We start from the raw sequence: 46,400 nt of genomic DNA on the forward strand, positions 1-46,400 counted from the left end.
TCTCGCCAGCTGAACAAACATTCAGGTTTAACTGGGCCGCAATTGATGGTGATGCAAAAAATCGCCCAATTGGATGCGCCATTGGCGAAAACTGTGGCGGAAGAGATCACGCTGAGCCCTGCGACTGTGACGACCATTATCGATCGACTCGAGGGCCGTGGTTTAGTGATCCGTTTGCGCAGTGAGACTGACAAACGTAAGGTGCATTTATACCTTAGCGATGCGGGACGAGCGCTGTTACAGGACTCACCTAAACCGTTACAGGATCATTTTATTAAGCGTTATCAGAATCTTGAAGAATGGGAGCAGAGTCAATTGCTCTCTGCCGTTGAGCGTATCGCGACTATGATGGACGCCGATAAAATTGATGCGGCGCCTATGCTCTTGGTCGGAAAGATCCAAGGCGATGAGTAATCGTTTAGCTCATGGTTTAAATGAATTAGACGCTAAAATCGATTCGTTTTTAAAATGAAAAAGCACTGAAGATTCAGTGCTTTTTTGCTTTTAACTCTATATCGTTTAGCTGTGCATCTTTTACATACTTAAGCAGCAGGACAGCTTGTTGTAGCCACAGAGTTAATCAGAATTTCTTGTACTGGCGTGTTGGCAAAACCACCGCTACTTTTTGTTGGAACTATGCTTATCTGATCCGCCACATCCATGCCGTCAACCACTTTGCCAAACACGGCATAACCAAATTCGCTAGCGGACGCATCCAGATCGGGATTATCTAGCACATTGATAAAGAACTGTGATGTTGCAGAATCTGGCACTGTGGTTCTAGCCATCGCGATAGTGCCACGTTTGTTGCTAATACCGACAGCGGCTTCATTCTTGATGGGCGCATCGCCTGGTTTGCTTTTGAGCCCTGTGGTAAAACCGCCGCCTTGGATCATAAAGTTATTAACGGTTCTATGGAATAAGGTGCCGTTATAGAAAGACTTATCAACATACTGCTTAAAGTTTTTACCTGTGATGGGCATGTTCGTTAAGTCAATAGCGAGTGTGATATCGCCTTTTGTGGTTTTCATTAAATAACACACATCCGCAGATAAGGCTGGCGGAGTGGGATCGGGCGTCGGTGGCGTCGGCGTTAGATCACCATCTGTACTTCCTTCACAACCGGTTAAGGCTATGCAGCCGACAAACAGTAATCCTGATAACTTCTTCATTTCATATCCTTATTCTCAATCATCATTGGGGAGTTTCTGCTTTAGCGTTCCATCGAGCGAGCCTCTGGCGGATAAGCGAGGGCATATCAGGCTCCATGAATGTAATGTTGTTATTATGTTTCTACGCTGTAGCGAGATGAGATGTTGACAGAGGAGAGATAGGCTGTTCAAGTTATAAAGTGCAATTGATACAAAGTGTTGCACTGAACTCACTAGTCGATATGTTTTGGGTCTTATTCATTGGGTTTTAGTTCGAATGCTATGACATATAAATGTCTTACGCCTGTCATGTTATTTCTATGCCTTTCCTGACAGCCTTTCGACAAGACATTGGGAAGCATGTTTGCCCTCTTGCTGAACGTGCGCCCCAATTTAGTGCATTCCACTCTTTATATCCTGATAGCTACTGAGCGCCAACTTAACTGAGTGCTTCTAGTAAGTTACTGATTTTTTGAAAATGTTTTTTGTTATTTCTCTGAAATATTTATGTCATCTTCTTGTTACTTTTCGTTGGCATGGTTACTGTATATCTAAAGCTATGGATGAGCGGTCGCGGGGGCGACAAAATATGGGGCTGGAAAAGTTGCTGTATTTGCGGGGAGTTGGAGCAGAATTTACTGATTGTTTTGGCCAAAATATCCATATTTCCGAGGTAGACAGGCAAGGTATCTTGACCTGTATGTTACAGGAAAAAAACAGCGTGGCAGGGACTGCCATTGATGCTCCTGCTACAGAGGCGTTATCGAGTGATGCTGGGCTGACCTGTGTCGATGCGGTATTGACCGAATCACTGATCGCGTCGCAAATTGATTTACTGGATGCCCGTCCTTGGACTCAGGTTCTACCTGAATTCCATTGGTGTTTTGTGGATGAACCTTGGATAAGCCTTTGTTTACCTGAAAGCTATACTTCAGATCTGAGTGTGGCGATTGAATGCGAACAGGGTGAGTCTATCGTATTTGATGTGCCGTTCTCGGCGCTTAAGTCGATTGGCGATTACCGCATTGAACAAACGCTTTATCTCCACTATCGCCTTGATCTTACGCAACTGGGATTAGCACGCCTCGATTTAGCTGAGGCCAAGACCCAAGCTTCCCCTGAACACTCAATGACCGCCGAGACTGAGGCGGTGAATTTAGCGTCTTATTTCCTGAGCAGCCAAGAGTTCACTAACAACCCAGCTTTAATCAAAAACCAAGACTCATTTGCGCATGCAGCTGACAAAAATGCGAGTGATTTCTCTGTGTTAGGTTTGGGCTTTCATCGCATAGCTTTAAGCTTAAAACATGCCCTAGAGACAAGTGCACAAGCGCCAAGCTCGGCGCTAGTGAGCAGTGTGACGGCTGAGGCTGATACCAGCACTTTGTTTTCTGGCACTTTAATGGTGGCACCGCGGGCCGCTTATCAAGGCGTACTGACTGCTGTCGCCCAAGGTAAGCGCCATAAACCTTGGGGGATCAGCGTTCAACTCTACAGTTTACGCAGCGAGAGCCAGTGGGGCATAGGTGACTTTGGCGATTTAGAACAACTGATCGCGCTGGTGGCGGCGCAGGGCGCGGATTTCATTCAACTCAACCCCTTGCATGCCCTCGACATTGCGGCGCCAGAGCATCCGAGTCCCTATAGTCCGTGCGATCGCCGCAGACTCAATCCTCTTTATATTCAATTACAAAGCGTTCCTGAATACCAAGCACTTACCACTGAATTTTCAAGCGCTACTTGGATAGAGGCCATCGCCTTACTGAATCGTGACAATTGGCTCGATTATCCTAAGGTGAGTGAGCTTAAATACCGAGCCTTTGAGCAGTTATATCGCGTTTTTTGTGAAACCCATTTAGCAAACGACACGCCCAGAGCGCAAAGATTCCATGAGTTTGTGCGTGAGCAGGGCACTGCGCTGCAAGAGTTTGCTCAAGCGGAATACTTACGTAGCCCAAAAGCGTTTGTACAAGAGGAAGGTTTCTATCTTTACCTGCAATTTGTGGCCGAAAACCAGTTACACCTTTGCCAGCTAAAAGCGAAAGAAGTGGGCATGGGGTTGGGATTAATCCGTGATTTGGCCGTTGGCGCAGCGCTGCAGGGCAGTGAAGTACAGGCCAATGCCGAGCAGTTTTGTTTGCATGCCAGTATCGGCGCACCGCCCGATCCCTTTGCGCCCCAAGGGCAAAATTGGGGCTTAACGCCCCTCGATCCGGTGAAGTTAAAACAACATAATTTCAGTCATTTTATCGCCTTGATCCGCGCCAATATGGAAAGCTGTGGCGCCTTGCGTATCGATCACGTGATGGGCTTACTGCGCCTCTGGTGGTGGCCGCTGGATAAACAACTCGGCCAAGGTGCCTATGTGTATTATCCCGTCGAAACCTTGCTCGCCATCGTTTGCCTTGAGAGCCAACGTGCCCGCTGTGTGGTGATTGGTGAAGACTTAGGACTCGTGCCACCGGACATTATTCATCGTCTCTACACTTCTGGCATTTACTCCAACGAATTGTTCTATTTCTGCAAAGACCATCAAGGCTTTAAATCACCGGATCAATACAAGTCCCAGAGCCTGATGATGCTGGCGAACCACGATGTACCGACTTTAGTAGCTTGGTGGTGTGGCAGCGATTTGCACCTGCGTCGACAGTTATCCCTATTTGATTCTGACGAACAATTGGGCGATGCGCTGGCTGGGCGGGAGCATGAAAAGCAGCAGCTTATTTCACTGTTAGTCGCTCAAGGTCTGTTAGCCGAGGTGACGATAGCCGAACTCGATATTCAAACCTTGCTCACGGCTTGGATGACCCTAGGGGCTCGCGGAAATAGTGCGCTGTACAGCGTGCAACTGTGTGATTTATTGGCCGATCGCCATGCGGTGAACATTCCCGGCACTTGGCTCGAATATCCTAACTGGCAGCGGCGCTTACCTTTGAGTTTAACGCAAGTGTCGGTTTCGCCAGAGATATTGCAGCGATTACAAAATATCGCTGCGGCGAGACAGCTACCGAGTTAATGCTGCTGATCCAGTGCCACATTATGCCATCCCTAAAGGTTCGATAATTAGGGGGTGTTATGCGGATAAAGAGTGCCAATTTGCAAGTTTAATTGACTGATAAACGGAAGAAAAATGATGACTCAAGCCAATGCCTATTTCTACGATGGCGCCGACGTCGCCCTACTTAATGGTCAATACACTGATGTTTTTTCGCTCTTGGGTATGCACAGTGCCAACGAGGGTAAGGCATTAATTGTTCGTTGTTTTTTACGCAATGCCCTCAGTGTGGATGTGATCAGCATTAAAGATGGCCGCAAAGTAGCGAGTCTGGACAAAGTTAACGAGCAGGGATTGTTCGCCGGTACGCTGGGGCGACGCGTCAAACCGTTTCTCTATTTGCTGCGGGTAGAATACCCCCTGTGTCAGCTAGATATAGTCGACCCTTATCAGTTTGATTCACTGCTCAATAGTGACGATATTTACCTGTTTGGTGAAGGCAGCGCCGAGCGCGCCTATGAGTTTTTAGGCGCCAACTGGCGTCAGACCCAAGGCGTTGAAGGTGTGCATTTTTGTGTGTGGGCACCCAATGCCAAACGGGTTTCTGTGGTGGGGGATTTCAACCATTGGGACGATACTCGCCATGTAATGCGCCAACATCTTGCCAATGGTTTGTGGGAGCTATTTCTGCCCAATGTGGTTGAAGGCGCCCACTATAAGTTTGATTTGGTTTACCAAAATGGTGAGCGTCATACCAAGTCCGACCCCATGGCGACTCAAATGGAATGCGCGCCCCATAATGCTTCTATCGTGCCCCCAAAAGCCCATCACAGTTGGAATGATACCACTTGGATGAGTAAGCGAGCGGCGACAGCTTGGCATAAAGCGCCCATGTCGGCCTACGAAGTGCACTTAGGTTCGTGGCGTCGTAAGGGAGAGCAAGGCGAGCAATATCTTGATTATCAAGACTTGATTGAACAGCTTATTCCCTATGTGAAGGAGCAAGGTTTTACCCACATTGAACTGATGCCGATCAGCGAGTTTCCCTTCGATGGTTCGTGGGGATATCAGCCCGTGGGTCTCTATGCACCGACCCACAGATTTGGCGATGCCAATGGGTTAAAAGCCTTTGTGGATGCCTGCCATCAGGCGGGAATTGGAATCATCCTCGATTGGGTGTCGGCGCATTTTCCTAAGGATCCCCACGGCTTAGTGCGTTTCGATGGCACTTGTTTGTATGAGCATGAAGATCCTCGCAAGGGCACACATCCCGATTGGGATACCTTAATTTATAACTATGATCGCGGTGAAGTGCGCAGTTTCTTGTTGAGTAATGCCTGTTACTGGCTGCGGGAGTTTCATTTCGATGGCCTGCGTCTCGATGCCGTGTCTTCTATGTTGTACCTCGATTACAGCCGCGAGCCGGGCCAATGGCTGCCCAATGCCTATGGTGGACGGGAGAATCTCGAAGCCATTAGTTTCTTACAAATTTTGAATCAACGCCTGTACCAAGCTTTCCCCGGCATTTGCATGATCGCCGAAGAGTCCACCGCTTTTGCGGGGGTGACTAAGCCGACGGATCAACAAGGTCTCGGCTTTGGCTTTAAATGGAACATGGGCTGGATGAATGACAGCTTAAGCTACTTAGGCCGAGATCCGCTTTACCGCCAATTCCACCATCATCAATTGACCTTCAGTTTGATGTACGCCTATACCGAGCAATTTATGTTGTCCGTGAGTCACGATGAAGTGGTCCACGGCAAGGGCTCGTTGCTACATAAAATTCCCGGTGACGATTGGCAGAAATTTGCGACCCTGCGTGCTTATTACGGTTTTATGTGGGGGCATCCCGGTAAGAAATTACTCTTTATGGGCTGCGAGTTTGGTCAGCGAAATGAGTGGAACCATAACCAGAGTTTAGATTGGCACTTATTGGCCTATGAACCGCACCAAGGTGTGCAACGTTGGCTTAAAGATCTCAATCACTTATATCAAGCTATGCCTGCTTTATCAGTTCAGGATTACGAGGGGGTAGGATTCAGTTGGCTAGATTGTGAAAATAGCCGCGATAGCATCTTTACCTTTGTGCGTTACGGGTTAGCGGGTGATGCGCCGTTAGTGTTTGTCATCAACATGACGCCCCAATTGCACACTGGGTTCCGTATTGGTTTGCCCTTGGCGGGGGATTACCGCGAATACCTGAATAGCGATAGCCAGATTTATGGTGGCAGTAACCAAGGTAATGCGGGCACTGTCGTTGCTGAGTCGCTGTCGTGGCAGGGCATGGCGCAGAGCGCGCTGATCACAGTGCCGCCCTTGGGTTGCCTAGTGATAGGGCCTGCAACTGGATTGGCTGAGGCGAACTAGTATGCAAAAGCCCACGGCTGATGATATCAAGCTCAACCCTGACGCTAAACATAACCCTTCTCAAAATGAGAAATGGGCCTTGGGCGCAGGTGAGCCTTTTCCGCTCGGTGCGAGTGTCGAGGGCGATGGCGTCAACTTTGCGTTATTTTCAGCTAACGCGACAGCGGTCGAGTTATGCCTATTTGACGACAATGGCGAGCAAGAAATCGCGCGGATTGCGTTAACTGAGCAAACCCAGCAAATCTGGCATGTGTTTGTGCAGGGGCTTAAGGCGGGGCAACTCTACGGCTATCGCGTTTATGGCTCCTATGAGCCTCTGCTTGGCCACAGATTTAACCCCAATAAGTTATTGCTCGACCCCTATGCGCGCCAGCTGGTCGGTGAATATAGCGACCATGAGTCTAACTATGGTTACGAGCTGAATCACAAGGATGAAGACTTATCTTTCAGTAAGTTAGATAACGCTGCCTATGTGCCAAAATGTAAGGTTGTGGACATTCGTCCATTAATCGATATCGCCGCTAAGCAGTCGATTCAGCCTGTTGCGACGAGGTTTCAGCCCAAACCCCTAGAGCGCAGCATTATTTATGAGATGCACGTTAAAGGCTTTACGGCGGCGCATCCTGAGATTGAACCTAATAAACGCGCCACCTTTGCGGGCTTAGCGACTCAGCCTGCTATCGATTATTTGGCTGAACTTGGGGTGACGTGCGTCGAGTTACTCCCTGTACAGGCCTTTTTCACTGAACCATTTTTGCTCGAGAAAAAGCTTACCAATTATTGGGGCTATAACAGCATTGGCTTTTTTGCCCCCGAGCCGAGTTATCTGTCATCCGACGATATTGGTGAGTTTCGCGCTATGGTGGATGCACTTCACGGTGCGGGTATCGAAGTGATCCTCGATGTGGTCTATAACCACAGTGCCGAGGGCAGTCGACTTGGGCCGACCTTTAGTTTTCGTGGCATAGATAATCTCAGTTATTACCGCCTGCATCCGAACGATAAGCGTTTTTACATTAACGATACGGGTTGCGGAAACACTTTAAATATCAACCATCCACGCATGTTGCAGCTCGTGCTTGATTCGCTGCGTTACTGGGTAGAAATCATGGGCGTCGATGGATTTCGCTTCGACTTAGCGGCCTGCCTAGGTCGCGAGGCCTATGGTTTTGATCCCGGCTCAGGTTTCTTCGATGCATTGTTGCAAGACCCTGTGTTGTGCCGAGTGAAATTGATTGCTGAGCCTTGGGATATCGGCCCTGGCGGTTATCAATTAGGTAATTTCCCCGTGGCCTTTAGCGAGTGGAATGACAGATATAGAGACACTATGCGCCGCTTCTGGCGCGGCGATCACAGCATGTTGCCCGAATTTGCCCGGCGGTTTCACGGCTCGGGGGATTTCTTCGAGCATGGCGGCCGTCCACCTGCGACCAGTCTTAATTTTTTAACCAGTCACGACGGTTTTACCCTCAAAGATTTAGTGAGTTATACCCAGCGCCACAATTTGGCGAATGGGGAAGATAATCGCGACGGTCACCAAGAGAACTTCAGCCATCATTATGGGATTGAAGGGGAAACCGAAGATAGCGCAATTCTGGCACTTCGTGGTCGTCAACAGCGTAACTTATTGACGACACTATTTTTATCCCAAGGTGTGCCTATGTTGTTGAGTGGCGATGAAACGGGCCGCACCCAGCAAGGTAACAATAATGCTTATTGCCAAGACAATGAACTGAACTGGTTTGATTGGTCGGAAAAGGGCATGGACACTGAGCTGTTAGCCTTTACTCAGCAGCTTATCGCCCTGCGGAAACGTTTCCCGTTGTTATGCGCTAAACGCTTCATTCATGAACAGTTATTGGCCGAGTCTTTAGCCGATACCGGTGCTCGCTTAGATTGGTTTAGTCGTCAAGGTGAGCAAATGACCAAGAGCCTGTGGACTGAATCTATGTGTCGCAGTTTATCTGTGGTGCTTTCTGGTGACTTAGAAGGCCAAGGTAAGCAGCAAGCTCTACTGTTGATGGTCAATGCCGACGACAACCCTTTGGCATTTACGCCGCCGACCTTTGAACACTTGAGTCCGTGGCAATGCCTGATCCATACCCAAACTGAGCCGCTGGATGCTCAGATCTCTACGACGCGATACTTGCTGCAAGATCGCAGTCTCATGCTTTTTCATGCTGATTTGATTTTCAAGAAATGAAGGAATTAACTATGACTGACGAAAGCGAACTGAGCCAAAATACCAGCGAAAAACCCTTATCATCCGCGCCAAAAGCGGCGAGTAAGAAGGCGCCAGCTAAGCGTCAGGCCAAGCCTAAAGCCGTAGAACCCTGTGAGCCCTGCGATGCCTTGCCCGCTTCCTTTGAGCGCCATTTACGTTATGGACTCAGCCGTGGCGAAGGTGTGAGCTGCGAATTATTTCAAGCGTTGGCCTATAGCGTCAAAGAACAGATGCTAGACAATTGGCGTCAGACCCGTGTGGATGACAGCCATTTTCAGCGCAAGCAAGTGGCGTATTTATCCCTCGAATTTTTGATGGGCCGGGCGCTAGGTAATGCACTGCTGAGTCTAGATTTACAGCAAGATAGCCGTGATGCCTTGAGTAACTATGCAGTATCGCTGGAAGAGTTAGAAGAAGCCGAACATGATGCCGGTTTAGGTAACGGCGGTTTAGGTCGATTGGCGGCGTGTTTCCTCGATAGCTGCGCCAGCATGGACTTATCCGTGACGGGTTATGGCATACGTTACGAATATGGCATGTTCGCCCAGAAGATAGTCGACGGTTATCAGGTTGAGCGTCCCGACCGTTGGCTGCGCGAAGGCAATCCGTGGGAAGTGCGCGTGCCGACCCACAACGTGACAGTGCCATTTTTTGGCCACACTGAATCCTATGTCGATAAACAGGGTCGCAGGCACATTATTTGGGTTGAAACCCAAGATGTGCTCGCCGTCGCCTATGACATGCCAGTCCCTGGTTATCGCAATGGACGGGTGAATACCCTGAGATTGTGGAAGGCCGAAGCGACCGATGATTTTGATTTAGCTGAGTTTAACCAAGGCGACTACACAGAAGCCGTGGCCCGTAAAAACTTGGCCGAGCAGATCACTATGGTGCTCTATCCCAATGATGCGAGCGAGAACGGCAAAGAGCTGCGATTACGTCAGCAATACTTTTTATCCTCCGCCAGTTTGCAGGATTTACTCAAACGTTGGGTGAGTCGCCATGGCCATGATTTCACCCAGTTTGCCGCTAAAAATGTGATGCAGCTGAACGACACTCACCCCAGCATTGCCGTGCCTGAGTTGATGCGGTTATTGATCGACGAATACGGTTTGGAATGGGACAGTGCGTGGGCGATTACCAGCCAAACCATGGCGTACACTAACCATACCCTATTGCCAGAAGCACTAGAGCGTTGGCCCGTGCGCATGATGGCGCAGATGCTGCCACGCATTTTAGAAATCATTTATGAAATCAACGCCCGCTACTTAGATTTAGTCGCCCACCATTGGCCGGGGGACGCTAGCAAACTGGCGAGTATGTCGATTATTCAAGATGGCCCCCATCCCCATGTGCGCATGGCGTATCTGGCGATTGTGGCGAGTTTTTCGGTCAACGGCGTCGCGGGTTTACACACGCAACTACTTAAATCAGGGTTGTTTAAGGATTTCTATGAGTTGTGGCCGCGCAAGTTTAATAATCGCACCAATGGCGTGACGCCAAGGCGTTGGCTTGCCCATTGTAACCCTGCTTTAGCTAAGTTATTGACCGCCCATTTAGGTAAAGAGTGGGTGACAGATTTAAGCCAGTTAACGGCGCTTAATGCCCTCACACAAGACACGGCATTTATCCAAAAATGGCGTGATGTGAAGCAAGCCAACAAGGCTTTGCTGGCGAAGATGATTGCTAAAGAATGTGGTGTCGAGTTCGATCCATCTATGCTGTTTGATGTGCAAGTGAAGCGTATTCACGAATATAAACGTCAGCTACTCAATATCTTACATGTGGTTCATCTCTATCATCAGATCCAACAAGGCCACACCGAAAACATGGTGCCACGTTGCGTGTTGATCGGCGGTAAAGCGGCGCCCGGTTACTTTATGGCTAAGTTGATCATCAAGCTCGCCAGCAATGTCGCCCACATGGTCAATTCCGATCCTTTAGTCACGCCTTACCTACGTTTTGCTTTCTTACCCAATTACAACGTCAGCGCCATGGAAAAAATCTGCCCGGGAACGGATTTATCCGAGCAAATTTCGACCGCGGGTAAAGAAGCATCGGGCACGGGCAATATGAAGTTCATGATGAACGGCGCACTGACGATTGGCACTATGGATGGCGCCAATATCGAGATGCTAGAGGAAGTAGGCTCAGAGAACTTCTTCCTGTTCGGACTCAATGCAGAGCAGGTCTCTGAGGTACGTAACCACTATCATCCACGCAGCATTATTGACGATTCACCGGCGTTATCTGAGGTGATGAAGTTACTCAAAAGTGGCCATTTCAATCTGCTGGAGCCAGGGATCTTCGATCCTATTATTGCCGCCATCGAAAGTAGCGACGATCAATGGATGACGGCCGCCGACTTTGACAGTTATCGAGTCGTGCAAGAAGCCGTGGCACGGGCCTATAAAGATCCGCAGGTTTGGACGCAAATGAGTATTCGCAATACCGCCGCCAGTGGACGTTTTTCGAGTGATGTGACGATCGCGGGTTATCGCGATGAAATTTGGAAACTGTAAGGGCTGGGCTCTGGGTTATAAGTCTTGTTATAGCGGATGAGTATAAGCGTTAAGTGTTTGAAAGGAATGCAGCAATCAATGGAAGGAATGGGGAATGCAAGTGAGAAATACTCAGGGGAATACGGCAGAACCTGCCGTATCGAGAAGCCATTTATGGGCAATCAGTTTGCCGATTTCGGAGTAAGAGCCTATGTCTAATGTTCGTTATATCAGTAATTTAACTCGTGAGACCTATGCGTTGATTTTAGCTGGTGGGCGCGGGTCTCGCTTGCATGAACTCACGGATTGGCGTGCTAAACCGGCGCTGTATTTCGGTGGTAAGTTTCGTATTATCGATTTTCCGCTGTCTAACTGCATCAACTCAGGTATTCGCCGCGTAGGTGTGGTCACTCAGTACAAGTCGCATTCCTTGATCCGCCATGTAATGCGCGGTTGGGGCCATTTTAAGAAAGAGTTAGGCGAGTCGGTGGAGATTTTACCCGCCTCACAACGCTATTCGGAAAACTGGTATCAAGGCACCGCCGATGCGGTATTCCAAAACATCGACATCATTCGCCATGAGTTGCCTAAGTATGTAATGGTGCTGTCGGGCGATCATGTGTATCGCATGGATTATGCGGGGTTATTAGCCGCCCATGCCGAGTCGGGTGCAGACATGACAGTCTCATGCCTTGAAGTGCCGATTGCCGAAGCGGCGGGTTCGTTTGGGGTGATGGAAGTCGACGAAGAGATGCGCATTTTAGGCTTTGAAGAAAAGCCGCTGCAGCCTAAGCATTCTCCGGGTAATCCAGAAATGTGTTTAGCATCTATGGGCAACTATGTGTTTAACACAGAGTTTTTGTTTGACCAGCTCAAGAAAGATGCCCTAAATGAAAGCTCAGATCGGGATTTTGGTAAGGATATTATTCCTGCGATCATCGAAAAACATAATGTGTTCGCCTATCCCTTTAAGAGCGCTTTCCCGAACGAGCAAGCCTATTGGCGCGATGTGGGGACGTTAGATTCTTTCTGGCAAGCGAATATGGAGCTGTTATCGCCCACGCCAGCACTGAATTTGTACGATGCCAAGTGGCCAATTTGGACCTTCCAAGAACAATTGCCACCGGCTAAATTTGTGTTTGATGACGATGACAGACGCGGTATGGCGCTGGACTCGATTGTTTCGGGCGGTTGTATTATTTCGGGTGCAACCGTGCGCCGTAGCGTATTGTTTAACGAAGTGCGCGTCTGTTCTTATTCGTTGGTTGAAGATTCTGTGGTGCTACCCGATGTGGTCGTGCTGCGTCATTGCAAAATCAAGAATGCGATACTCGACCGTGGCTGCATTATTCCCGAAGGCATGGTGATAGGTTATAACCATGATCACGACCGAGCCAAAGGCTTTAGGGTGTCCGAAAAAGGCGTCACTTTAGTGACCCGTGACATGCTAGGTTTACCCGTGGGTTATGAATAGCATTGCAATTCATTCTTTGAGTCGAGAAGCATAACTAGCACAAATGGCTTAGAAACGGGCTTAAGCACAAGCTTTAAGTACGGGCATTAAGTTAAGTGTTTAGATTAAGCCCTTAGATTTAGCGCTTAGGTACAGTTAGCTTATTAATAAGCCGCTGAAATGAAGTAGCGGGAGTATCCAATTAATTGAAACAACGCATTTTAATGGTCGCGGCTGAAAACGGTGCCCTTGCGGGCGCCAAGGTTGGCGGTATGGCGGATGTGATCCGTGACTTGCCCGACGCTTTGGCGGGTGTTGATTTGTGCGCCGATGTGATCATGCCAAGCTATGGCTTTTTGACTGCGGTCGCGAATCAACCCCAAGATTTGGGTGAGTTAACTGTGGCCTTTGGCGGCCGATTGGAGCGGGTGCATGTGTTTGCCATGCCCCATCCTCAAGTGCCTGAGGCGATGATTTATCTGCTCGAACATGCATTATGGCAATCCGTACCTGGGCAAATTTATAGCCAAGGCAGCGCCGAGCGTCCTTTTGCCGACGATGCAACTAAGTTTGCTTTCCTTTGCGCGAGTGTCGCCACGGCATTAGCTACGGGCCGAGTGCCAATGCCAGCTGTGCTGCATTTACATGATTGGCATGCGGGTTGCTTAGCCATGCTTAGGGCGTTTGTGCCTGAGTTCAGCGCTCTCAAAGAAATTGAGTGTGTGTTCTCCATCCACAATTTGGCGCTGCAGGGGATACGCCCCTTAAGCCAGGACTCGTCATCGTTTGCGGCATGGTTTCCCGAGCTATTTGCGTCTTTAACGCAGGGGCAAAAACAGCTGATCACCGATCCCCGTTATCCCCACTGCGTTAACCCAATGCGCATGGGCATAGTGCTGAGCGATAAAGTGCATTTAGTCTCAAGCAGTTACGCCAAAGAAGTGTTACAGCCCTCCAAACCAGAGGCGGGATTCTTTGGTGGCGAAGGGCTAGAACATGACTTACAAGTCAAGGCTAATGACGGCAAAGTGGTGGGGATTTTAAATGGCTGTGTATATTCATCGGCAGCCGATGTAAACCCTAAGCCAAAGGCGCGCATTCAAGTACCCGAGTTCAAGAAACTGCTCAGTGCGATTGAGACTGCGTTAGTGCAATGGCAGGGACATCAAACCCAAGTGAGCGGCGTAGATATGATTGCCTTTGCGCGCACGCAAGCCCATTGGCGCCAAGCGATGGCGGAGCAAGTACCGAGCCTGTTACTCACTTCGGTAGGCCGTTTGACCGATCAAAAAGTATTGCTGCTGCGCCATCAATTACCCTCGGGCTTATCTGTGCTTGAGACCTTGCTTAACGCGTTGAAGCTAACAAAACCGACGGCGCTGCTGATTTTACTCGGCAGCGGCGATGCATCGATTGCTAAGTCTTTCCAAGCGTTAGGGGCTAAATACGATAACCTATTATTTTTGCAGGGATATAACGAGGCGTTATCCGAAGCGCTGTATCAGCATGGCGATCTCTTCTTGATGCCAAGCTCCTTTGAGCCCTGTGGTATCAGTCAAATGCTCGCGATGCGCGCCGGACAGCCTTGCTTAGTGCATGCTGTGGGCGGATTGAAGGATACCGTTGAGGATGGCGTGACTGGCTTTGCTTTTAACGGCAATAGCTTAGACGAGCAAGCCGAAGCGTTTTTGCAAAGGTTGATGCAAGCCATTGCTTGTTTCGAGGGGAAAACATGGCCAAAGGTACGTGCAGCAGCCATGGCACAGCGTTTTGACTGGCATTCCATTGCTGAACAATATCGTCAACAACTCTATTGCAAAGTGTGATGCAGCATATACAAAGTGTGATGTGGTAAAAGGAATTAGCGCATGATTTCTAAGTGATTCTGCTACACTAGTGAGGGGAATGTTAAAATTGTATCAAGCCCCCTCATTTATTGGAGTCGCTCTCTGAGTCATGGATAAAGGTATTCTCTTTCCGTTAGTGCAAAATGCGGCTTTGCTGCTGGCGTTGGTATTTTTGTACGACGTGATCCCTAAAAAGCATCAGCGGCAGTATTTCTTACTGTGGCGTATCATTATTGGGATGCTCATCGGTGGTATTGGTATCACCATCATGAGCACGCCTTGGATATATCAACCGGGCGTTTTTTTCGATACTCGCTCGGTTATCCTCTGTATTTCAGGCCTCTTTTTCGGTGGTTTGCCGACCTTTATTGCTGTGGTGATGACGGCGCTATATCGCATCAGTATTGGTGGCGCGGGGATGTGGATTGGCGTCGGCGTGATAGTGTCATCCGGGTTAATTGGGGTGATCTGGCGTCAATATCGTAAATCCTATTTAGCGAACATTTCAGGTAGAGAAATCTTTCTCTTTGCCTATGCAGTCCATATCGTTATGTTGTTGTGGTTCGTATTTTTACCCAATGGCATCGGAATGCCCTTGCTCGAACAAGTCACCCTACCTGTGCTCACCATTTTCCCCATTGCGACTTGGCTACTGAGCCGCCTGCTGTCACGGCGTTTTGAGTTAGAACGTGATGAACAAATTCGCTTGCAGGATGATTTCCTATTTCGTAGCCAATTTAACGTCGGCAACATTGGTATTGCGATAACGGGGATTGACCAAAAGTGGATAAAGGTGAATCCACGTTTATGCCAAATGCTCAAATATTCAGAGGCTGAATTGCTGCGGATGACGTGGGCGCAAATTACCCATCCCGATGATTTAGAAAGCGATGCGCTGCAATTTGAGCTCATGCTGCGCGGAGAAATCGATAATTACGAGATGGATAAACGTTTTATCGTTAAAGACGGCAGTGTGGTTTATACCCATATGACAGTGGCCTGCAAGCGCGGTGGCAGTAATACTGCGTTGCTCGTCATTGCTGGATATCTGGATATCACCTCACAGGCCTTAGCCGACCAAGAGGTGCTTGCTAGTCGTGAACAACTCGAACTGGTGTTGAGCAGTAGCGATCTTGGAGTATGGGATTGGGATATTCGCCATGATCGTATCGAACGTAACGCTCGCAGCGCCGATATTCTCGGCTGCGATGTGGATATGCTCAATGCCAACAGTCGCCAATGGATGGACGCAATTGTCGCCGAAGACAGACCTAAAGTGCTGCATTCGATTGAGGCCCATATTCGCGGCGAAACGGCGCAACATAAGATGGAATATCGTCTAAATACACTCAATCGCAAAGTGCGCTGGATATTAGATACGGGCAAAGTGGTGAGCCGTGACGCCCATGATAATGCTCTGCGGATGTGCGGAACCTATACCGATATTACCGACGCAAAACTTATCGAAGAGTCGTTGAAATTGTCGGCGCTGGTATACGACAACAGCTCAGAAGCCATGAGTGTGCTCGATGAAAAAGGCGTGATCATTACTGTCAACGCCGCCTTTAGTGTGATGACTGGCTATCGCGCATTTGAAGTGCGAGATCAACATATTCGACTGCTTTATTGTGACCTCAATGGCCGCGATTTTTACACTCAAATGAACAATGAGATCCGTGAAAAGGGCCAATGGCAAGGCGAAATGTGGCAGCGGCGTAAAAACAGCGAGGAATATGTCATCTGGTTAACCATCAATGACAAAGAAGGCCATCCCTATCGACGTGTGGCGCTGTTTTCTGACATTACCGACAAAAAGCAAAATGAGCATCTGATCTGGAAGCAAGCCAACTACGATACGCTGACGGGCTTGCCCAATCGGCGCATGTTGTTGGAATATTTAAGCAGCGAAGTGAAAAACGCTGACCGCAATCGCAACCACTTTGCCTTATTGTTCTTGGACTTAGATTTCTTTAAAGAAGTGAATGACACCTTAGGCCATGCCATGGGCGATTTACTGCTGATAGAAACTGCAAGCCGCTTAAAATCCTGCGTGCGTGATGCCGACGTTGTGGCGCGTCTTGGCGGCGATGAATTTACTGTAGTGTTAAGTTCGATGGAAGATCATAAGGGCATTGAGCGTGTTGCCGAGAATATTCTGCGGCGAATTGCCGAGCCTTATGTGCTGGGTGAGGAAACGGCTTACATCAGCGCCAGTATTGGGATCACTTTGTATCCCGATGATTCGACTAGTATTGAAGGACTGCTTAAGCATGCGGATCAGGCGATGTATGCGGCGAAAGATCAAGGGCGCAATCGTTTCAACTATTTCACCCCATCGATGCAGGAATACGCCAAATACCGTATGCGCTTGATCCAAGATTTGCGTCAAGCGGTCGCCAATAAAGAATTTGAACTGCATTATCAGCCGATTGTTGCTTTAGCGACGGGTGAAGTGACTAAGGCCGAAGCCTTGATCCGCTGGCACCATGCCGAGCGTGGCGCTGTGTCACCCGCCGAGTTTATTCCGGTGGCGGAAGACACTGGGCTGATAGTTGAAATCGGTAATTGGGTGTTTGAGCAAGCCGCGCGTCAAAGTGCGGCGTGGCGCCACGAGTTAGGGGTTGAAATCCAAATCAGCGTCAACAAATCCCCAATCCAATTTCGCGATGAAGGCACACTGCTCAATGATTGGTTGAAGTTATTGCAAGATCTCAATATCACGGGCGCGGGCGTGTGCGTTGAAATTACCGAAGGCTTGCTATTGGACGCCAGTATGGGCGTGACCGAAAAACTACTGGCCTACCGTGATGCGGGCGTGCAAGTGTCGCTGGACGATTTTGGTACGGGCTACTCGTCACTCGCCTATCTTAAAAAGTTTGATATCGATTATCTTAAAATTGATCAATCTTTTACCCGCCATATTGATACCGATTCAAACGATCAAATTCTCTGTGAGGCGATAATCGTGATGGCCCACAAGTTGGGGATGAAGGTGATTGCCGAAGGTGTCGAAACCGAGGCGCAGCGACAAGTGTTGTTGGCGGCAGGTTGTGACTACGGCCAAGGTTACTTATTCTCAAGACCTGTGCCTGCCGCTGAATTTACCCAAAAATACCTGCAGGATCCGCCGTTAGTCTCCCGTGTCTGAGGGGATATTAACTGAGACATGATAATTGCCTATAAAAACGCCGCGGATTTTGCTAGACTCCGCGGCCCCGCGTTGGGGCATTGAGTATCACCTCGCATCAAAGTTTTACTACTTAGCTAAAGAGTCCCTATGAAATTTGAAACACTCGGTTTATCTTCTCCTATTTTGAATGCGATAACTGAGTGTGGCTATCAGCAACTCACTCAAGTGCAAGAGAAAGTGATCCCGCTTGCCTTTGAAGGCAAAGACATTATGGCCTGCGCCCAAACGGGTACAGGTAAGACGGCTTCCTTTGCTCTGCCTGTTCTTGAAAAGCTGGCGGCTGAGTCTTTAACAAGCGACAGCAATGATAAACCGATTTTACGTGCGTTGGTGATGACTCCTACCCGCGAACTCGCGATCCAAGTCTGCGAAAATATCCAGAAATACAGCCAGTTCCTGCCATTGAAAACCTTAGCGGTTTACGGCGGCGCCAATATGAATCCCCAGCGTAAAGGGGTAGAGCAGGGTGTTGATATTTTGGTGGCAACTCCAGGTCGTTTATTCGATATTATCGGCCAATTCCAGTTAGATTTATCGAGCGTCACGACCTTAGTGATCGACGAAGCCGACCGCATGTTAGACATGGGCTTTGTGCGCGACATTGAAAAAGTGAAACGCTTAATTGCGCCGCAGCATCAAACCATGTTGTTCTCTGCCACGTATAGCGATGCGGTGAAACAACTTGCCGAGAAAATGCTGAATGAACCTCAGTGGGTGAATGTTGCTGATACGACAACGGCATCCACAGTAGTGCAGGAAGTGTATCGCGTTGATAAACGTCGCAAAGCCGAGCTGTTGTCAGAACTCGTTGGCCGCAACAATTGGCGCCAAGTACTGGTTTTTGCCAGCACGAAAGAAAGTGCCGAGCATTTATTGCAAGAATTAAAGCTTGATGGCATAGCCGCAGGCGTGTTCCATGGTGATAAAACTCAAGGCGCCCGTAATCGGGTGTTAGAAGAGTTTAAAGCCAGTAAATTACGGGTGCTGGTGGCAACCGATGTGGCTGCACGTGGGTTAGACATTCATGCCTTACCTATGGTGATTAACCTTGAATTACCTTTCCTCGCCGAAGATTATATCCATCGTATTGGTCGTACAGGCCGCGCAGGATTAACCGGCCGCGCGATTTCGTTCGTGTCGCCTTCAGACGATGAAATGCTCGCTGAAATTGAAGCCTTGATTGAGCAAAAACTGCCTGTGTCGGTACAACCGGGTTATGAAGAAGGCACGCCTTTACCTGCCCGCTACCGTGATGCGCCAGCGGCACCGATTAAGCCGATTGGAAAGTGGAGCCATAAGGCGCCGCAGGATCGCACTATTGGTCAGTCTCGTCAGGGCAAGTACGCTAAAGGTAAAGCGCAGGACAGCAAAGCAGGTGGCGAGAAATCCTCTAGCCGTGCCAAACCTGCTTCAGGCTCAGGTAAGCCGTTTAATGCGACTAAACCTAAGTCAAATTTGGTGAGCAATAAGTCAGGTTTTGGCTCTCGCACCAATAAGTCAAAATAAGTTAAGTCAAAATAAGTTAAGTCAAAATAAGCTAAGTCTAAATAAGTTAAGCCAAAATAAGCTAAGCCCAACAATCAAGGCTAATAAGCGCCAAGCGCCTGTCAGCCTTGCTGTTTAACGGTTGCCTAGTTTGTTAAATAGCTTGTCGCCATTCTAAAAGCGCATCCTCACCGATGCGCTTTTTGTTGAGCTTCAAAGCCAATACTTCTACACTCGAGCGCCAAGCTTTCTATTCGAGCGAGTTTCCTTATGATTATCAAAGCGATTCCCACCAATATCATCACAGGTTTTTTAGGCGTAGGTAAAACCTCTTTGATTAAACAATTGCTGGCGACTAAACCCGCGGATGAAATTTGGGCTGTGCTGGTCAATGAGTTTGGTGAGGTCGGCATTGATGCGGGGTTACTGAACTCCTCCGATAACGGCATACAAATTCGTGAGGTGGCGGGGGGCTGTATGTGCTGCGCCGCAGGCGTGCCGACGCAAGTGGCGATCAATCAGTTGATTGCGAAAGCGAAACCTGACCGCTTACTGATAGAACCGACTGGGCTTGGGCATCCTAATGAAATCATTAAAGTATTGAGTGCGCCCCATTATCAGAATGTGATTTCACTGCGCAGTACTTTATGTTTGGTGGACGCGCGTAAAATCCACGATCCTCGCTATCGAGAACATGCAAACTTCATCCAACAGTTGCAAGTGGCCGATGTGATTATCGCGACTAAGTCAGATTTATATGATGCCGAAAATACCAAGTTACTCTATGAGTTACAGACCTATTTAAGCCATATCGAACGTACTGATATTCCTGTGGTGAGCCACACTAACCAGCAATCTTTACCTAGCGCGCTGCTGGATTATTTAAACCAACCAAGGCGCGTGTCACTCAACATTAGCAGTAATGGTGGCATAGTCCCTAAGCTAGGTAATCTTACAACGACTGCTCCTAGCTTGTTCCGCACGGGTGGTTCGCGTTTGAGTGAGCTAAGCCTTTTTGCCGAAGGTGCAATCGAAGTCGCACTCGAATTTGATGCACGCGGCATAGTGCGCAAGCAGAATCAAGGTGAAGGCTGTTTTAGCTGCGGCTGGGTATTTGAGCCAAGGCAAGAGTTTGATTTTGATAAGTTAATGGCATTTATTCAGCGCCACACTCAGTCATCAGACGTCGGGCAAGTGTTGCTGAGATTAAAGGCCGTGATGATCACTTCTGAAGGGATCGCTGGATTTAACTGGATTGATCATGAGTTTACTGTGGTTGAACTCGATGACAGCTTAGATTCCAGACTAGAGATGATTACCGTGGACGAAGTCAATTGGGACGAGATAGAGCAGCAGTTGCTCGCCTGTCTTTGCTAACGATTAACTGCTCACTGGCTTTCCCATCGCCCTTTATTACACATGTGATCATAGGTCAGGCGGGGGCGAATACGCTTGGATCAGTAGCGCAGGAGCAGTCGTGCAGAATTATATGCGCAGTAGCAGTCGCGTAGGCTCAGTAAGGCAAGGTTACGCGATATTTTTGGCCGAGTGTCGTAAAGGTGCCATTTTGGATCATTTCATCGAAAAAGCTGTCAAACCTATGTCTTAAGGGATCAAATTTCGCCTGTTTTGGAAACGCCATAAAACCGTCTTGGACATCGATTATCGGCATGATTGGGGTAATTGCCTTAGGGATTTTGATTTGGGCGAGCACGGCATCGGTATTACGGCTGTTTGTGGCGAGTAAATCTAAATCCCCCCGAGAGAGGCGTTCTATCCCGCTTTTAATATCGACAAATTCATTGATGTTCAATGACTTAGTTTGTTCATTAAACGTCGGGCCATAACTCCAACCCTGCATCTTACCAATCCGTTGACCTTTAATGCTGGCATAGTCGCCATTCCAGATTATTTCATGGCCTACACGGGCATAGAACACCATGTTATCGCGGTAAAACGCTTTCGTCGCAAAAGCCAAGTTCGCTTCACGCTCTGGGGTATCGTAGGGACCAATAAGAATATCCGCTTGGCCACGTTCGACCATAGAAATGGCGCGTCGCCAAGGGGTAATTTGATAGTGAATGTTCACACTTTGCAACTGGGCGAAGCGATTTAAAATATCGACACCTAAGCCGGTATATTCGCCATTGGGCTGTAGTTCGAAAATTTGGTTGAAACTCGCACCCACCGCGAGCAGGTCTTTAGCCTGCGCAGTCAAGCAAAGGCTGCTGAGCGCCAAAAGGACGACTTGTGCAAAGGCTTTGCTGAGTATCATGGCATTCCTTGTGTGGTTTGAATGCGGGAACTTAAGGCACGCTATCTTGTAAAAAGCGGCGATATCGTTAGGACATTCACTGAAGTAAAGGTTAGCAAATTTTACCCTGATTGGGGCGCACGTTAACATTTTAATGTTTTGAGATAAACGCAAGATTATTTTTCATACGCTGAATCGCAAGGGCATTAAGCCGTTGTTCTTCAATTGATACATCATCCTATCCTTCAGACTGTTTAATGATACCAGTCGTATTAAATATCTGTTCATTCAGCGGGAGTTCAACGCGCTTTAGACAAGGCGAAGGCTTGAAGGCATGGTGGTGCTCTGTCGAAAGCCTTAAACGCAGTATAAAGCGCGTTGAACCCCGCCCTTCGGGAGCCACACAGGCATCCCACTCCCGTGTTGCATTGGCTTAAAAGGGAATGACCATTTCTGCGCCAATGCGCCTTGGATTGAAATGCTTGTGAGGCTCTGAACTGATTAGATATTTAATGTGATTGGTATTTCGCCTAAAGGTGTCAATTTGTATCGCTCTCGGGTGAGGATGAGAAATGTATTTTAGCTATGCGTTTAAATCAGTTAAGGCCGAATAAAGGGGATTGCGGTATGCTCTGCCATTAATTTATTGATACGCCAACGCTAGGCGGCCTATTTGAGCGGGATGTTATGAAGCTGCAGGAAATAGATAAAACCTTGTACCGTAAAAACATGAATTTATTCATCGTAATTTTAGTTGTTAGCTTAGTCGTGCTGTCACTGATTTTTGGAGCTGGGTTGATTGCGCTGTTTGGTGCGACGCCTGTGCTGGGTGAGCCTACAGGTAATTTCCATTTGAATCTCTTAGGGGTGATTTTCAGTCTGGGTCTGTGTAGCGCAGTGATTTACAACTTGAAGGACAAACCTTTCTTCAGCGAAATTTATTATGTGTGGCAATTAAAGCAGCTCCATAATCGTATCTATCGCAAGTTGATTAAGATTAAAGCCGCTGCGGCGCAAAATGATGTGAATGCTTTGATTATACTGCTGTTTTATTACACGAGTTTAAGGCAAGTGTATGAACTCGATGATAATACGTTGACCTTGCCGGCGCTGACTCAAGATCTCAATCGTTTGAATGCACAAATCGAGAGCTTAGGTTTATTGCTGTCGCCTGAACAATTTACGCCTGATCTGCTGACGTGTCCTTTTTGATACTGACAAGGCAAGATGAAGATCGCTCCTCACCTTACCATTATCTAGCCCTTATCTTGTCTTTATCGCCCTTACCCCGAATGAGGTCAGCGAGTCCCGCTTAGGCGGCTTGCTGGGCTCTTTGCAGTGTGAGTAACCACTTACCATAGATAAAAATCCCCACTGCTGAGATAGTCCCTATGGCGGCGATGATGTACCACGCCATGCCAATGTTATGGCTGTGGTACAGCAGTTGGGTGAGATCCAGGGCGCTTTCACCTGTGTAGCTCACCAAGGTAGTAAAGGCCTCACCTTGGGGAATGGCGCTAACCTCAGTGCTGTTCATGCCGCGCTCTAACAATAAATCCCGCGAAAACAATTCTTTCGATGCATAAATCTCATAGAGTTTAGGGCCAAAGTAGCCTTCTAATCCCCAGCCGATCCCTTGGGGTAACATCACAAAGCCCAAGTACATGGCTTTTTTACCTTCGGGCGCAATGTTGCCCATAAACTCATTTTTCTTCGGGCTAATCATCATTTCGCCAATGGAGAACATAGCGATCGCGAGCACGATAAACCAAGCCGCATGGAAGGCGCCGATAAACACAAAGGCCAAAATACTCAGCAAACAACCAACAAACATGGCGGTAGTGATGCGGTATTTAGCCGTCAGTGCGGCGACGATAAAACAGCAGGTCATGATCAGGCCCGCATTAAGGTTGAGCATGCCTTCTGGCATCACCTTAGTGCCTTCGTTATTGAGGCCAAGCCAAAATTGCAGAATGCCGTTACTGGTGCCTTCGCTGCCAAAGAGGGACGTGACGATTACGCTGGTATCGACCCATTCGGAAATATGGATAGGCAACACATCGAATAGGGCATTGAACAGGAACCAAAAGCCTGAAAATACCAACATGTAGTAGATCACTATCGGTTTTTTCAGCTCACGCCAAGCATCGCGCCACAGGGCTTCTTGTTTGACTTCACCTGACTTGATTTGTTTGTTACGTGCGAGTCGCTCGGCTTTACCTGGCTCTGTATAGGTCAGTAAAAATAAGAAGTTGAGTGAGATAATCGCGGCGCAGGCGAAAAACACATTGTCCCACGACAATTGGCGCATATGTACGGCCACTAACGGCCCGAGGAAACCGCCAATGTTGACGACTTGGTAAAAAATGCCCCAAGCCATAGAGGTATTATTGCGATTGGTGGACAGCACTAAGGTGCCTTGAATACCCGGTTTAAATATCCCTGTGCCGATGGCAAGGAGTAATGCGCCAGCAAGGAACCCCCAAAAACTGGGAAAGAATGCCATCACCAGATAGCCAAAAATTTTAATGATGGTGGAGCCAAAGATGGTTTCTTTATAGCCGACGCGGTCAGAGATTCCACCCGTGAACACGGGCACAAAGGTTTGCATGATCGCCCACAGGGAAATAATAATGCCGTAGTCGCTTAGGCTGATCCCAAGGCCGCCCGCAGACTCAGGCGCTTTAGCGTACAGTCCTGCACTGGCTTTGACGCCGTAGTAAGCGATACGCTCGACTAACTCCATCCCACCGACCAGCCAAAATACATAACCTAAGCTAGTGATGGAGGCCCACATACCGAGCTGTTTGACTTCCCGCAGGTCGTTGCCTGCATTTGGACTATTCTGACTCATGTCCTTCCCTTATTATTGTTATTGAATTTATTATTAATTAAGCCATTAATTATCAATATCTTAAATTTTTATAGTTAATCATTTCATCTTGCTAAAATACGCGAATAGGCTTGCTTGAGCTGATACTTTACCTAATTCGGCCTTAAACACCAAAAAAGTAGCAAAAAATGATGAGTTAGCCTACCTCTGTTATTGGACTGTGCTCGGTTTGTCATTTGACTGAAATTGGACTGTGTAGGCTTAAGTTATTGTGATGATTAATCTTTGTGGTTACATCTTCATACTTAACTTGCTTTGAGTTACGGCTGATTTTAGGTACAATCCATTGTCGCATTTTTGTTCACCCGATCATTTTTCTAAATAGATACGACTCTTGCCCCCTTTTTTGTGAGAAACGCTAATGACAGCAATAACATCTAATCATGCTCCTGCGGATATGAGCCTGCTCGAGGAGCCGATTGCGAAGCTTTTTTGGCGCTATACCATACCCACCATCGCCTCTATGTTGGTGACGGGCGTCTATGTGACGATTGATGGCATCTTCGTTGGCCACTATTTGGGTGAAACTGGGCTGGCGGGGATGATGTTAGCCTATCCAGTCGGCGCTATTTTGTATGCGATTGGCGCCATGATCGGCATGGGTAGCGCAGCATTAGTGTCGATCAATCTTGGTCAAGGCAATGTGGCTAAGGCCCGTAAATTGCTCGGTAATGCCTTTAGTTTGTGTTTATTCGCAGGGGCCATTATTGCCCTCATCGGTGGGATATTCTCGCGGGATATTTTGATCGCCCTCGGGGCGCAGGGGGACATTCTCGAAAACGCCAACGAATACCTGTTCTGGTATTTTGCCCTGTGTCATTTCCCCATTATTTCAATGACCTTCACCACATTGCTGCGTAATGATGGTCGGCCATCCATGGTAACTTGGGTACTGATCTTGGGCGGTGTATTAAACACTTTCTTAGATTGGCTGTTTATTGTGGTCTTCCCCTTTGGTTTAGCGGGCGCTGCGATTGCGACTATGATGTCGCAGGCGGTGACGGGGCTTTTGTGTTTGCAGCACTTTTTCAGTCCTCGGACTCAGTTGAGGATCGACCTTGAGCAGATGAAGCTTAAGCTCGACAATTGCTTGAACATAGCCCGTGTGGGTTTCCCTAGCTTTTTGATGAACCTTTATTTATCGATAGTGTTAACCCTACACAACACAGCTTTTTTGTGGGTGGGCGGCCCCTTACACGTGGCAGCCTATGGCGTGGTGAGTTACACAGAAGCGTTTTTCTATTTGATTTTTGAAGGTATTGCGCTCGGCACGCAGCCAATTTATAGCTTTAATGCGGGTGCAGGGCGTTTCGACCGTGTCAAGCAAGCACGCAATATTGCCTTTGGCATGACGCTACTCACCGCAGCCTTGGGCTTAGCATTGATTTATTCTCGCCCTGATTGGCTAGTGTATTTGTTTGCCGGCGATAATCAGAACCTAACGCCTGTGGCGATTGAAGGGATGCGCTGGTATTTCTGGGGCTTACCAATGGAAGGTTTAATCTTAGTCGGTGCGAGTTTCTTCCAAGCGATTAATTGCTCGAAACAAGCCTCTATGCTGACCGGCGCGAAACTTATTCTGATCGCGGCGATTATTTATTGCTTCGCTTGGATGTTCGGTGTGATTGGTGTGTGGGTATCGCTTGCAACCTGTAGCACTATTCTGACGATATGGATGTTCTACGCCATGAAGCGAGTCGAGGCGCGGCTGCAATAACTCTGTTTTGCTTGGGTCTTGGTTTTGCCAGCTTTTTTGCGTGCGCTGATGATGAGGGAAGAGGGCAAAGGAAGGCGAAAGACGCGGCCAGACAAGCGGTAAGAATAGATATATGAATAGAGGCATAAGTGGTTAGTTTCCCTGAGTTTCATAATCGATTTTACAATTGATTTCACCATTAATTTCAGTATTTTTTTCAGTATTGGGGCGATTCATGGCCCCGATTGCCATTCAACGACTATCTTTGTGCGCCAAACATGACTTAGGGCTAGCGTGGGATGATGGCCTCTGATACATTTCGCTGGTTTAATCTGCTATCAAAAATGACGCCTTCAAGCGGGCGGTTTTTTCGAGGTCACAAGCCTCAGAAAACAAGTCTAATTCGCTTTGAAGCTTAGGTCAGCTGATCGTCGATATAACTGGGTATTGAGCCGAATGACTCGCTCGTTGATTTTAGTAATTTATGTTTTATGAGGCCCTTATGCGCACCACTGCAGTCATTTCTATGCTGTTGCTTGGCGTGTTAACCACTGTTAATGCCAGTGCCAAAGAGAATGAGTTAGTGTTTGCCAGCGACTTTGAAGGCAATCGTTTATCTCAACCTTGGTCGTGGATCATGGGTTGTCAATTCGAAGGCGCTGAACCCCACAGTGGTGAAAGTGCGCTGTTATGTGCCGAAGGCAATAGCAGCATAGTTAGCAAGTACCCCATTTCTGAAGCGGGTCTATTGGAGTTTTGGGTTAAAACTCAAAATACTCAAACCCAGTATCGAATCAATGTATTAACCTCACCAGTATTAAAGCTCGATGCCCAGTGGCAGCATGTTGCCTTAATCGATATCACTCCGGGTGCGAACGAGTATTTGGCACATAGAGTCTCTATCGACGATCCGAGCCGCCAGTATATTCGCCTCGACATTGAGTCCATTAATGGCCCCATCAGTCTGGACGATTTGAGCTTAGATAAAATTCGCCTCGATATGGCCCTGCAAAAAAATGAGCAGAAAATTATCGGCGGGATTTTAGATAAGCTTAAAGCTGACAAGAATTATGAAGTGCAGTCTGAGTCGTTCCGCACCTTAGGTAAAAACTACGCCGCCCAGCTTGAGAGCCAAAGACAATATCTTGAATACTCGAATGCCATCTATTCCAGTATCACCTTTGTGTTGGCAACCTCTGAGCGCAACAAAATGTCTAACCCTATGGGATATAACACCTTTAGGTCGGTGCTATCCGACACTAAACGTGTGGCATCACCTATCCAGCAGGCACGCTTGGGTTCTATGGTGAAACCCTTTGGCGACTTGGCCACAGCGACCTTAAATGTGGTCAGTGCCGGTGCTTATTCCGCCTTTGCCGAACCTTTTAAATCATTCTTGGCCGCGACCTTTGATCGCTCTAATTATGACAACAGCGACTTGAGCCGTAGCGATAAAAAGTTTGCCGAAGAAAATGGCCTGAAAATTTATCAGCAGGCCGAACGCTTTATGTCTGAAATCGAAAAAGAGCTGCAACAAGTGACGGCACTAGACAATGACTTAGTCAGCATGCAGAAGAACTTAGATACGTTCCGTAAGGATCTCGATAAGCATCTACGCGGCTATTTACAGCATGCCGGCATTGCTCGCACGCCTGAAAACTACAGCCGAGTGATGAGTAAAGACGAGCAGACTCGAGCACTTGTGATTACTGAGGCCAGTGCCAATATCAGCGCTAAAGCAGAAGCTTTATTGGCTTCGAATAGCAATGCTGAACTGGTGCAGTACATGATTAAAACCACTGAGAAGATTGATGAATTTCAAGAGTTTAAGGAGCGTTTTAACCAGATCACTTCGGCCATGCTGACCTTCTACGATAAATTTGAACGTTCGATTGCCACTGAACAAAACCCCTTCACTGACCCAAGCGATCGCGCCGTATGGGAGCAACACGCCCAAAGCGCCCGTAACTACATTCGCCAGTCGAAGGAAGCGTTCACTAAAGCCTTTATGTAACGGATTGTTGTGAAAACATCGACTGAGCCTTTTTCATCGAAATGGCAGCGCAAGTCTTTTTCGCTGCCATTTTTTATATCCTCAATTTGTCAAAGCGCTCGTTTAATAAGCCATTTTAATCTGAGCGTGTTGTAGGTAACCCTAAAGTGCATTATGTTGTCGATTTAGAATAGTCAGTTGTTTGGTTTTATCAGTGATGGAGTTGTTGACATGGAGTTTCAGGCTATCCCAATTATGCGGATTTTTGATGAAGATAAAGCCAAAGAGTTTTATCTTGGTTTTCTTGGCATGGAGTTAGATTGGGAACATCGTTTTGAAGATGGTTACCCTATTTATATGCAAGTGTCGCTTGGCAATTTTGTTTTACACCTAAGTGAACATTCCGGTGACTGCACGCCTGGCAGTAAGGTTTTCGTGAATGTCAGCAACCTAGATAAACTTTTTACACAAATTACTGCAATGCCATACAAATATAATAAGCCAAGCATTGAAGAGGCAACTTGGGGGGCGAGGTGTTTCACTGTGACAGATCCATTTTCAAATAAGTTATTGTTTAATGAATCATCGGATACATAACAAACAAATGTTATCGCCAGCAAAAAGTGCCGGCTGCAACGTCAACCCGCCGCGCAGCTTTTCGTGCTAAATCTGGGCGTTAAATGTATGCATATCGAACGCACATTTTTCTATTACGAAAGAAGCCGTAAACAACAAGCCAAAGTGCTCGTTTTCAATATGCTATTTTTGCCGCTTATCCTTTGGCTTATTTGGATGTTGATTTCAAAAAATGAGCCTTTTTATGACGAATTCTTGTTTTATATAAAATATATTGTTGTTGGGTCAGAGCTTGTACTATTGTTGCTAGCAGCATGGTTACTTACTCATCCGGCAAAATTTTATATCAAGCTTACAAATTCTGAGTTGAGCTCATTTCATCCTACTTTTAAAGAATGGACGTTCAGCGTCAATCCGCAAGACATTATTGAAATTGAACACAGTACAGATATAGGCGCAAACGCTAGCCTCATTTCAGTGAAAATGAATAATGGTTCATCAGTTTTATTGAGTCCCAACTATCCATATAAGCGAAGCGAACTATACGATGCATTACGATTGGTTAATCCAAATATAAAAACGCCCAAGAACACTTGGTCGTTCCCTTATAAAAAGTAAATAATCAATTATTGACTGACCTGGCTTAAAAATGGGATCTCATGTCCTGCAACTCACTGTACCTTGCTTATCCAAATCAATCACTGCCCATTTGTTTTATTGGGTGGGCATGTCTTAAATACATCAATTTTTTAATGAGTTAGCTCATCTTTATGCATCAACTTTAGCCCTTCAACTTTTAATGACTCTAATTTAAGCAATTTTTGCTCGTACAAGTTGTAGACAAACCAAAAGTGCATTATGTTGTTGATCTAAAATGGATGGTCAGATTTTTGCTGAAATCACACAGAATTATGGACACTACCATATCTTAAGTTCGCTCTGCGATGGAGTTCATAGACTTCACAACCTAACAATGGCTCAGTTCTATTCAGAACGGCGCCAAAACGTTCAAAGTAGTCTTCATTAACTTGTTTTGCACTGATAAGTGGTACTTCAATACTGACATCTACACGACCTTTACGTATCAACGCAGGGTCAAGATTATCAAGATGATTTGTGGTCATTATGACAAGGCAGTCATCAAGAGGAATGACGCCGTCTAACGCGTTGAGTACGCCACCTAAAGTGAGTGGTGGGTTATCTGCATTGCTTTCAGCAGTACGTGATACCGTAGCCTTTACACAGTCACAGTCCTCTATTAACAACATAGCTCCGGGGGCTACCTTTCTAATCGCCTTATGAATAGTGGCATCATTGACAGTCGATAGATTCAATATGTATAGATCGCGATGATACTCAACCGCTAAGGCCCTCGCTATACCCGTCTTACCTGTGCCCGTTTTTCCATGTAGTAATATGGTTAGCTTACTGACAACCGATTTTCCCCGACTGGCGAAGTTATCAACTTCCCTCATCAACTCCTGCTTAAACCCTTCATCGAGCACTAATTCACTAAAACCCGATGATTTCAATGTGCCATAGCGACACCATTCGGTTTCCTCGAAAATATTCACTTTTGGCTCAGTAGAGATGTCCCCACGAGTATCTTCTAAAAAACTATGTAGTTTATCTTTTGCCCACCAGGGTGCACTTACAGTAATAGTATCGTATGCCATAGTACTATCGACCTTAGTACGGGTCGCCAACATGAAACAACCAGCGTATTTAAACAGGTGCATACCGTAGCCAATAGACTTAACACTGACACGCCCGTCGTAACTCGCACTATAGTCAAAGTACACAGCCTCTGAGATAGAGCGTGAAAAAAACGGAATAGTAGTATTACTGATCAAAAAGGACAGCTTATTGAATACCTCTGCGCGCGCCTGATGGCTATCGTCTATCGTGAGCCGCACAAACAGCAGGCTACTGAGCCCACTTAACAGTTTCGCGGGGACATCTTTTAACATGTAGCTTACGAGTCCAATTAACGTTAATGCTAATACGCCAACAATGACAGCCGTTAACAAAGGATCACCATTGGTGAGCGCCTTTATTTGTAGTAATACTTCGTTCATTTACTCACCTTTACTATAAATGTCTCATGGAGATAGTCGAGAATACGACCAGCCGCGTCGAGGAGACTCGCAAGGCATCCTCAGCATTGTGCTATCGCACCAGGTTAAAGCCACTTGATAAAGATCCTCTACTTATCACTATCTATTGCTTTAGGCCGCGGCGCTCATCAAAGAGTAGGACGGCGCGGCCTTGCATCCACTGATTGACTTGCACAACATCCGTGTTTAACAGCCCGTTCGCCATCTGATGCTAACGTTTAAATAAGAAAGCCGCCAATAAAGGTCGGCTTTCGTGTTTCGATTGTCCCGTAACCTTTGTGTTTTCTTGGTTACATTAAATCTTGAGGTATTACAGCAAATACACGTTCAAGCTGCAGGCGCCGTGAGCACCGACGACGAGGGCTTGTTCGATATCGGCGGTTTTTGAGGGACCCGCGATAAACACCCCGAACTCACCTGAGGCTAGCGTGATTTCTTTTGCCGCTTGATGCATGTTTGGCACAATTTTATCGGTTGGTAGGGCTAAGATCAGGTTTTCACAGATAAAAGGTGTCACTCTATGACCTAGATTCTTATTGTTCACCCAGATGGCACCGTTTTCGGCAACGCCAATTTCACCTGGAATTACCGCATAATCTATGTCTTTTAGCTCATGGGCGGTGGGGGGAACTTCGCGGTTTGCCGTTACGCCATCAACTAAAGAGATCACCTGCAACCCTTGGGCGATGAGTTCATCGACTTTGGCTTGTAGGGCTTGGACGCCAACATCTTTATGCAGCGTACCCGCGACCGTATTGAGGTTAGTCTCAAACTGGCCGACGAGGTTTTCGAGCCTTGGCGTCACTTCTATGCTTGGCATAGGATGATTGGTTAAGGCCGACAGTTTGAGCGCATTGAGAATTTCAAGTTTACTAGACATCTTATAGGCTCCTGTGTTTCTTAAACCAAGCTTCGAAGCTGGAGTTCGGGGCGACGGGCAGCTCACGGTATTTACCCCATGCACCGCTAAAGGGCTTTAACAGACTGCCCGGTAGAATGCGCAGCGCGTTTCTCGCCACACTCATAGAGCAATTCAGCATGGTTTCACTTGCCATAAATTTACCTACTAATGGCATATAACTATTTTTGCCATAAGGGAGTTTTCCGGCTTCGGCCTTAAGGCGTCTGTGGTGGAAAATAATCTTATCGAGCGGCACTTTTGTTGGGCAGACATAGGTACAGCTGCCGCACAAGGTACAGGCCCAGGCAATCGAGTTAGTGTCATCAATCTTAGCGCCTACTGCGATACCAATGGGGCCTGGAATGGTGTAGTTGTAGCTGTAACCGCCGGAGCGACGATACACAGGGCAGGTATTGAGGCAACCACCACAACGGATACACTTCAATGATTCTGCAAGGATTTTATCCTTAAGCATCTCAGTGCGACCATTGTCGACAATAATAATATGCATCTCGCCAGCAGGCTGTGGACCACGGTAAAAGGCGCTATAAGTCGTAACAGGTTGACCCGTAGCGTTACGTGCTAAGGTACGCAGCAAAACGGCGGCACTGTCCACATCGGGCACCACTTTGTCGATCCCCATTGAATGCAACTGCAGTTTAGGCAAGTTAGCACCCATGTCGGCGTTGCCTTCGTTGGTACAAACCACCACGGCGCCTTTGTCAGCAATCGCCATGTTCACGCCTGTCATCGCGGCATCGGCAGTAAGGAATTTTTCTCGTAAATGTGCGCGGGCGGCACGGGTTAAATACAAGGGATCGGCTGCCCCTGCTTTAGTGCCGAGTTTCTCATGGAAGAGTTCGCCAACTTCTTCTTTTTTCATGTGAATAGCGGGCACCACTATGTGTGATGGCGGCATTTTGGCGAGCTGAATAATCCGCTCTCCCAAGTCAGTATCTATGACTTCAATACCACGTTGTTCTAAGTACGGATTGAGGTGACATTCCTCGGTCAGCATTGACTTAGACTTCACTAATTTTTTGACATTATGGCGCGATAAAATGTCATGGACGATACGATTATGTTCGGCGCCATCTTTTGCCCAATGGACTTGTATGCCGTTGGCGACACAGTTTTGCTCAAAGGTTTCAAGATATTGGGCAAGATTTGTGAGCGTATGAAGCTTAATTTCTGAGCCTAACTGACGCAGCTGTTCCCACTCTGGGATACTACCCGCGGCGCGGTCGCGTTTTTCTCTGAGCATCCACAGCGCTTTTGAATGCCAGTCGACACGGGTTTCGTCGCGGCAGAAAATATCGGCTTTATGGGCATGGACCTGTGAGCCTTGACTAGCATCGTGATTATGATTGTAAGCCATGGTGAGTCTCCTAAAGCGCGGCGTTCAGCACTTGCGCTATGTGGCGAATTTCAATCGGCAATTGCTGTCTGCGGATCATGCCATCGAGGTGCAACAGGCATGAAGGATCAAAACCTACGACATACTCTGCACCCGTTGCCGCGTGGGCTTGGGCCTTGTCTTTACCCATTTTGGCAGACACTGCGCCCTCATCGACGGCGAACGTACCGCCAAAGCCACAGCATTCGTCACGACGGTCGGGATAGACTATGTCTATACCCGCAATATTGGCGAGCACGGCTTCGACTTTGTTAAATCTTGGCCCCATCTGCTCGCTTGGTGTCGCAAGGCTTAACATGCGAATACCATGGCAACTCAGTTGCAGGCTTACCTTGTGCGCGAAGGGCTTGGTAAAGGCGGGGATCGGCGCGATATCGTGTAAAAACTCCGTGAGTTCATAGAGCTTGTTGATCACAGCTTGGGCTTCAGGGCTGCTATCAAACTCGTGGAAGTTTTCTTTGGCGGCCACTAAGCAAGAGGCGGCTGGGCAAACAATAGCGTCGCATTCCACTCCCTTAAAGGCGTTGAGCAATTTAAGGGTGGTACTGCGCGCTGCATCGAAGCAACCTGAGTTTGTCATCGGCTGGCCACAACATGTTTGACCCGCGGGTAGAATCACTTGGTGCCCAAGTTTCTCTAATAATTCCAAGGTGGCAATAGCAACCTCTGGCATCATTTGATTGACTAGACACGGGATGAAAAGGGCGATTTTCATTGTGTTTTCTCTTTCTTGTTAGTGAACGACATTGCCTTGCACTGTGCCCCCAAAGTCCACACAAATGCTAAGGTAGTTGATCAAATATAGGCCTATCTAAAGTAAATAAGTAGCCCTAATTTAGTAAATGAGCTTGTAGATTTTTGCAAAAATGAGAATATTTTAAGTTTATGATTTTAATTGTTTTATTATGGTTTGATTTTGTAATTTAACTACAAGTTGAAGCGTGTCGGCCGATAAATGAGAATAGTTGTCTTCTAAAGAGAAACGGGGCTACTTTGAGCCCCGTTTAGTCAGTGTTTTAGCGGCTGCATTCTTCGAGTAAATAAGCCAAATGGCGATAGGAAATGCCACTGTGTTGAGTCAAACCGACCTCACACATACGGTTGGCGTAATAGCCTTCCTTAATCTCGACAGGAATGAGCTTTTTGATATTACGCAGTGCACTGGCGTTGATTTCTGGTTTATACAAGCCTTTTTCACCCGCGTAACCACAGCAGTCAATTCCCGCAGGTTTAAGCACTTGGGCTGAGCACGCATCGGCAATCGCTTGCATCTTAGGCTCTAACTTCATCTTGCGGGCGCTACAACCTAAGTGCAGTGCTACATTGACTTTTTTGCTGATGTTGAGCTTAGTTAGCAAGTTGTCGTGCATAAACTCAACTAAGTCGATAATTTGTACTTTGGGGTTACCCGTGAGGGTGCGATAGGTACAAGACAGTGCATCGACGACCACAGGCAACTTGCCGCCGTTGGTCATTTTGCTCACCGCATCGATAAGCTCTTGGCGTTTGGCATCGGCATTTTTAAAGTCGCCCTTAGACTCCCACATTTGACCACAGCACAAATCGCGGGTCTTTTCAGGGGTAATCACGTTATAACCCGCGCGTTCCAGTAGCGTGACGACGACTTCTGGCAGAGTGCGGTTATCGGGATCTTTTGGCGTTGGGCCAAAGGTTCTGCCGCCACAAGCAGGGAAGTAGACCACAGTTTCTTGGCCCACTTTTGCAGGGGAGGGTTTTGGCAGTTTGCCGCCTTTGGGGAAATCCGGATTCCAATAGGGCACTTCTTTTGAAATCAAACGGCCGGTTTTCATTAGCGCATTGGTGATGCCATCGCCGGTGATTTTATGGATAACCCCGAGCATGTCAAAACCTGAGCTGATCACTTGGTTGACCGCGCCAAAATGTTTGGCTTGGAAATCTAAGACTTTTTGCTCAGTGGTCGTGATGTATGGCGTGCGCAACTTACGCACCAATTGGCCCATGCTGTTGTCAACCGGGCAGGCAATAGTACAAAGCTGACAGGCGGCGCAGGTATCAACCACATCGTACTTAGCGGCGGCGCGCATTTCGGCTGCGGCGGCTTTATCACCGGATTGCTCTAAGCGTTCGATTTCACGCAAAGTGGCGATACGCTGGCGCGGCGAGAAGTTCAGCGCCGATGTTGGGCAGGTTTTTTCGCAGAAACCACATTCGATGCACTTATCGACAAAATCATCGACCACAGGGCAGGGCTTGATGTTTTTAACGTGGACATTGCTATCGTCGTTGAGGATAACACCTGGGTTTAAGATACCATTAGGATCAAACACTTGCTTGATACTTTTCATCAGGGTGTAGGCATCTTGCCCCCATTCTTTTTCGACAAACGGCGCCACAGCACGGCCGGTGCCATGCTCGGCTTTCATTGAACCGTCGTACTTATTAATCACCATATCGGCAATATCGTCCATAAAAGCATGGAAGCGGTCGATATCGGCTTGGGTAGAGAAAGTCGGCGTAATAATAAAGTGGAAGTTACCCGCTAGGGCATGGCCATAGATACAGCCTTCAGGGTAACCATGTTTATGGAAAAGCTCAGTAATATCGTGTGCTGCTGCCGCTAGATGCTCGAGTTCGAAGGCTACGTCTTCGATAATGACCGAGGTGCCCTTTGGCCGCTCGCCACCCACAATGGGGAATAAGCCTTTACGCATTGCCCAATACTTGTCACAAACTGCTGGGTTAGTACTAAATTCCATTGGGCGAATAAAGTCAAAGCCGGCGAGTTTCGCGGTGACATCTTGGGTATAAGCCTCGAGGGTTTGCGCGTCATCGGCACGGGATTCGATAAGCAAAATAGCGGATAATGCGGGCAATTCCGATAACCAGTCCGGCATACCAGGCTTACCCGTTACCGCTTTGATAGATGGCCAGTCTAGGAGCTCAGCCGCTGCAACGCTCTCACCGTTGATCAATGGAATCGCGCGGGCGGCATCTTCCATATTGTGGAATACGGCCATGGCCGAGGCTTTAAATTTAGCCTCATTGACTGTGTTGTAGGTGACTTCGTTAATGAAGGCGAGGGTGCCTTCCATACCCACCATTAAATGATTAATGATGTCGAAGGGATCGGTAAAATCGAGTAACGAGTTGATACCATAGCCAGTGGTATTCTTGATCGAATATTTTTTACGAATACGGTCTGCCAATACCGCATTATGGCGAGTCATGTGTGACAGCTCTTTGACCGCCTCGAGTAGTTTGCCGTGGGTTTTAGCAAATTCAGCCTTTGATTTCTCACAGCCAGTATCTAGCTCTGTACCATCGACAAAAAGCAGCTTTGCAGAGGCGATCGTTTGGTAACTGTTTTGGGCAGTGCCGCAGCACATACCTGAAGCATTATTGGCAACAATACCGCCAATCTTAGCCGAGGCAATGGTCGCAGGATCGGGGCCAATTTTGCGGTTAAGTGGCGCCAATACGGCATTGGCATCGGAACCAATGACAGCGGCACCTAAGGTAATTTGTTTGGCATCGCTACTGACTTCAATCTTTCTAAAACCATCATGACCAAGAATGAGCAGTATGCCCTCACCGATAGCTTGGCCCGATAAACTGGTGCCCGCTGCTCTAAAAGTCACGGGCGCATTATGCTTCCTTGCTACCGCTAAGGTCTGTTTAACTTGCTCTAGGGTCTCGGCATGGACTACGACTTCTGGGACGATTCTGAAGTAACTCGCATCGGTGGACCAAGCAAAACGACGGACGGGATCATCCGTGACAGGGTGGTCGCCTAATTGCACTCTTAGATCATCGATGACCAATTTGTAGTTAATCGACATTGCATTGCTCTCTTTGTAAACTGACAGAAGTCGAAGTCATAGGTAGTGACTTCGACTGCTCAATTAAATCAATGAATTAGAAACCACCCCATAGGGTTGCAATAGTTCCTGCCAATAGGGCATAACCGATGGCAACCGGCATAGTCTTACGGATAATTTCTGATTCTCTACCCGCCATACCCACCACAGTGGCAGCGGCTACCACGTTCATTACGCACATCATGTTACCGGCGTTCGCACCTATACCTTGTAGTGCCAAAACCAATGTGTGGTTCATGCCAACATTGTCAGCCACACTGTATTGCAGACTGGAGAACATCATGTTCGAGAAAGTGGCTGAACCCGATAAGAAGGCACCAAAAATCCCTACTATAGGCGCCACCCATGCCCATACCGCCCCCATTGACTGGCCAAGCATATCGGCTAGGGCAACTGGCATAGAGGCAAGACCTGCACCATTAGCACCTGAGTTTAAGAAGATTTTCACCATAGGCACCGAAGCACCTAATGAAATAATGGTGGGTAACATGGACTTACATGACACACCGACCGTTTGCTTAATCGCAGGGCTTTTCATTTTGAACAGGAAGAAACCGAGAATACACACGGCGACGAAGAAGGCGCCTGGGGCGTATAGCGTCGCGAAGCTGGCCTTAAGTTCGGTGCCCATTAAACCTGTCCAGCTGATATTGAAGCTTGATAACCAGGCTTTAAGCGGCATAACTGTACGAGATAACACTAACAGCGCAGCCATGATGATATAGGGCGTCCAAGCGGCTATTTGTGAGAATTTGGCTGTGGCTTCAACCTTGACTCCCTCTTGACTGTCATTTTCGGCAAAATCATTCCAAGGAGTTTTAGGAAGCAAATAACCTTTGCGCGCAACAGGGATCACCAGTGCCATACCGATTAATGCACCGATAACCGCTGGGAATTCAGGGCCTGCGAGGTAGTTGATGATCCATGCGGGGACAGTAAACGCAAGGCCTGCAAAAATCGCAAATTTCCAAATCGCTAAGCCTTCCTTAAAGGATTTATTACGACCAAAGAATCCGGTCAGCATAGTCACCATGACCAGCGGGATTAATGAACCTGTGATTAAGTCGATAGTGATCATATGCATGACGATATATTGCGCGTAACCAGCATAGTTACCGCCATGTGCCGCAAATTGCTCCGCAGCCATGCTTACGCCACCTTGGATCAGACCCTGTTCCATCCCAAAGAGCACAGGTAAGCCAATCGCTCCAAATGATACGCAGGCTGAGTCGGCAATCAAAGCAACAACCGCAGCGGCAACCGGTGGTACGCCTAGCAGTACAAGCAGTGGTGCACCAATCGCGGCGGGTGTACCAAAGCCTGCACTGCCTTCGATAAAGGCGCCAAATAACCAACAAATGATAATGACCTGCACACGGGCATCGGCACTGATGTTAGTAAAGCCAGCACGGATGGTATCCATCGCACCTGAGTATTTCAGGGTATTGAGCAGGAATACCGCGCCGAAGATGATGGTTAATGGAGTGATGGCTGATAGCAGTCCCTCGAGGACCGATGCCGCCAGTAATGTGGTATCCATTTGCCAAATAAACACAGCGGCGAGCGCAGTGACTACCATGGATATGGGCATAGCCTTTGATGCAGGCATTCTGAGTAACACTAAAAATAGCATTACGCTGAGCACTGGCGTCAAGCTGGCGAGGAGTTGAAGTATTGTCATGCTTGCCTCTTCATAAAGTGGTCTGTCTTATTATTGATATTAGGATTTATCATCTGCCTTCATGTCGACTTCCCAGACCAATAAATCAGCAGTTAATACTGCAAGTACTTACGGTCTCGACATTCTGTGTTGTGTACTAGACGCTATTGTGAGCTTGACTAATATGATCTAGATCATCTTGGCTGTTATATGAAATGCTAATTTACAGTGCTGCGGGGTGCTTCTCTCAGGGGATTTTCTTATATGTGACAATGATCACTTAGACTCTTGGATGTATATCTACTTTGGTTATATAAAATTGTGTTTGTTGTTTTTCTGGTTATTAAAAGTAGAGCTATCACTCATATTTATCGTCATTATTGCAATTAACTGATCCATTTATTTCATTAATAGACTCTTAATGATTTTTTAAGACATTTTTAAGGTGTGATTAAGATCACGCAAGGTGACGCCGTTGAATTATGAAAATTGCACTGAAGTTTGTCAAGTGATTATTTTTATTGATTAAATTTATGGTTCGCTGATGTTTTTTTATAGTGATGCGGATCACGCTTTTTAAAATCGAAATTTTATTGTGATGTAAGTCACTTAATTAAATTAACTTTAATTTGAAATTAAATAACCGTTATTTAAGTCACTTTCAGTTTTTGAATGGCGGGATAATTCTCTTTCTATGAACTCAAAAAGAGCTTCTCGTCTTTAGCCGCCATTTTATGGGAATATTTACAAAATAAAAAAGAGACGGAATACGTCTCTTTAATAGGGTAATTGGGTAAGTTATAGAAATAGGACCCATTATGGGAAATAGGACAAATAAGCGCAGGCTTAAAACAACTTGCTGCCCCAGCCTAATTTTGTTCGCAGCACGTGGAAATAATTGTGACCTTTAGGATGAATAAGCCGTAAACGTTCAGAGCTGCGGCGCACTATGATTTCATCGCCCGGTAACACGGCTAAATGCACATGGCCATCACAGCTGACTTCGAGGTTCTCGCCATTTTCGGGTGACACAACCATTTTTATCGTGCTGCAGGCATCGACGACAATCGGGCGACACGACAAAGTGTGCGGGAACATAGGCACTAAGATCAGGGCCTGTAAATTAGGCGTCAGGATAGCGCCGCCAGCGGAGAGGGCATAAGCCGTCGAACCGGTTGGCGTTGACACTATCATGCCGTCGGCACGCTGGCTGTACATAAATTGATCGTCAATATAGACCTCAAACTCAATCATGTGGGCAATTTTACCCGGATGGAGTACGGCTTCGTTGACGGCGGTATTGCTCGCCTTGAGCATACCGTGGCGATAGACTTCGGCTTCGAGTAAGAATCTGTGCTCGGTATCGAACTCACCGTCGAGTACCTTAGCAAGGGCTTCTTCAAAGGCATCGGGCGGCAGGTCGGTTAAGAAGCCTAAATTGCCGCGGTTAACGCCAATCACGCCCAAATCGAAGCGAGCTAATACCCTAGCCGCGCCAAGCATGTTACCGTCACCACCGACGACTATGGCTAAGTCGCAGCGCGCGCCAATTTCTAGCAAATCGACCGCCTCGATATTGGGCCCTAGTTCGGTAGCAACACGCTCTTCCACTAAGACTTCAAAGCCTTGCATTGTCAGCCAATGATGCAGACGTTTTAAGGTTTGATTGGTCCCTTGGTGATGAGGTTTGCCGATAAGGCCGATAGTATGAAACTTTGTGGTCATATTTATGCTAGATCTGGCCTTAGGCCTTGAAACGTCAAAATTGATCCCCATAATATGCCCAGAGTATTTCAGAAACAAAGCATTTTTAGCTGGAGTGAAAATGAGCAACGAATCGATTAAAGCAGAACAGGATCTGATCCAAGAGGGTGTAGAGTCTGAAGTATCTACCGCAGAAGCAAGTCTGATCGATGAGCTTACCCAGGCCAATTTCCGTATTGAAGAGCTGGAACAGTTACTCGCTGAAGCTTTGGCGAAAGTTGAAGAGCAGAAGGATTCAGTTATCCGCGCCGCAGCCGAAGTCGACAATATTCGTCGTCGTGCCGCAATGGATGTGGAAAAGGCGAACAAGTTTGCCTTGGAAAAGTTCGCCAATGAACTTTTGCCAGTGCTTGATAACATGGAGCGCGCATTGATGGGGACTAACCCTGAAGATGAAGCGACGAAAGCGATTTATCAAGGTGTTGAGTTAACTCAAAAAAGCTTACTCACTGCGGTGGCTAAATTTGGTGTTAAGCAGATTGATCCACAAGGTCAGTCATTTAACCCTGATCAACATCAAGCGATTGGTATGCAGCCAAGTGCCGAGTTCCCTGCGAACACTGTGATGTTGGTGATGCAAAAGGGTTATGAGCTGAACAGTCGCTTGCTGCGCCCTGCTATGGTAATGGTGTCACAGGGTGGCCCTAACCAAGAAAGCGCAACGATAGATATCGAAGCTTAAGCTTTATTGGTTAGGCCGCTGTTCTAACACACAGCAACAAAAAAGGACTGCAATTGCAGTCCTTTTTTTATGGGCGAAATCTGAATCGGCAAACAGAATCGGTCAGCAGTACTTGACCGAGTTCTCGCTCTATTACGCCGCCATCTATTGAATCGCTTATTGCGCTAGATAAGCATTGATTTGCGCCAGTATGCCTTCGGCATCCAGTTGCAAGTCATGGGTAACTTCCTCGGGTGAGCCATGTTTGATAAATTCATCAGGCAAACCAATTTGAAGCACGTCCTTGGGCATTCGCAGCTTTTGAAGCTGTTCAAGTACGCCAGTACCTGCGCCGCCCATGATGGCATTTTCTTCCACAGTAACGAGCACTTCGTGGGTTTGCGCCATCTCTTTGACTAAATCAACATCGAGCGGTTTTACAAAGCGCATATCGACAACCGTTGCATCTAAGCATTCGGCAGCGGTTAACGCCGAGGCTAACAAGGTGCCAAAGTTGAGAATGGCAATGCGTTTGCCCACACGTTTAATCACGCCTTTACCAATCGGTAATGCCGTCATCGCTTCGACTTGCATCGCTCCCGTGGCGCTGCCCCTTGGATAACGCACTGCACTTGGACCCGCATCATAGCAATAGCCAGTGTAGAGCATTTGACGACATTCATTTTCGTCCGACGGCGCCATGATCACCATGTTGGGGATGCAACGCATAAAGCTTAAATCGAATGCACCTTGGTGAGTTGGACCATCGGCACCGACAATACCGCCGCGATCGATAGCGAACAATACCGGTAATTGCTGCAGCGCCACATCATGAATAAGTTGATCGTAGGCGCGTTGCAGGAAGGTCGAGTAAATCGCCACCACAGGCTTAAAGCCTTCACAGGCAAAACCTGCGGCTAAAGTCACTGCATGCTGCTCGGCAATCGCCGCATCGAAATATTGTTTCGTGAAACGCTGGGAAAACTCCACCATGCCCGAGCCTTCGCGCATCGCAGGAGTAATGGCTAATACTTTCTCATCTTGCTCAGCGATGTCGCATAACCATTTACCGAAGACTTGGGAAAAGGTCGGTAAACCGGGTTTGGTAGCCGGCTTTTTAAACAGCGACGGGTCAAACTTAGGCACCGCATGCCAACCGATAGGATCTTTTTCAGCAGGTTCATAACCACGACCTTTCTTCGTCATGATGTGCAGCACCTGTGGACCTTTCAGATTGCGCATATTACGCATGGTCTCGACCAGAGCATCAACATCGTGGCCGTCGATAGGACCGATATAGTTGAAACCTAACTCCTCAAATAGCGTGCCAGGAACGACCATGCCCTTGAGGTGTTCCTCAGTGCGTTTGGCCATTTCTTTGATGACGGGCATGCCTTTCAATACTTTCTTGCCGCCTTCGCGCAGCGTAGTGTAGAAACGGCCTGACATCAGTTGGGCTAAATGGTTATTGAGGGCGCCGACATTTTCAGAGATCGACATTTCGTTGTCGTTCAGTACCACGAGCATGTCATTGTGTAAGTCGCCTGCGTGGTTCATGGCTTCAAACACCATACCACCAGTCATGGCGCCATCACCGATCACGGCAACGACTTTACGACCCGCTTGTTCTTTTTCTGCGGCAATCGCCATCGCCAGTGCGGCGCTGATAGACGTGCCTGAATGCCCAACGCTGAAAGTGTCGTATTCACTTTCTTCACGCCATGGAAAAGGATGCAAGCCATCTTTTTGGCGAATGGTGTGCATCTTGTCGCGACGACCCGTGAGAATTTTGTGGGGATAAGCCTGATGGCCCACATCCCAAATCAGCCGATCAAAAGGGGTGTTGTAGACATAGTGCAACGCAACAGTGAGTTCCACTGTGCCGAGCCCAGAGGCAAAATGTCCGCTGGATATGCCAACAGACTTAAGAAGGAACTCGCGCAGTTCGTCGGCTACTTGTGGTAAAAGTGCCTGAGGAAGCTGGCGGAGTTCATTGGGGGTGTTGGCCTGCGCCAACACGGGAAACTGAGAAATGTCCAAACTCATAGCGAGATACTTCGACTCTTATTATATTCTTCGCTCAATGATATAGCGGGCGAAGTCTGCAATTAACTGGCTATTGTATGGCAATTTAGCCAGCGCTGATAGTGCCTCTTGGATCAGTTGTTTGGCGGTGTCTTGTGCACCTTGTAGTCCAAGTAGTTGTGGAAACGTACTCTTATTCGATTCAGTATCAGAGCCTTGCGGCTTACCGAGTTCTTCGGTGGTGGCTACTATGTCAAGGATATCGTCTTGTACTTGGAAGGCGAGTCCGACCGCACGGGCAAAATCCATCATAGCAGCATACTGATCTTTTGGCGCGTTTGCGGCGATTAATGCTAACTCAACGGCGCAACTGATAAGGGCGCCAGTTTTCATATTATGTAGCTGAGTTAATGCTTTAAGATCAATATGTTTATCGGTTGAGGCTAAGTCTATCGCTTGGCCGCCACACATGCCACGATAACCTGAGGCTTTTGCCAATACTCTGACCATAGCGATATGTTGCTCGCTGCTGATCCCAGCTACCGCTTCGGTGACAATTTCAAAGGCTAAGGTCTGCAGTGCATCCCCCGCTAAAATGGCGGTCGCTTCATCAAAGGCGATATGCACAGTGGGCTGACCACGGCGCAGCTCATCATCATCCATGGCGGGTAAATCATCGTGGATCAATGAATAAGCATGGATACATTCAATGGCTGCGGCGCAGGCATCTAATTTTTCGAGCTCGACCCCAAACATGCGTCCGACACTGTATACGAGGAAAGGTCGAATGCGTTTGCCACCCAATAATGCGCCGTAAGTCATGGCGGCTTTTAATTGGGGAGCGGTATCTTCAAGCGTACTAAAACGCTGTTTTAATTGATTATCAACCCGTTGTTGATATTCTTGAATGGCACTGACTAACACGCTTATTCGCCCTCAACGGCATAGGGGGATAGGGGCGCATTTTCATCTTGTTTCAGTAAAATGGCCACTTTTTGTTGGGCTTGTTCGAGTTTTGCTTGGCTATTTCGAACCAGATTGATGCCACGTTCAAATTGTTTTAACGCGTCATCGAGGGAGATATCGCCTTGTTCTAGATCGGCAACAATGCGCTCAAGTTCGCCAAGGGATTCTTCAAAACTGAGATTTTCGGGTTTCTTCGCCACGTTTATGCTTCCTTTGATTTAGCGGACACAAGGTATATCAGGGCGGCTTTAGGGTCAAATTCAGACTAAAGATATTTGCTCAATAGCACGCTTTGTTACTGAAATTTTTTCAGAAAATATAAATTGTCGCTAAACTTGCTTAGTGTGTGTCCGATAACTGACAATAGTATCATCATTTGTATGGTAATTTTTAACTTGATAGACAAGGCTCGCATGTGTGTCGGTGGGATTATCTTATTCAGTGGAACAACTGAGTGTTATTGCTTACCTAGGGTAAGTATTATGTCGTTTATTACGAAAATTGAGGAGCCGTTGTGGATTTAGCAACAGTAATTGGAATTGTGGGTGCCTTTGGTTTTATCCTCGGGGCAATGGCCACCAGCGGCGGTTTAATGATTTTCGTTGATGTACCCTCGATTCTTATTGTTTTCGGTGGGTCCTTCTTCGTGGTGATGATGAAGTTCAATCTTAAACAGTTTTTTAGTGCGGTAAAAATCGCCGCCAAAGCGTTTATTTTTAAGATTGATAAGCCAGAAGATTTGATTGAACAGTCCGTGACTATGGCTGATGCCGCCCGTAAAGGCGGTTTTTTAGCTTTAGAAGAAGCGCAAATTACCAACAGCTTTATGCAAAAAGCCGTCGACATGCTCGTTGATGGTCACGATGGTGAAGTGGTGCGCGCTGCCTTAGAGAAGGATATCGCCCTGACCGAAGAGCGCCATCGTACTGGGATCGGCATTTTTAGAGCCTTCGGTGACGTAGGTCCTGCAATGGGCATGATAGGTACGCTGGTGGGTCTTGTGGCCATGCTGTCAAACATGTCAGATCCTAAATCCATCGGCCCTTCAATGGCGGTGGCCTTGTTAACCACCTTATACGGCGCTATGGTCGCCAACATGGTTTGTCTTCCTATCGCGGATAAGTTAACGCTTAGGATGGGTGAAGAAATGCTGAACCGTAACTTGATTATGGATGCGGTATTGGCGATTCAAGACGGACAAAACCCTCGGGTGATTGAAGGCTTCTTGAAAAATTATCTGGCTGAGAAAAATCGCAAAATAGATACAACGGACGGAGAGTAGCCCATGGCTAAGGCTAAGTGCAACTGTCCACCGGCCGGAGCACCGATGTGGTTGGCGACCTTTGCTGACTTGATGTCGCTGTTGATGTGTTTCTTCGTGTTGTTATTGTCATTTTCCGAAATGGACGTAATGAAGTTTAAGCAGATCGCGGGCTCAATGAAGTATGCCTTTGGTGTGCAAAATAAGGTGGAAGTCAAAGATATCCCGAAGGGGACGTCAGTGATTGCCTTAGAATTTAGACCAGGACGTCCCGATCCCACCCCGATTGAAATAATCAACCAACAAACCAATGAAATGACGGAACCTGTATTGGATTACCAAGCGGGTGAAGACGACAGTGCGGGCGGCGTGCAGCAGCAAAGTGGTTCCCAGCGTGGCGGCGAAGCCACTGCAACAGCGCAGGAAGTGGCTGATGCGGTTAAGGCCGAAGCGGCAGCGGCGCAGGATAAGATCAATCAAGAAGTGAAGAAGATGGCGCAGGAACTCAATAAAGAAATCACCGATGGTGCGATAGAAATTGAGTCCTTAGGTCAGCAGATTATTATCCGTATCCGTGAGAAGGGCTCATTTGCCTCTGGTTCTGGCTTCCTTCAGCCTCGATTTAAACCTGTGGTGCGCTCTGTTGGCGAACTGCTAAAAGATGTGCCAGGGATTATTACGGTATCGGGTTACACGGATGATATGCAAATCAGCGATGAGCTTTATAGCTCTAACTGGGATTTATCCAGTAAACGTGCTGTGGCTGTGGCCCACGAGTTAGTACAAGTTAAAGGCTTTGATTCTAAAAGGATGAAAGTGGTTGGCATGGCGTCTAACAATCCGATAGTGCCAAATGATTCACCGGAGAATCGTGCCCGTAACCGCAGGGTGGAAATTGCCATTGAGCAAGGTAAAGCCAAGGAATCTGATGAAATTCAGGTTGGCAATTCGCCTTAGATAGGCTCAATACGCGCTGTATCTAAAGCCGCAATTCTGTTGCGGCTTTTTTTATTGGACTGTCCCGTCCTGAAATACGTTGACATAAAGAGGACTTCTTTATGACAACATCAATTAACTCAAGCCGTAAGCGCACACAACGAGATTACACCTTAGCCTTTAAATTAGGCGTTGTAGAGCGTGTTG

32 protein-coding genes (1 of these 32 running past the window's edge) are annotated in these 46,400 nt (G+C 47.5%); 19 read left to right on the plus strand and 13 right to left on the minus strand.

The genetic code is table 11. The features are described from left to right. On the plus strand, positions 1–414 hold the 3' portion of the coding sequence (locus tag MO387_RS02940) for a MarR family transcriptional regulator (protein ID WP_006080852.1). Its footprint begins 63 nt before the window's first position; 414 of the gene's 477 nt are visible here — the last part of the coding sequence; the start codon falls outside the window, past its left edge; its stop codon occupies positions 412–414. A 128-nt stretch (positions 415–542) separates the two neighbouring features. On the opposite strand, the gene MO387_RS02945 is transcribed toward MO387_RS02940, so the two are convergent. Continuing rightward, complete coding sequence (locus MO387_RS02945; protein ID WP_242325979.1) at positions 543–1,172, minus strand: peptidylprolyl isomerase; 630 nt, start codon at positions 1,170–1,172, stop codon at positions 543–545. Between the two features lie 568 nt (positions 1,173–1,740). Between MO387_RS02945 and malQ the strand changes: the two genes are divergently transcribed. The 9 genes from malQ (at position 1,741) to MO387_RS02990 (ending at position 20,590) form a co-directional block, all read left to right on the plus strand. Further along, positions 1,741–4,167 (plus strand): 4-alpha-glucanotransferase, encoded by a 2,427-nt coding sequence (gene malQ / locus MO387_RS02950; protein WP_107948542.1) that lies wholly within the window; start codon positions 1,741–1,743, stop codon positions 4,165–4,167. A 114-nt stretch (positions 4,168–4,281) separates the two neighbouring features. Next, entirely contained in the window at positions 4,282–6,513 is a 2,232-nt protein-coding gene (glgB, locus tag MO387_RS02955; protein WP_199908736.1) for a 1,4-alpha-glucan branching protein GlgB, read from the plus strand. 1 nt (position 6,514) lies between these two features. Continuing rightward, positions 6,515–8,716 (plus strand): glycogen debranching protein GlgX, encoded by a 2,202-nt coding sequence (gene glgX / locus MO387_RS02960; protein ID WP_242325980.1) that lies wholly within the window; start codon positions 6,515–6,517, stop codon positions 8,714–8,716. An 11-nt stretch (positions 8,717–8,727) separates the two neighbouring features. Beyond that, on the plus strand, positions 8,728–11,259 hold the full coding sequence (locus MO387_RS02965) for a glycogen/starch/alpha-glucan phosphorylase (RefSeq protein ID WP_242325981.1): 2,532 nt from the start codon (positions 8,728–8,730) through the stop codon (positions 11,257–11,259). 190 nt (positions 11,260–11,449) lie between these two features. Next, positions 11,450–12,712 (plus strand): glucose-1-phosphate adenylyltransferase, encoded by a 1,263-nt coding sequence (glgC, locus tag MO387_RS02970; protein WP_006085131.1) that lies wholly within the window; start codon positions 11,450–11,452, stop codon positions 12,710–12,712. 185 nt (positions 12,713–12,897) lie between these two features. After that, complete coding sequence (locus MO387_RS02975) at positions 12,898–14,517, plus strand: glycogen/starch synthase (protein ID WP_242325982.1); 1,620 nt, start codon at positions 12,898–12,900, stop codon at positions 14,515–14,517. A 130-nt stretch (positions 14,518–14,647) separates the two neighbouring features. Next, positions 14,648–17,686 carry an EAL domain-containing protein gene (locus MO387_RS02980; protein ID WP_242325983.1) on the plus strand — a complete coding sequence of 1,013 codons (3,039 nt, stop codon included), beginning with the start codon at positions 14,648–14,650 and terminating at the stop codon, positions 17,684–17,686. A 129-nt stretch (positions 17,687–17,815) separates the two neighbouring features. Then, positions 17,816–19,234, plus strand: a complete 1,419-nt coding sequence (locus tag MO387_RS02985) for a DEAD/DEAH box helicase (protein WP_012588203.1) — start codon at positions 17,816–17,818, stop codon at positions 19,232–19,234. A 249-nt stretch (positions 19,235–19,483) separates the two neighbouring features. Beyond that, positions 19,484–20,590, plus strand: a complete 1,107-nt coding sequence (locus MO387_RS02990) for a GTP-binding protein (protein WP_242325985.1) — start codon at positions 19,484–19,486, stop codon at positions 20,588–20,590. Positions 20,591–20,726: 136 nt separating this feature from the next. Here MO387_RS02990 and MO387_RS02995 read toward each other — a convergent pair whose 3' ends face one another. Continuing rightward, a complete protein-coding gene (locus tag MO387_RS02995; protein ID WP_242325986.1) occupies positions 20,727–21,488 on the minus strand; it encodes a transporter substrate-binding domain-containing protein in 762 nt (253 codons plus the stop codon). A 666-nt stretch (positions 21,489–22,154) separates the two neighbouring features. On the opposite strand from MO387_RS02995, the gene MO387_RS03000 reads away from it, so the two are divergent. Continuing rightward, a complete protein-coding gene (locus MO387_RS03000; RefSeq protein WP_242325987.1) occupies positions 22,155–22,679 on the plus strand; it encodes a DUF3087 domain-containing protein in 525 nt (174 codons plus the stop codon). A 100-nt stretch (positions 22,680–22,779) separates the two neighbouring features. Here the strand turns inward: MO387_RS03000 and MO387_RS03005 are convergent, their stop codons facing one another. After that, a complete protein-coding gene (locus MO387_RS03005) occupies positions 22,780–24,321 on the minus strand; it encodes an MFS transporter (RefSeq protein ID WP_242325988.1) in 1,542 nt (513 codons plus the stop codon). Between the two features lie 400 nt (positions 24,322–24,721). Here MO387_RS03005 and MO387_RS03010 point away from each other — a divergent pair, with 400 nt between their 5' ends. The 4 genes from MO387_RS03010 (at position 24,722) to MO387_RS03025 (ending at position 29,243) form a co-directional block, all read left to right on the plus strand. Continuing rightward, positions 24,722–26,077 carry an MATE family efflux transporter gene (locus MO387_RS03010; protein ID WP_242325989.1) on the plus strand — a complete coding sequence of 452 codons (1,356 nt, stop codon included), beginning with the start codon at positions 24,722–24,724 and terminating at the stop codon, positions 26,075–26,077. 481 nt (positions 26,078–26,558) lie between these two features. Beyond that, positions 26,559–28,070 carry a hypothetical protein gene (locus MO387_RS03015; RefSeq protein WP_006085141.1) on the plus strand — a complete coding sequence of 504 codons (1,512 nt, stop codon included), beginning with the start codon at positions 26,559–26,561 and terminating at the stop codon, positions 28,068–28,070. Between the two features lie 210 nt (positions 28,071–28,280). Continuing rightward, the gene (locus MO387_RS03020) at positions 28,281–28,646 is read left to right on the plus strand and encodes a glyoxalase superfamily protein (protein ID WP_242325990.1); all 366 of its coding nucleotides are present in this window, start codon (positions 28,281–28,283) and stop codon (positions 28,644–28,646) included. An 87-nt stretch (positions 28,647–28,733) separates the two neighbouring features. Beyond that, complete coding sequence (locus tag MO387_RS03025; protein WP_071939135.1) at positions 28,734–29,243, plus strand: hypothetical protein; 510 nt, start codon at positions 28,734–28,736, stop codon at positions 29,241–29,243. Positions 29,244–29,524: 281 nt separating this feature from the next. Here MO387_RS03025 and MO387_RS03030 read toward each other — a convergent pair whose 3' ends face one another. From MO387_RS03030 to nadK, 7 genes are all read right to left on the minus strand, one after another. Next, on the minus strand, positions 29,525–30,703 hold the full coding sequence (locus MO387_RS03030) for an AAA family ATPase (RefSeq protein ID WP_107948525.1): 1,179 nt from the start codon (positions 30,701–30,703) through the stop codon (positions 29,525–29,527). A 349-nt stretch (positions 30,704–31,052) separates the two neighbouring features. After that, complete coding sequence (locus MO387_RS03035; RefSeq protein ID WP_107948523.1) at positions 31,053–31,622, minus strand: LUD domain-containing protein; 570 nt, start codon at positions 31,620–31,622, stop codon at positions 31,053–31,055. A 1-nt stretch (position 31,623) separates the two neighbouring features. Next, entirely contained in the window at positions 31,624–33,021 is a 1,398-nt protein-coding gene (locus MO387_RS03040) for a lactate utilization protein B (protein WP_107948521.1), read from the minus strand. A gap of 10 nt (positions 33,022–33,031) precedes the next feature. After that, positions 33,032–33,775 carry a (Fe-S)-binding protein gene (locus MO387_RS03045; RefSeq protein WP_006085148.1) on the minus strand — a complete coding sequence of 248 codons (744 nt, stop codon included), beginning with the start codon at positions 33,773–33,775 and terminating at the stop codon, positions 33,032–33,034. Between the two features lie 301 nt (positions 33,776–34,076). Continuing rightward, positions 34,077–36,881, minus strand: a complete 2,805-nt coding sequence (locus MO387_RS03050; protein WP_107948519.1) for an FAD-binding and (Fe-S)-binding domain-containing protein — start codon at positions 36,879–36,881, stop codon at positions 34,077–34,079. Between the two features lie 76 nt (positions 36,882–36,957). Beyond that, positions 36,958–38,601, minus strand: a complete 1,644-nt coding sequence (locus MO387_RS03055) for an L-lactate permease (RefSeq protein ID WP_106651139.1) — start codon at positions 38,599–38,601, stop codon at positions 36,958–36,960. Between the two features lie 825 nt (positions 38,602–39,426). Continuing rightward, positions 39,427–40,305, minus strand: coding sequence for an NAD(+) kinase (gene nadK / locus MO387_RS03060; protein ID WP_106651138.1), 879 nt, complete (start codon positions 40,303–40,305; stop codon positions 39,427–39,429). 100 nt (positions 40,306–40,405) lie between these two features. Here nadK and grpE point away from each other — a divergent pair, with 100 nt between their 5' ends. After that, positions 40,406–41,026, plus strand: coding sequence for a nucleotide exchange factor GrpE (grpE, locus tag MO387_RS03065; protein WP_028760692.1), 621 nt, complete (start codon positions 40,406–40,408; stop codon positions 41,024–41,026). A 156-nt stretch (positions 41,027–41,182) separates the two neighbouring features. Here the strand turns inward: grpE and dxs are convergent, their stop codons facing one another. The 3 genes from dxs to xseB are packed head-to-tail and all read right to left on the minus strand — an operon-like array spanning position 41,183 to position 44,196. Beyond that, entirely contained in the window at positions 41,183–43,051 is a 1,869-nt protein-coding gene (dxs, locus tag MO387_RS03070; RefSeq protein WP_107948517.1) for a 1-deoxy-D-xylulose-5-phosphate synthase, read from the minus strand. Between the two features lie 21 nt (positions 43,052–43,072). Further along, the gene (gene ispA, locus MO387_RS03075) at positions 43,073–43,954 is read right to left on the minus strand and encodes a (2E,6E)-farnesyl diphosphate synthase (RefSeq protein WP_106651136.1); all 882 of its coding nucleotides are present in this window, start codon (positions 43,952–43,954) and stop codon (positions 43,073–43,075) included. Between the two features lie 2 nt (positions 43,955–43,956). Further along, positions 43,957–44,196 (minus strand): exodeoxyribonuclease VII small subunit, encoded by a 240-nt coding sequence (gene xseB / locus MO387_RS03080; RefSeq protein WP_006080884.1) that lies wholly within the window; start codon positions 44,194–44,196, stop codon positions 43,957–43,959. Positions 44,197–44,510: 314 nt separating this feature from the next. Between xseB and pomA the strand changes: the two genes are divergently transcribed. The 3 genes from pomA to MO387_RS03095 all read left to right on the plus strand — a co-directional run. Then, positions 44,511–45,278, plus strand: a complete 768-nt coding sequence (gene pomA, locus MO387_RS03085; protein ID WP_006085155.1) for a flagellar motor protein PomA — start codon at positions 44,511–44,513, stop codon at positions 45,276–45,278. Positions 45,279–45,281: 3 nt separating this feature from the next. Then, positions 45,282–46,214, plus strand: coding sequence for a flagellar motor protein MotB (locus MO387_RS03090; protein WP_106651134.1), 933 nt, complete (start codon positions 45,282–45,284; stop codon positions 46,212–46,214). A 101-nt stretch (positions 46,215–46,315) separates the two neighbouring features. Next, the coding region (locus MO387_RS03095; RefSeq protein WP_242325992.1) for a valyl-tRNA synthetase at positions 46,316–46,400 on the plus strand (85 nt) is incomplete at its 3' end.

The sequence above is a fragment of the Shewanella sp. N2AIL genome (assembly GCF_022690845.1).
GTDB lineage: Bacteria > Pseudomonadota > Gammaproteobacteria > Enterobacterales > Shewanellaceae > Shewanella > Shewanella baltica.

Coding starts and splice junctions, on each gene's coding strand:
- MO387_RS03045 (WP_006085148.1), bottom strand. CDS start 33,775: ATGAAAATCGCCCTTTTCATCCCGTGTCTAGTCAATCAAATGATGCCA.
- MO387_RS03015 (WP_006085141.1), top strand. CDS start 26,559: ATGCGCACCACTGCAGTCATTTCTATGCTGTTGCTTGGCGTGTTAACC.
- dxs (WP_107948517.1), bottom strand. CDS start 43,051: ATGAGTTTGGACATTTCTCAGTTTCCCGTGTTGGCGCAGGCCAACACC.
- MO387_RS02995 (WP_242325986.1), bottom strand. CDS start 21,488: ATGATACTCAGCAAAGCCTTTGCACAAGTCGTCCTTTTGGCGCTCAGC.
- grpE (WP_028760692.1), top strand. CDS start 40,406: ATGAGCAACGAATCGATTAAAGCAGAACAGGATCTGATCCAAGAGGGT.
- MO387_RS02980 (WP_242325983.1), top strand. CDS start 14,648: ATGGATAAAGGTATTCTCTTTCCGTTAGTGCAAAATGCGGCTTTGCTG.
- MO387_RS03040 (WP_107948521.1), bottom strand. CDS start 33,021: ATGGCTTACAATCATAATCACGATGCTAGTCAAGGCTCACAGGTCCAT.
- MO387_RS03010 (WP_242325989.1), top strand. CDS start 24,722: ATGACAGCAATAACATCTAATCATGCTCCTGCGGATATGAGCCTGCTC.
- nadK (WP_106651138.1), bottom strand. CDS start 40,305: ATGACCACAAAGTTTCATACTATCGGCCTTATCGGCAAACCTCATCAC.
- MO387_RS03050 (WP_107948519.1), bottom strand. CDS start 36,881: ATGTCGATTAACTACAAATTGGTCATCGATGATCTAAGAGTGCAATTA.
- MO387_RS03000 (WP_242325987.1), top strand. CDS start 22,155: ATGAAGCTGCAGGAAATAGATAAAACCTTGTACCGTAAAAACATGAAT.
- MO387_RS02985 (WP_012588203.1), top strand. CDS start 17,816: ATGAAATTTGAAACACTCGGTTTATCTTCTCCTATTTTGAATGCGATA.
- MO387_RS03035 (WP_107948523.1), bottom strand. CDS start 31,622: ATGTCTAGTAAACTTGAAATTCTCAATGCGCTCAAACTGTCGGCCTTA.
- MO387_RS03020 (WP_242325990.1), top strand. CDS start 28,281: ATGGAGTTTCAGGCTATCCCAATTATGCGGATTTTTGATGAAGATAAA.
- glgB (WP_199908736.1), top strand. CDS start 4,282: ATGATGACTCAAGCCAATGCCTATTTCTACGATGGCGCCGACGTCGCC.
- MO387_RS03055 (WP_106651139.1), bottom strand. CDS start 38,601: ATGACAATACTTCAACTCCTCGCCAGCTTGACGCCAGTGCTCAGCGTA.
- malQ (WP_107948542.1), top strand. CDS start 1,741: ATGGGGCTGGAAAAGTTGCTGTATTTGCGGGGAGTTGGAGCAGAATTT.
- MO387_RS02945 (WP_242325979.1), bottom strand. CDS start 1,172: ATGAAGAAGTTATCAGGATTACTGTTTGTCGGCTGCATAGCCTTAACC.
- MO387_RS03025 (WP_071939135.1), top strand. CDS start 28,734: ATGCATATCGAACGCACATTTTTCTATTACGAAAGAAGCCGTAAACAA.
- glgC (WP_006085131.1), top strand. CDS start 11,450: ATGTCTAATGTTCGTTATATCAGTAATTTAACTCGTGAGACCTATGCG.
- MO387_RS03005 (WP_242325988.1), bottom strand. CDS start 24,321: ATGAGTCAGAATAGTCCAAATGCAGGCAACGACCTGCGGGAAGTCAAA.
- MO387_RS02965 (WP_242325981.1), top strand. CDS start 8,728: ATGACTGACGAAAGCGAACTGAGCCAAAATACCAGCGAAAAACCCTTA.
- MO387_RS03030 (WP_107948525.1), bottom strand. CDS start 30,703: ATGAACGAAGTATTACTACAAATAAAGGCGCTCACCAATGGTGATCCT.
- MO387_RS03090 (WP_106651134.1), top strand. CDS start 45,282: ATGGCTAAGGCTAAGTGCAACTGTCCACCGGCCGGAGCACCGATGTGG.
- MO387_RS02990 (WP_242325985.1), top strand. CDS start 19,484: ATGATTATCAAAGCGATTCCCACCAATATCATCACAGGTTTTTTAGGC.
- glgX (WP_242325980.1), top strand. CDS start 6,515: ATGCAAAAGCCCACGGCTGATGATATCAAGCTCAACCCTGACGCTAAA.